Below are 56,043 nucleotides of genomic sequence, written 5' to 3'. Positions count from 1 at the left end.
GGCCGGCCGACATGGTTGCTCACGCCCACGATGGTGGCGCTCTGCCCGCGCACCGGGCGGTCGGTCCAGGCCAGCAGCGTGGTGATGCCGCGCGGCGTGCAGGGACGCAGGCCGAACTGGCGCAGCGCCAGGTGGCCGACGTTCTCCGGATGGAAGCCGTCGACGTCCTTGCGCGGGTCGATGCGGTGGATCAGGCGGGTGGCGTCGGGGATGCCCGGCAGCGGCAGCTGCACCAGGATGCCGTGGACCGTGGGATCGGCGTTGAGGCGGTCGATCAGCGCCAGCAGCTCGGCTTCCGTGGTGCCTTCGGGCAGGTCGAAGTCGAGCGCGCGGATGCCGACGATGCCCGCGGCCCGGCGTTTGTTGCGCACGTAGGAGCGCGATGCGGGATCGTCTCCCACCAGGACCACCGCCAGGCCGGGCGGTGCATGGGCGGCGGCCGTGCGCGCCTCGACCCGCAGCCTGAGCGAGTGCAGGAGCTCGTCGGCGATGCGCCTGCCGTCGAGGATGCGGGCCGTGGAACGTGTCTCGGACATGCCTGTATCGTGCGCGCGGAAAGCGGCATTGTCGCCGATCGCGCCCTGCCCGCGCGAGCCGACGGCGCTGCCGCCACGCCTCATCGCACCGGCTGCGACCCGTCCGCCTGCGGTTGCGACGCCCCTGCCGGGCAGCGGGGAATTCCCGAACCGAGCACGCAGTAGACGCAGCATCGGGGCGCGGCGGGCGCCGTCGCGGGCCCCTGCAACGGCGGCGCCGGCGCCAGTCGGGCCAGTTCAGCCTGGGGCCGCAGCTGCAGCAGCGCCGCCCAGTCCTGGCGATTGGCATTGCAGGCCTGCGGGGCATCGGGACTGCACTGCAGCCCTTCCGGTTGCCGCAGCGGGAGATCCTCGAAATGGCCTCCGGCGGTCAGCGGGAGGATGCGCATGGTCACGCCGTCGAGCACGTTGCCGCCAACCAGCCGTGCCACGCGGTCACCGCCCTCCCCGGCCGACACCACGATGTCGCAATGCATGCCCAGCCCGCCGCTGTCCGAGCTGAGCAGGGTCGCCAGGCCACCGAAGCCGTAGCTGCGCCCGGGCACCCGCACGTAGCAAAGCAGGTCCCCCAGGGATGGGCGCGCCGCGCGCGGATCGGCGATGCGGTAGGGGCTGCCTTCCGGGTTGCGGTAGGCGTCGCGCACGTAGTCGACATGGCTGGCCGAGGCGCGGAAGCCCGGAACCGCGGCGCGGCGCATCACCCACGACACGAAGGCGGCCGACCAGGGCGTGTCGACCACGAAGGCGCGGCAGGCTGGCGCCGCCAGTTGCTCGCCGGCGTGCACGCAGTCGGACGCGCCCGGGCGCTGCATCACCTGCCACAGCAGGCCGCTGCCTTTCCAGTAGTCGGTGACCCGCAGCCAGGCCGGCTGGCCGTTGGCCAGGCGCGCGCTTTCAGCCTCGCGCACGACCGAACCCGCAAGGCCACCGTCGCCACCGATGAAGGGCCGGAACCAGGCCTGGTGTTCTTCGCAGGCGGCAGCGGCTATCCGGGTGGCCGCCTCCGGTGCCGACTGCTGCGCGCGCAGCAGCGGACAGGAATCCGCGGCCATCGCGGGCGCTCCCGGCGCAAGCCAGGAGCCCAGCAGGCAAACGACAAGACAGGCCCGCACGTGCAGTGGATTCGCCATGGCATTGCTCCCCGGTCGTGCCGGCGAGCGTATCGCAGCCCGGTGGAAGCCGCGATCACGCGGCCGCTGGAGCGGATCAACCTGCGCAGAACGCCTCGTAGTCGATATATCCCGGGAATGCGGTGCCCGGCGCGCACACCGCGCAGTCCGGGTCCGGCGTCAGCCGTGTTTCGCGGAAACGCATGCCCATCGCGTCGTAGTGCAGCAGCCGCCCGCGCAGCGGCTCGCCCACGTGCAACAGCAGCTTCAGCGCCTCGGTGGCCTGCAGCATGCCGACCACGCCCGGGAGCACGCCCAGCACCCCGGCCTCGCTGCAGTTGGGCGCGGCCTCCGCCGGCGGCGGCTCCGGGAACAGGCAGCGGTAGCAAGGCGCCACGCCGCGGTGGCGTCCGGCGTCGAACACGCTGACCTGGCCGTCGAACCGGTGCACCGCGCCGTAGACCAACGGGATGCCGAGATGCACGCAGGCATCGTTGAGCAGGTAGCGCACGGGGAAGTTGTCGGCACCGTCGACCACGACGTCCACGCCCTCGAGCAGGCGCTCGACGTTGGCCGAGGTCACCCGCTCCGCGACCGCGTCGATCTTCATCCGCGGGTTGAGCGCGGACAGGCGCACCTCGGCGGAGTCCACCTTGCGCATGCCGATGTCGGCGTCGGTGTGCAGGATCTGGCGCTGCAGGTTGCTGCGTTCGACCACGTCGTCGTCGGCGATGCGCAGTTCGCCCACCCCGGCCGCGGCGAGGTAGAACGCCGCCGGCGAGCCCAGGCCGCCGGCACCGAGCATGAGGATCCGCGCCATGGCCAGCCGCTTCTGCCCGCGCATGCCGATCTCGGGCAACAGCAGGTGGCGCGAGTAGCGTTCGTGGAAGTCCTGGTCGCGCGGCTGCGCTGGCGGTTCCGGCCGCGCCATCGGCAGGCCCTCCGCCGCCCAGCGCAGGGTGCCGCCGCGGATCGAACACACATTGCGGTAGCCCTGGCGCTGCAGCACCTCGGCGGCCAGCATCGAGCGGCCACCGCTCTGGCAGATGAGCATCAGCTCGGCGCCGCGGTCGTGGAAGTGGAACTCCGCGTCCCCCTCCAGCTCGTCGCGGGCGATGCCGCGCGCGCCTTCCGCCATGCCGAGTTCGCGCTCGTGTTCTTCGCGCACGTCGACGAGCACGGCCCCGGAGGTCTCCATGCGGCGCTGTGCTTCGCGCGGCGTGATTTCGATGATCGCCATGCCACGATTATCTTGCACCGCAAGACTCCTGCCGACTGCGGCTTGCCCCGATTGCGGTCTACGTTACGCCATGGCAGGCGCCTGCGCGGCGACGGCCCGGGAAAGCAGTGTTCAGCCCGGATCGAGGCCCGCGGCAGCGAGATCGCCCGGCGTATTGAGATTGCCGAAGCGCAGCCCCGCGAAGCGGACCCCCACCATATCCAGCCGCGCCTGCAGCGCCTGCACGGACAGGTCGCCGGAATCCAGCGCGGCCGGCAGGACCGCGCGCAGCGCCGATGTCCGCCACAGCGCCACCAGCGGCTGCCGGCCGTCGTCGTCCTCGGCCCAGGCACCGTTGCCGCCAGCGGCACGCAGGCTGCGCAACAGGCAGTCGTTGATCGAGACCAGGTCGACCGGCAGCGTCAGCAGCCACGGCGTCGTGCAGGCCCACGCCAAGGCATCGAGCCCACCCAGCGGGCCGAGGCCCGGCCGGCGATCCGCCACCGCGGTCAGCCCGTGGCTGGCGTAGCGTTCAAGGTCGCGGTTGGCCGATACCAGCACGGCGTCGACTTCGCCCCGCACGCGCGCAGCCAGGCGCAGCACCTGCGGCTCACCACCCTTCTCCATCCAGGCCTTGTCCAGGCCTCCCAGACGGATGGCGCGTCCCCCGGCCAGCAGACCGAGGGTGGTCGCCGCGGCGTTCACCTGCCGCGCTTGGAGTGCCGGATCAAGCGTTTCTTCTTGGCGACCTGGCGCTCGCTGAGGACGTTTTTCTTGTCCTTGTACGGGTTGTCGCCTTCCTTGAACACGAAGCGCACGGGCGTGCCGACCAGCTTGAAGCGCTTCCGGAAGAAATTCTCGAGATAGCGGCGGTAGCTGTCGGTGAGCGTGCGCAGGCGCGTGCCGTGGACGATGATCGTCGGCGGGCTTTCGCCACCGGGATGCGCGAAGCGCAGCTTGGCGGCGTGGCCGCGCACCACCGGCGGCGGATTGGTTTCCACCGCGATCTCGATGGCGCGGGTCACTTCGGCCGTGCTGAAGCTCTTGGTGGCCGAGCCGTGGGCACGATGGATCGCGCGGAACAGCTCGCGCAGGCCGGAACCGTGCAGCGCACTGATGCGCACGGCCTCGGCCCAGGGCACGAAGGCCAGCTTGCGCGACAGCAGGGCTTCCACCTGTTCGCGCTGGTAGGTGTCCAGCCCGTCCCATTTGTTGACCGAGATCACCAGTGCGCGACCGGCGTCGAGCACGGCGCCGAGCACGCTCGCGTCCTGGTCGGTCACGCCCTCCTGGGCGTCGATCATGACCACAGCGACCTGGCACTGCTCGATCGACTGCAGGGTCTTGATGATCGAGAACGTCTCCACCGCTTCGTCGACCCGTGACTTGCGGCGGATGCCGGCGGTATCGACCAGCCGGTACAGGCGGCCGTCGCGCTCGAGGTCGGCGGAGATCGAATCGCGGGTGGTGCCCGCGACTTCGGATGCGATCATCCGCTCCTCGCCGAGGATGCGGTTGACCAGCGTCGACTTGCCGACGTTGGGCCGGCCGACGAACGCCACCCGGATGCGGTCCGGGTCGTTGTCGAGCGCCTCGGTGCTGCCCTGCTCCGGCAGCTGCGCGCGGATCTCGTCGACCAGGTCGTCGATGCCCTGCCGGTGCGCGGACGACACCGCGATGACGTCCTTGAGGCCATAGCGCGCGAATTCCGCGAGCGCTTCGCGCGCGTCGATCCCGTCGGTCTTGTTGACCACCAGGAACGTCGGGCGGGCTGCCTTGCGCAGCCACGCCAGGATCTCGTCATCGACCGCCGACGGCCCTTCGCGGCCATCGACCACGAACAGTACGAGGTCGGCCTCGTCGGCGCCGGCGCGGGCCTGGCGCGCGGTGGCGCCGGCCAGGTCGCCCGTGACCAGGTGCACGCCGCCGTCGGCGATGCCGCCGGTATCCACCAGCGCGAACGGGCGCCCGTCGTCGATGCGGCACACGCCGTAATGGCGATCGCGCGTGACGCCGGGCTGGTCGTGGACCAGGGCGTCGCGCGTCCGCGTCAGCGCGTTGAAGAGGGTCGACTTGCCCACGTTGGGGCGGCCGACCAGGGCGACCAGGGGAAGCATGCGTTGGGCCAGGTCAGTCGATGCGCCAGGCGCTCAGGTCACCGTCGACATCCTGGACCACGAGGATGCCGTCGGCCACCGCCGGTCGTCCGGCGATCGCCGAACGGCTGGCACGGGTGCGCGCTGCAAACTCGCCATCCGACAGGCGCATCCAGTGCAGGTAGCCGTCGAGATCACCGACCACCGCATAGTCGCCGTGGACGGCGGCCGGGGCCAGGCCGCGACGCGCGAGCGCCGGCTGCTGCCAATAGGAGGTACCCACGTATTTGTCGATGCTCCAGACCGTGCCCGCGGCGTCACTGACCACCACGCGGTCGCTGGCCACGCCGACGCCACCGACGCCGCCGCTTTCGGCGGCCCACAGCGGTCGCCCGGATGGGCCTTCGAAGGCCACCGTGCTGCCCTTGTAGCTGCTGGCGATCACCACGCCACCATCGACCACGGGTGCGCCGTCGACATCGGCCATGCGCTCGAGCTCGGTGCGGCCGTCAGCCATGCCGACGGGCTGTTCCCACAGCACGCGTCCGTCGGTCAACGACAGGGCGACCAGGTTGCCCTCGTCGGTACCGACGAACGCCAAGCCCGGTGCGAGGGTGACCGCGGCGTTGCCGCGCACGGTCAGTGACGGCAGGTCGCGCACCCAGAACCAGCGGCGCTCGCCGCTGGCGGCATCGAGGGCGGTGACCCGGCCGTCGTTGGAGCGTACGACCACCAGGCCCTGGCCCACCGCCGGGCGGGCGATCACTTCGTTGGTAACCTTGGCCGTCCAGCGCTGGGCGCCGGTGGCGGCATCAAGCGCGACGACATCGCCATCGAGCGAACCCGCGACCACGAGGCCGTCGCCGGCGCCCGGTCCGCCGGACAGGCGGAGATCGGAGGCGTGGTGCCACAGGCTGCGTCCGCTCTGCAGGTCGAAGGCGCGGACACCGCCCTTCACCGAGGCGGCATAGACCTGGCCATCGGCGATGTATGGCGCCTGGGCGACGCCGGTATTGCCGTCGCCCTTGCCGGCGCTCGCCGTCCACGCGCGCGCGGGCGTGGCCGAGGACTGGAAATCGACGAGCTTGGCTGGCTCGGTGTCGGCCTTGTCGTCGTCGTTCCCGAACCAGCCGCGCATGGTGCTGCAGCCTGTGGCCATGGCAATGCAGGCGAGGACCAGCAGCGCCCTCCCCGCAATACGTGCGTGGCGGGGCTGACGGATGGGCTGTGCAACGGTCATGGGGCCTGTTCCTCGCTGCGGTCGGGCGTGCCGCCGGCGTCGATGAGCTTGATCTCGAGCAGGTGGCGCTGGGTCACGGCGGCCTCGTCGAGTACGGCAAGGGCCCTGGCATAGGCGTCGCGCGCCTGCTCCAGGCGTCCCGCGGCGTGTTCCGCATCACCACGGACCTCGAGACTGCCGGCGTCGTCGGCGTCGCCAAGCGCGGCCAAGGCCTCGTCGGTCCTGCCGGCATCGACCAGCAGCACGGCAAGCCGGCGCGCAACCACGGCCGACAGCGTCGACTCGCCGGCGCCGATCGCGGACAGCGTGGCGATGGCGGCGTCGGTGTCACCGGCCGTGACCTGGGCGGACGCGAGATCGAGCGCGACCAGGGTGCCGTAGATGCCGTCGTCGAGCCCGGCGCTTTCGGCCAGCGCCCGCGCCTGGTCAAGCTCGCCTGCGGCGATGCTTTCGTTGATCGCCGCGTAGGTTTCGCCGGTGGCGACGCGCTTGGCCTGGAGGTGGTCCTGCCACTTTCCGTAGCCATAGACCAGGGCCAGCGCGATGGCGATGCCTGCAATGACCCCGACGGCGTTCTGGCGGATCCATTCGCGTACGCGTTCGCCCTGTTCGTGCTCGTCGAGCAACTCGTCTACTGCCATGTTCTTCCGATCATGCTGGGCGCCGCGCCGCCGTGGGGCGGGCGGACACCGGAATGGGAACGGCCCGCGAACGGGCCGCCGGTTTCATGCGCCGGGCCCGGTCCGGGCCGCCGCAGCCGCTGCGCCGGGCTCAGTGCCCTGGGGGCGCCAGCGAACCGTCAGAGGATACCGTAAAGCGGGCGACGTTCGCCCGCAGGTATGGGGAAATGTCCAGTTCGACGCCGTTGCGGCGCACTTCCACGGAGCCGGCGTTGCCCAGCACGACGCCGCCCACCTCGCCCGAGCCGAAGGCGCGCACGGTGCCGGCGCGCAGCAGGGTCTGCTCCACCACGCTGCCGTCCGGGGCGGTGATCTCGATCCAGCTGTCGTCGCCAAGCCGCAACTCCAGCCCGGAGGCCGGCGGCGGAACGACGAGTGCGGGCCGCTGCGCGACCGGAGCCATCGAGGCCACCAGCGGCGTGGGCGCGCGGGGGCCTTGTACGACCGCCGCACCGGGAATGTCGGCGGGCACGTCGAGCGAGCCCGATACGGTGTCCTGCTGCGTCAGGTGCGGCTGGGTACCGAACCAGACCGGCAGGGCAATGGCGGCGGTGATCACCACGTAGACCAGCCGGCGAGCCGACTGTTCGGCAATGATCCGCATCCGCGGAACATAGGTACGCGGGGTGAGCTCGGCCGGGCGGATCGGAGCGATCCCGGATGCGATGTGCACCGTGTCGGTGACCAGGCCCAGCAGGCGCCCGTAGCTGCGCAGCTGGCCCCGGATGAAGACCGGTGCGCCCAGGCGACTCCAGTCCTCGGCTTCCAGCGATTCCACCACGCGCACCGGCATTTTCAGGCGCGTGGCGACGTCCTGCACGGACAGGCCCGCGGCTTCACGTGCCGCGCGAAGGCGTTGGCCGCAGCCTTGGTTGGCATCGGTCGTATTCTGGTCTGGCGGCATCATCGTGAACTGCTGTCCCCGGGCAGCACTGCCTGCGTTTGCGGAAATTCCGTCCGCAAACGCTGAACATAACGAGCGGCGGCAGCCTTGTCGCCGAGCTTTTCCTCGATCTGTGACGCAAGTAGTAACGCGGCGGGCGTGGACCGACCCGCATCGAGGCGGCGCTGGGAAAACGCGCGCGCCTCGAAGTACTCCCCTTGCCCGTAAAGATGCCGCGCCAGCGCTTCAAGTGCAACGGTATTCACCGGGTCCAGCCCGAGCGCGGCACGCAGGTCGCGTTCGGCCCGGCCCGGCTGCCCTCCGTCCGCGGCGCAGGCGCCGGCATTGGCCAGCGCCGAGGCCGGGTGGGCGTAGCTGCGGTCGGCCAGCGCGCGGTCGAACCACGCCAACGATTCGTCCGCGCGACCGTTGAGGCAGAGCCAGCCGCCGTAGTTGTTGAGCGCGGGACCGGACGCCGGCGCCAGCTCGGCAGCCTTCCGGTAGTGCTCCCCGGCGGTCCCCGCGCGACCTTGCCGTTCGAGCGCCAGGGCCAGCAGGGTGTGGGCGAGTTCGCTGCGATCGTCGATCTTCAGCGCCTTGCGGGCCTCGGCCTCGGCGTCCGCCGCTCGGCCCTGGTTCAGGGCCTGCTCGCCGCGCAGCAGGTGGACATGCACGCTACCGGCGCGGCTGTCGCCGCCGCTGAAGTCATAGGTCGCAGCGACCTGTTCCGAATCACCACGCGCGGCGCTGGGCTTGATGAACGTCATCCGCGAACAGCCCGTGGCGAAGACCGCGGACGCCACCATCGACACCACCATGAGGTCACGCCCGCGCATTGCTCCCCTCCCCGCCCGCCTCGAGGGTCCGGCGGAAGTCGGCCTGGCGCCGGGTGCGGTCGGCGACCTGGCCCTTCAATTGCCCGCAGGCGGCATCGATATCGTCGCCGCGGGTGCGGCGCACCGGCGCGATCATGCCGGCGCTGTTGAGCAGTTTCTGAAAAGTCCGGATCACCGCCTCGTCGGGGCGCGCGTAGCGCGTGCCCGGGAACGGGTTGAACGGGATCAGGTTGATCTTGGCGGCGTCCTTCATCTGTACCGCGCGATCGAAGGCGCGCAGCAGCTGGACCAGTTCGAGCGCGTGCTCCGGCTGGTCGTTGACGTCCTTCATCAAGGTGTATTCGAACGTCACCGACTCGCCCTTCTTGCGCAGCGCATAGCGCACGCAGGCGGCCATGAGTTCGGCAATCGGGTACTTCTTGTTGAGCGGCACCAACGTGGTACGCAGCGCATCGTTGGGTGCATGCAGCGAGACCGCCAGCGACACGTCGCTCTCTTCCGCCAGGCGGTCGATCATCGGCACCATGCCGGCGGTCGACAGCGTCACGCGCTTGTTGGCCAGTCCGTAGCCCAGGTCGTCGCGCATCACGCTCATGGCGCGCACGACGTTGTCGAAATTCGCCAGCGGCTCGCCCATTCCCATCATCACCACGTTGGTCAGGCGGCGCTGCTTGTGGGGGATATTGCCGAGGTGCTTCGCCGCCACCCAGACCTGGCCGATGATCTCGGCGGTCGACAGGTTGCGGTTGAAGCCCTGGGTCGCGGTGGAGCAGAAGGTGCAGTTGAGCGCGCAGCCCACCTGCGAGGAGACGCACAGCGTGCCGCGCCCCTTGTCGGGGATGTAGACGGTCTCGATGGCGTTCTTGCCATCCATGCCCAGCAGCCACTTGTGGGTGCCGTCGGTCGAAGGTTTGTCGAAATGCACCTGCGGCACGATCACTTCCGCGCGCTCCTGCAGCTTGGCGCGCAGCGCCTTGCCGAGGTCCGTCATCTCGTCGAAATCCGTGACGTGGCGATGGTGGATCCACTTCATCACCTGGTGCGCACGGAAACGCTTCTCGCCGAGCTGGTCGGCGAAAAACTGTTCCAGCCCCGCGCGATCGAGGTCAAGGAGGTTCTGCTTGGGGGTTGCTTCGGTCACGGGCCTTCAGAAGGTCAAGAGCATTTGCCACGGATGACGCGGATCAAGAGCGCGTTTATCCGCGTCAATCCGTGGCAAAAAAATCAACGCGTGTAGACGTCGGTCGAGGGGAAGAAGTACGCGATTTCGACGGCGGCGGTCTCGGCGGCGTCGGAGCCATGCACGGCGTTGGCGTCGATCGAGTCGGCGAAGTCGGCGCGGATCGTGCCCGGCGCGGCGTCCTTCGGGTTGGTCGCACCCATCAGGTCGCGGTGCTTGAGGACAGCGCCCTCGCCCTCGAGGACCTGGATCATCACCGGACCGCTGATCATGAACTCGACCAGGGCGTTGAAGAACGGACGCTCGCGGTGCACGGCGTAGAAGCCTTCGGCCTCGGCGCGCGACAGGTGCTTCATCTTCGAGGCGGCGATTTTCAGGCCGGCCTTTTCGAAACGGGAATAGATTTCGCCGATGACGTTCTTGGCGACGGCATCGGGCTTGATGATGGACAGGGTGCGCTCCAGCGCCATGGGATTCTCCGGATTGCGGGGCCGGCCATCCAGGGCACGGCGCCCAAGGTAACAGAAAAACCCACGCCGGGGCGCGGGTTTAGCCGACAAGGCTGGAGTAATTCTAACGGATCGAACACGCTGCCTGCACGGGTTTTTGCAATGACTCGTCGTTGACCGGCGACCGCGCCTGCCCCTAGTATCCAAACAAGCGTTTGATTCAGGCAGGCCGCACCGCCCCATGGCAAGCAACCAGTTTTCGACCAAGGACCGGATCCTCGGCGCCGCCGAAGAGCTGTTCGCCCAGCACGGCTTCGGCGGCACATCCCTGCGCCAGGTGACCGGCCGCGCCGACGTCAATATCGCTGCGGTCAACTACCACTTCGGAAGCAAGGAGAACCTCATCAACGAGGTCTTCCGCCGGCGCATGGACGAGATGAGCGGGCAGCGGCTGACGATGCTGGAACAGGCCCGCAGGAACCATCCGGGGGAGCTGGAGTCGGTGTTGTCCGCCTTCGTCGAGCCGGCCCTGGCGCTGGCCCGCGACCGCCAGGGCGGCGTGGCCTTCATCCGGGTGATCGCCCGCGCCTATGCCGAGAAGAATGACGGGCTGCGCAAGTTCCTGTCGGAGCAATACGGCCACGTGCCGCGCGAGTTCGCGCGTGCCATCGGCGAATGCGTGCCCCACCTGGACAAGGAGCAGCTGTATTGGCGGCTGGACTTCCTTTCCGGCGCCCTGACCTATGCCATGTCCGATTTCGGACTGATCAAGCGACCCGCCGGGGTCAGCGAGATCGCCCACCGCAAGCGCGCGGCGGAAGAGCTGATCCGCTTCACGTCCGCCGGGATCAAGAGCTGAATAACTTTATGTACCAAGGAGTTACAAAACATGTCTGAGAAACTGCTTGTGCGCCGCGCCGCAGTCCTCGGCGCCGGTGTGATGGGAGCCCAGATCGCTGCCCAACTCACCAATGCCGGCGTCGACACCGTGCTGTTCGACCTCCCGGCCAAGGAGGGCGAGCCCAACGGCATCGTCAATCGCGCGATCGCCAACCTCGGCAAGCTCAGCCCCGCGCCGCTGGCCTCGAAGTCGCTGGCCGCGGCCATCACGCCCGCCAACTACGAGCTGGGACTGAAGCGGCTCAAGGACTGCGACCTCGTGATCGAGGCCATCGCCGAGCGCATGGACTGGAAGCAGGACCTCTATGAGAAGATCGCGCCCTTCGTGGCCGACCACGCCGTGCTGGCGAGCAACACCTCGGGCCTGGGCATCAACAAGCTGGCCGAGGTGCTGCCGGAAAAGCTGCGCTCGCGCTTCTGCGGCGTGCACTTCTTCAATCCGCCGCGTTACATGCACCTTGCCGAACTGATCCCGGCGCGCACCACCGACAAGGCGGTGCTGAAGGGGCTCGAGACCTTCCTGACCACGACGCTGGGCAAGGGCGTGGTCTATGCCCGCGACACGCCGAACTTCATCGGCAACCGCATCGGCGTGTTCTCGATCCTGGCCACCATCCACCACACGGCCGAAACCGGCCTGGGCTTCGACGAGGTCGATGCGCTGACCGGCCCCCTCGCCGGGCGGCCGAAGTCGGCGACCTACCGCACGTCCGACGTGGTCGGCCTGGACACCATGGCCCACGTCATCAAGACCATGGCCGACACCCTGCCCGACGACCCCTGGCACAAGTACTTCAAATCGCCGAAGTGGCTTGCGGGCCTGGTGGAGAAGGGCGCGCTGGGCCAGAAGGCCGGCGCCGGCATCTTCCGCAAGGTCGGCAAGGACATCATGGTCCTGGACCTGGAGAAGCAGGACTATCGCCCCGCCGACCGCAAGGCCGCCGACGAGGTCGTCGAGATCCTGAAGACGAAGGATCCGGTGGCGAAGTTCGCGGCCCTGCGCGCAAGCGACCACCCGCAGGCGAAATTCCTGTGGGCGGTGTTCCGCGACCTGTTCCACTACTCCGCCTACCACCTGGCCGACATCGCCGAGACCGCGCGCGACGTCGACCTCGCCATCCGCTGGGGCTACGGCTGGTCGCTCGGACCGTTCGAGACCTGGCAGGCCGCCGGCTGGAAGCAGGTGGCGCAATGGATCGCCGACGACATCGTCGCCGGTCGCGCCATGAGCAACGCGCCGCTGCCCGACTGGGTGTTCGACGGCCGCGACGGCGTGCACTCGGCCGAAGGCAGCTACAGCCCCGGCAAGAACGCCCGCCTGCCCCGCTCCGCCCTGCCCGTCTACAAGCGCCAGCGCTTCCCGGACCCGCTGCTTGGAGAGACGTTCTCCAAGGGTGAGACGGTATTCGAGAACGACGGCATCCGCATGTGGACCGACGGCGACGACATCGCCGTGGCCTCGTTCAAGACCAAGATGCACACCGTCTCCGACCATGTGCTGGACGGCCTGCAGGAAGCGGTTGCACGCGCCGAACGCGACTTTGCCGGCCTGGTGATCTGGCAGCCGAAGGAGCCCTTCTCCGCCGGTGCCGATCTCGCCGGCGCCCTGGGCCTGCTACAGGCCGGGAAGGCGGACGCGTTCGAGGCGATGGTCGCCAACTTCCAGGCGACCAGCCAGCGGATCAAGTACTCGCTGGTGCCGGTGGTGTCCGCGGTGCGCGGCCTGGCGCTGGGCGGCGGCTGCGAGTTTCAGATGCACTCGGCGCGAACGGTCGCGCATCTCGAGAGCTACATCGGCCTGGTCGAGGCTGGCGTGGGCCTGCTGCCGGCCGGCGGCGGGCTGAAGGAGCTGGCGGTACGCGCCTCCGACGCCGCGGGCGCGAACGGTGACGTGTTCGCCGAGCTGAAGGGCGTGTTCGAAACGGTGGCGATGGCCAAGGTCTCCGCCTCCGCGATGGAGGCGAAGGAGCTCGGCCTGCTGCGCGCCGGCGACCAGGTGGTGTTCAACGCCCACGAGATGCTGCACGTGGCCCGTGTCCAGGCGCGCGCACTGGCCGATGCCGGCTACCGCCCGCCGATGCCGGCGCGACGCGTGCGCGTGGTCGGCGACGTGGGCATCGCCACCTTCCGCATGCTGCTGGAGAACATGCTCGAAGGCCGCTTCATCAGCGAATACGACTACGAGATCGCCACCCGCATCGCCACCGTCGTCAGCGGCGGCGACGTCGACCGCAATGCCCTGGTCGACGAGGAGTGGCTGCTGCGCCTGGAGCGCCAGCACTTCGTGGAGCTCGCGCAGCAGGAGAAGACGCAGGCGCGTATCGCGCACATGCTCAAGACCGGCAAGCCGCTGCGCAACTGACGCGACCGACGACAAGAGGACAACCCAATGAGCAAGCAGATCCAGGACGCCTACATCGTCGCCGCCACCCGCACCCCGGTGGGCAAGGCGCCCAAGGGCGTGTTCCGCAACACCCGGCCCGATGACATGCTGGCCCACGTGCTGAAGGCCGTGGTCGCGCAGGCACCGGGCATCGACGTCAACCGCATCGACGATGCAATCATCGGCTGCGCCATGCCCGAGGGCGAGCAGGGCATGAACGTGGCGCGCATCGGCGTGCTGCTGGCCGGCCTGCCCGACACGGTGGCCGCGCAGACCATCAACCGGTTCTGCTCCTCCGGCCTGCAGGCCGTGGCCCTGGCCGCGGACCAGATCCGCCTGGGCAATGCCGACCTGGTGCTGGCCGGCGGCACCGAGAGCATGAGCATGGTGCCGATGATGGGCAACAAGGTCGCGCTGTCCCCGGCCGTGTTCCGCGACGACCACGTCGCCATCGCCTACGGCATGGGCATCACCGCGGAGAAGGTGGCCGAGGAGTGGAAGGTCTCGCGCGAGGACCAGGACGCCTTCGCCCTCGCCTCGCACCAGAAGGCGCTGGCTGCGCAGAAGGCCGGCGAGTTCCGCGACGAGATCTCGGCGCTGGAAGTGGTCTCCCGCCAGCCCGACCTGGGCGGCAACGCCGTGCGCCTGAAGAAGCTGCTGGTCGAGCACGATGAAGGCCCGCGTGCCGACACTTCGATCGAAGGCCTGGCGAAGCTGCGCACGGTGTTCCGCAACGGGCAGTTCGGAGGTTCGGTCACCGCGGGCAACTCATCGCAGATGAGCGACGGCGCGGGTGCCGTGCTGGTGGCTTCCGAGCAGGCGATCAAGGACTACGGCCTGACGCCGCTGGCGCGCTTCGTCTCGTTCTCGGTCGCCGGCGTGCGTCCGGAAGTGATGGGCATCGGCCCGATCGCCGCGATCCCGAAGGCGCTCAAGCAGGCCGGACTCACGAAGGACCAGCTTGACTGGATCGAGCTCAACGAGGCCTTCGCGGCCCAGGCCCTGGCCGTCATCCGTGACTCGGGCCTGGATCCCGACAAGGTCAATCCGCTGGGCGGCGCGATCGCTCTGGGCCATCCACTGGGCGCAACCGGCGCGGTGCGCACCGCGACCATCGTCCATGGCATGCGCCGTCGCCAGCAGAAGTACGGCATGGTCACCATGTGCATCGGTACCGGCATGGGCGCCGCCGGGATATTCGAAGCCCTGTAACGGCGAAGGGGACGCCACGGCGTCCCCTTCCCTGCCTGCCGCGGCGCACTGCGGCAGTCGCGTCTTTCGCCACGCTCAGCGTGCGCGGCCGTAGATCTCCACGCCCATGCTGCCGTCGGGATTGCGTTTACGCGACACCACGGAGTTGGGCATCGAACTGCCCACGCTCGACATGTAGACGAGGATCCAGTCCTCGGCCTTGCCATTGCTTTCAAACTCGCCGTTGATCCGGCACATGCTGCTGCGGCAGTCGATGCTGAGGCTCCTGGGCTGGGCCCCGGCGACTTCGAATCCCGGCTGGTTGGCCACGTCCTTGAGTTCGCTTTCCTTCTGCGGCGCCCAGGCCGGGTCCACCTGCTCGCTTGCATAGCGCTGCGCCGACTGTTCGCGCAGCTCGCTGATACGCGCCTCGTGGTCGCGCCGCATCTGCGCGCGGCGCGCGACGTGGTCACCGCGCAGGTCTTCGGCCGACTGGCCGCGGCCGGCGTCGCCGGGGGAGACGGGAGGGGCCGGTGGCGGCGCGATGGCCGCGTCTGCCGGGGCGTCCTGCGCGGCCACGTTGGCATCGTCCAGCGTGGCCTTGTCGCGGCCGCGAAGGACGAAGGTGCCTGCCACCACGGCCAGCACCACGACCGTCGCGACGACGAGGGGGATCCTGTTGCTTGGTTTCATGTTCTGGGATTACCTGGTTCAGTCGTGTCTGTCCGTCGGCCCGCCGGCGAGGGGCAGGTGCGCCATGCGCACCGCCACATCATGCAACCGCATGCTCGGGCACGGCAACGGTGCATTTCCCGGAGGCCAAAAAAAGGGTGCCGGTCTCCCGGCACCCTTGATGCAACTAAAGCCGCGACGGTCGATGATCAGACCGGGCCGGCACCTTCCCACCAGATGTAGGTGTCGTTGATGCCGACGCCCGCCGGGAGGTTGCAGCTGATCGCGATCAGGCTGTATTCCATGCCACCAGCTTCGAAGTCCGTGTCGTACCAGAACAGGTTGCCCTCTTCCGGATCGGCGCTTTCGTTGGGGACCACGACCGAGAACGAAACGTACTCGTTTTCGCCGCCGGCGTAGCCGGTCACTGCGGTGCAGGAGACCTCGGCGTCGGCGCCGCTGAAGTTGGAGAAATACGTATCCAGCAGGATCGCCGAATTGTTGAGAGCCGCAGCACCGTCGAACGCGAAGGCGCAGGTGATGAAGGTGGCTGCGTCGCCCTCGTTCTGGACCGCGAGCGGACGCTTGCGGATCAGGGTGTCGAACACGGGCAGCGCGCTCTGGCAGCGTGCAGCCGGCTGCGACGAGTTCGCGTGGTATTCCTGCGCAGTGGCGGGGATGCTGTAAGCGGCTGCGACGGCGAGCGTCAGGCCCGCAATAGTTGTTGCAAGCTTCATGAAGCGGTCTCTCCCTAGGTGATGTGTGTCAAGCGATGCGGGGCACACTTACCGTCCCCCTCCTGACCGAACGAATATACCCCTGCCTTCCGGCTGATGTCACCCATCTGGCAGGAGGCGGTCATGAATCCACCACACCGAGCTCGGCCAGGGCCTCGCGCATGAAGCCCTGGGCCGCTTCGCTCAGCTTCTCGTGGTCCAGGGCGTAGCGGATCGTGGCCTCGATGAGGCCGATATGGGTGCCGCAGTCGAAGCGCGTGCCCTGGAATCGGTATGCGAGCACCGGCTCCTCGGCCAGCAGTGCCGAGATCGCGTCGGTGAGCTGGATCTCGCCTCCCGCGCCGGGTCGCGTGGTCTCGAGCAGGTCGAAGATCCGCGGCGAGAGCACGTAGCGCCCGACCACGGCCAGGTTGCTGGGGGCATCGGCAGGCGCCGGCTTCTCGACCATCGCCGTGATACGGCCACGGCGGTCGCTGAATGCGTCGGTGGCCACGATGCCGTAGCTCGACACCTGTTCATGCGGGACCGCCTGGGTGGCGATCACGCTGGCACCCGTGGACTCGGCCACGTCGGCCATCTGCCGCAGCGCGCCGGGGCCCTTGTTCCAGATCAGGTCGTCGGGGAGGATCACCGCGAAGGGCTCGTTGCCCACGACCGGTTTCGCACACAGCACTGCGTGCCCCAGACCCAGCGCCTCGGCCTGGGTCACGAAGACTGCGCGCACGCCCCGCGGCAGCACGTTGCGCACCACCTCGAGCAGTTCATCCTTGCCCGCCGCCTCGAGCTTCTGCTCGAGTTCGTAGGCCTTGTCGAAGTAGTCGGCCACCGCGTGCTTGTAGCGGTTGGTGATGAAGACCAGGGTGTCGCAGCCGGCATCGATCGCCTCGTCGACGGCGTACTGGATGAGCGGCCGGTCGACGATCGGCAGCATCTCCTTGGGAACGCTCTTGGTGACCGGCAGGAAACGGGTGCCGAGTCCGGCGACGGGAAATACGGCCTTGCGGATGCGTGTCATGTCCTGCGTGCGTTCCTCGCTGGGAAGGCGACCACGGTGGCGGCCTCGGGGGTCTTGTACGCCTCCAGGGGCGCGAACTCGGGCACCGATTCCCGGAGCACCAGTCCCAGGGTGTCCAGGTCGTAGCCGGCGACCGCCTCGCGCATCCGGGCGATCGCGAATTCGATCCGCTCCGCTGACACGCTGCGCGCATCGGCCTGCAGGATCTTCGGGTGCGACGTGGGCCGGTAGCGCTCGTCGGCGTGGAAGAGGGTCTCGTGCAGCTTCTCGCCGGGACGCAGGCCGGTGTAGACGATGGCGATGTCGCGGCCGGGCTGCTTTCCGGCCAGCGTGATCATCTGCTCCGCGAGGAGTCGGATCGACACCGGCTCGCCCATGTCGAGGGTATAGACGGCCTGCAGCGAGCCTATCGCGACCGCCTGCAGGATCAGCTGGCAGGCCTCCGGGATGGTCATGAAGTAGCGGGTGACCTCCGGGTCGGTGACCGTCACCGGCCCGCCCTGGCGGATCTGGGCACGGAACAGGGGCACCACGCTTCCGGCGGAGTCGAGCACGTTGCCAAAGCGCACCGTCACGAACCGGGTGTCCTCGGGCCCCGTCATCGCCTGGCAGATCATCTCCGCCAGGCGCTTGGTCGCTCCGAGCACGTTCACCGGATCGACGGCCTTGTCGGTGGAAATCAGCACGAAGGTGCCGACGCCCGCGGCGCGTGCCTCGCGGGCCACGGTGGCGGTGGCCAGCACGTTGTTGCGTACGGCCTCGCGCAGCTGGGATTCGAGCACCGGCACCTGCTTGTACGCCGCCGCGTGGAAGATCGCTTCGGGCTGCGACAGCGACAGCGCGTGCCGGATGACCGCCGGATCGCCACAGTCGCCGAGCACCGGCACGCATTCGATCTGTGGGAAGTCGCGACGCAGCTCGCCCTGGGTCGTGGCCAGGGCCAGCTCATCGATCTCGATCAGGGTGATCTGCTGGGCACCGTGGCGCGCGCACTGGCGGCACAGCTCCGCACCGATCGAACCGCCCGCGCCGGTAACCAGCACGCTGCGTCCGCCCAGCCAGCCGCGGATGGCCTTCCAGTCGGGGGTGACCGGCTTGCGGCCAAGCAGATCCTCGATCGCGACTTCCTTCAATTCGCCGGGCAGCGATCGGCCTTCGAGCAGATCGTTGAGCCGGGGCACCGTGCGGAACGGCAGGCCGGTGCGCTCGCAGGCCGCGACCACGCGCCGCATCTCCGTCGCATCCAGCGAGGGCATCGCGATCACCAGCAGCTTGGCGGCGGTTTCCGGTGCGATGCGGCTGACGTCCTCGATCCGGCCCAGCACCGGCAGGCCCTGAAGGTAGCTGCCACGCAGCTTCGCTGCATCGTCGAGGAAGCCGACGGGCTGGTAGGCGCCGACCCGTCGCAGGTCGCGGACCAGCGCTTCGCCCGCCTGCCCGGCACCCAGGATCAGCACCCGCAGCGCGGACTTGTCGGTCCGCTCGTTGCCGTGGTCCTTCCATGCGCGGTACAGCAGGCGCGGCATGCCCAGCAACGCGGACAGCACGACCGGATAGGCCAGCATCACCGTGCGTGGCACCTGCCCGGCGCGGTCGAACACGAAGAACAGCAGGGGCAGGATGGCGAGCAGCCCGAACAGGCTGGCCTTCACGATGTTCACGAGGTCGGGGATGCTGGCGAAGCGCCAGACGCCGCGGTACAGACCGACCTGCCAGAAGATCAGGCCCTGCACGATCAGGATCAGCAGCATCTCCGGCGACAGCAGCGCCGCGCTGGCCGTGGTATCCAGGGTCGAATGCCGGAAATAGTTGAGTCCGGCCCACGCCGCCCACACCATGAACAGATCGTGCACGATCACTGCCGCGCGCGGCAGGCCGTTCCGGATCCGGTCACTCAGGCTGATCATCTACTCGCACTTCCTGTCTGGTGGGGGCCAGTTGCTCGTGATGATGCGCCAAGCCAATGCTCCAACGGCGCCGCAGCTCCCGGCGGCGGCCATTCTAGCCGTTAGACCCTGCCCGTTGACCGCACAGGCCAAGGCGATGGCTGCCAGGGTCCACCCTCCATAGGCAAGCGTCACCGGCACGTGCGACCCGAACCCCGCGGCCAAGCGCTGGTAGGCGTGCCCCACATGGGCGGCCCACCAGCGCTCGCGGCGGACGATGCGCCCACCCAGCGTCAAGGCCGCGTCAATGAGGAATGCGGAGACCGGCAGGAAGAGCAGCGGGAGCAGGCCGGTGCCGCCTTCCGGCGGGTCCTGAAGCAATAGCAGGGCCCCGAGCACGGTCAGCGCGAAGCCCAGCACGCCGCTGCCCACGTCGCCAAGGAAGATCCTCGCGCGCGGGAAGTTGAACGGCAGGAAGCCCAGGCATGCAGCGGCCAAGGCGAGTGCTGGCAGCGCTGCCGGGGACAACCCCGACAGCAGCGCGAAGCCCAGGGCGGCCAGTGCCGCCTGGCTGGCGGCCAGCCCGTTGATGCCGTCCATGAAGTTCCAGACGTTGACCATGACCGGCACGCCGGCCAGCGCCAGCAGCGCCAACCACGGCGCGGCGCCGGCGCCGAGGAGTCCCGCCGCCAGCACAACGCCCGCGGCCACATGCGCCACCAGGCGCCACCAGGCGGAGAGCGGGCGGTGGTCATCGACGTAACCTGCAGTACCCACCAGCGCGACGCCAAGCACGGCCGCCAGGGCGAGGGTGCCGGGCAGGATTCCGCCAAGGAAGAACGCGCCGCAGGCCAGCGCCCATGCCACGGCGATCCCGATCCCGCCACCACGCGGCGTGGGCACGTCGTGGCTGCGACGCTCGCCCGGCTGGTCGAGCAGGCCGAGGCGGAGTGCGTGCCAGCGGGCCAGCCAGGCCCCTGCCCCAGCCACACCCACCACGCCCGCCAGCCAGGGCAGCGCACGGATCCAGTCGATGCCGGCCATGGGGCTCAGACCACTGCGTAGTTCAGCAGCGGCTTGATGCTGCCCCATTCCTTGCAGGAGGGGCACTGCCAGTGGTGGCTGCGCGCGCCGAAACCGCAGCGGTTGCAGCGATAGGCGGGGTTGCGGACCAGCAGCTGGTCGGTGATGTGCCGCAGTTCGTGCAGGGTCGCGGCCTCGTTGCCGCCTTCGGCGAGCGTCAGGTCGATGAGCGCCGCCTCGCCGCGGACCGAGGGCCGGTCCTTGAGCTGCTGGGCCAGGAAGCGTCGGGCCGCCGACACCCCCTCCTCCGCTTCCACCAGGCGCGTCAGCGCAAGCACCGGCGCGACACCGCGGTAGTGCTCGCTCATCTCGGTCAGGAAGGCGCGGGCGCCAGGCGAATCGCCGACGCGGTCGTAGGCCGAGCGCAGCGGCGGCAGGATCTCGGGGAGGAAGTCGGGATCGTGGCGCGCCGCGCGTTCGTAGGCGCGGATCGCTGCGGCATCGTTGCCGGCGTCGAGTTCCAGGCGGCCCTCGAGCATGCCGGCGCGCACCGAGCCGGAATCCGCGGCATAGGCGCGCGCCACCGCGGCGCGCGCGGCCTCGCGATCACCGGCCGCGCGCAGGCGTTCGGCGAGCTCGCATTCGAACTGGCCCACCAGCTTGCCCATCGGCTCGCCGGTCACCTGCTCGTAACGGGTGGCGTTCTCGATCGCCTTGGGCCAGTCGCGCTCGGCCTGGTAGATGCCGATCAGATGCTTGAGCGCCTGCGGCGCGCGCTGGTCGATGGCGGCCAGCTCGGTGAACACCGTTTCAGCACGGTCGAGCAGGCCCGAACGCATATAGTCTTCGCCCAGCGCCAGCAGTGCCTGCACCTTCTGCTGGTCGTTGAGGTCGGGGCGCTGCACCAGGCCCTGGTGCAGGCGGATCGCGCGGTCGACTTCACCGCGGCGACGGAACAGGTGGCCGAGCGCAACCTGGGTCTCGAAGGTTTCCTTGTCGAGCTCCGCGATATGCAGGAAGAGTTCGATGGCCTTGTCCGGCTGCTCGTTGAGCAGGTAGTTCAGGCCGCGGAAGTAGGTGGTGGAGAGCTTGCTGACCTGGCTGTCGCTGTGGCGCTCGCCACCGCGGCGGCCGATGACCCAGCCGCTGAGCGCCGCGATTGGCAGGAGCAGGAAGAACCAGAACCACTCGGTGATGAAGGCCATGTCAGTTCGCGTCCGTGGCGCGTGGGCGGGCCGCCTCGCTGCGCCGGCGCTGGCGCAGCGGCAACAGGACCGAGGCCATGATCGCCATCCCGCCGGCGATGGCGCCAAGCAGGAGGCTCGCCAGCAATGCCAGGCCAAGCGTCGGCCGCAGGATTGCCAGGCCGAGATCGACTTCGACCACCTGGGGATTGAGAGCACCCACCGCGACCCCGGCAACGAGGCACAGCATGGCGATGAGAATGCGGATGGGGCGCATGGGCGGCTAGCTTAGCCGGCCCGGGCCCCGCAGTCAGCTGGAGCGTTCAGTCGTCGACGGGCAGCGGCATGACGTCGCTGACGCGTTCGCGCAGTTCCTTGCCCGGCTTGAAATGGGGAACGTGCTTGCCCGGCAGCGCAACGGCCTCGCCGGTCTTCGGGTTGCGCCCCGTGCGGGGCGGACGGTAATGCAGCGAAAAACTGCCAAAACCGCGGACTTCGATGCGATCGCCGTCGGCGAGCGCGCCACCCATCATCTCCAGCAGCGTTTTCACCGCGAGGTCGACGTCGTCGGCCTTGAGGTGCCCCTGGCGCTGGGCGAGGATTTCGATGAGTTCGGACTTGGTCATGGTGCAGTGGCTGGCTCCGGACAGCCGGAGCGGCCTGGCTTGCGCCAGGCCGCCCGGATGCCGCGGTCCTTACTCGGACTTGCCGCCCAGCTGCTCGCGCAGCAGCGCGCCCAGCTTGGTGGTACCGCTGGAGGCTTCCGCCGCCGCACGGTTGTACTCGGCCAGGGTGTCGGCCACTTCGGCTTCGTCCTTGGCGCGGATCGAGAGCTGCAGCGTGCGGCCCTTGCGATCCATGCCGGTGAACTTGGCTTCGATCGTGTCGCCCACCTTCAGGTGCTGGCTGGCGTCGTCGATGCGCTCGTCCGAGATGTCGCGCGCGGCCACGTAGCCTTCCACGCCGTCGGCGATCTCGACAACCGCGCCCTTGGCATCGACTTCCTTGACGGTGCCGGTGACCTTGGTGCCGCGCGGGTGCGCCGCCATGAACTGGCCGAACGGATCCTGCTCGAGCTGCTTGACGCCCAGGCTGATGCGCTCGCGCTCCGGGTCCACCGCCAGCACCACGGCCTCCAGCGTGTCGCCCTTCTTCAGCTCGCGCGCCACGTCTTCGCCGCTGGTGTTCCAGCTCATGTCGGACAGGTGGATCAGGCCGTCGATGCCGCCGTCCAGGCCGATGAAGATGCCGAAGTCGGTGATCGACTTGATCTGGCCGTCGACCTTGTCGCCCTTCTTGTGGATGGCCGCGAAGGTCTCCCACGGGTTGGACGTGACCTGCTTGATGCCCAGAGAGATGCGGCGACGCTCTTCGTCGACGTCGAGCACCATGACCTCGATGTCGTCACCGACCTGCACGACCTTCTGCGGGTTGACGTTCTTGTTGGTCCAGTCCATCTCGGACACGTGCACCAGGCCCTCGACGCCCGGCTCGATCTCGACGAACGCGCCGTAATCGGTGACGTTGGAGACCTTGCCGAACACGCGGGTGTTGGACGGGTAGCGGCGGGCGATGTTGTCCCACGGATCCTCGCCCAGCTGCTTGAGGCCCAGGCTGACGCGGTTGCGCTCCTTGTCGTACTTGAGCACGCGCACATCCAGCTCTGCGCCCACTTCCACGACTTCGGACGGATGGCGCACGCGCTTCCAGGCCATGTCGGTGATATGCAGCAGGCCGTCGATGCCGCCGAGGTCGACGAACGCACCGTAGTCGGTCAGGTTCTTGACGACGCCCTTCAGCACGGCGCCCTCGACCAGCTTCTCCATCAGCTGCTCGCGCTCTTCCGAATGCTCGCTCTCGACCACCGCACGGCGGGAGACGACCACGTTGTTGCGCTTGCGGTCGAGCTTGATGAGCTTGAACTCGAGTTCCTTGCCTTCCAGGTACACCGGGTCGCGCACGGGGCGCACATCGACCAGCGAACCGGGCAGGAACGCGCGGACGTCCTTGATGTCGACGGTGAAGCCGCCCTTGACCTTGCCGCTGATCTTGCCGGTGACGGTCTCGTTCTTCTCGAGGGCTTCCTCGAGCTCGTCCCACACCATGGCGCGCTTGGCCTTCTCGCGCGACAGCACGGTCTCGCCGAAGCCGTTCTCGAGGGAATCGAGCGCGACCTTGACGATGTCGCCCTCGGCGACGTCGATCTCGCCGGCGTCGTTACGGAACTGTTCGATCGGCACGATGCCTTCGGACTTGAGGCCGGCGTTGATGACGACGACGTCGGTGCGCACCTGGATCACGGTGCCGGTGACGATCGAGCCCGGCTTCAGCTTGGCGAGGTTCGCCTGGCTGGCTTCGAACAGTTCTGCGAATGATTCGGTCATTGGAAAATTACTCTGTTGATGAAACAGACCGGGCAGCGCCAGGAAGCGCGTGTGGCCGGTCCACCCGTTGTCGGCGTGCGCGGGATTGCGCCTTGCCGTGAGTGCTGGTTGGAAAGGAAAATCCGCACGACGGATGTCGCGCGGGGCAGTCTGCTGCAGGGGCTTCAGGCCGCGCGGCCGGGCAGGAGGGCCAGGACGCGTTCGACCACGGCGCCGATGCCCAGGCCGGTGGTATCGATGCGGACGGCGTCTTCGGCCGGTCGCAGCGGTGCCACCGCGCGGCTGGCATCGCGCGCGTCGCGGGCCAGAATCTCCCGCAGCAGACCATCCAATGTAACGGAAACCCCCTTGTCCTTCAACTGTTTATAGCGCCTTTCGGCGCGTTCCTCGGCGCTTGCGGTCAGGAACACCTTGGGCCAGGCATCAGGGAAGATCACGGTGCCCATGTCACGGCCGTCCGCGACCAGGCCAGGGGCGCGGCGGAAGACCCGCTGGCGCTCCTTGAGCGCCGAACGCACCTCGGGAATGGCGGCAATGGCCGAAGCCGCCGCGCCGGCCGTCTCCGTACGCAGCTCATCGGTGGCATCGTGGCCGTTGACCAGCACCCGCAGCTCGCCCGCATCGTCGTCACGGAAGCCGATCTCGGTGTCGAAGGCGCAGCGCACCAGGGTCCCGGCGTCGCCGAGGTCCAGGTCGGCCCAACCCGCGGCCACCCCCACTGCGCGATAGAGGGCGCCGGAGTCGAGGTAATGCCAACCCAGGCGTCCGGCCACCAGGCGACTGATCGTGCCCTTGCCCGAGCCCGAGGGGCCATCGATGGTCAGGACGGGAATGGCGGCTTCGGTCATGGCGGACTCCGTGAGGGGGCGCCATTCTAGACCGGTCGAACGACGTCGCCCCGCAGGTACTTGATCCGGGATGCCCGTGCCCGCTAGAATTGCCGGCTTGTTTGCCCCAACCATTTTCCGAGGTTCGTCATGAAGGTCCTGTCCTCCCTGAAGTCGGCGAAGGCCCGTCACCGCGACTGCAAGGTCGTTCGTCGCCGTGGCAAGGTCTTCGTGATCTGCAAGTCCAACCCGCGTTTCAAGGCGCGCCAGCGCTGAGTTACGCACCGCGGCGGTCCCGCGTGCCCTGCACGCGGTGGCAGCCGAGGGACGTCCGGAAGGCCGCAGAAATGCGGCCTTCCGCGTTTCCGGCGGCCGAGTGGGCGTGACCGATCGCCCGGTTCGCTGCCCCACCCGCGCCGGTGCCCCGCGCGATCTGTTAAAAACGCTGCGGCTGCAGCCGATGCAGCGTCCACGGGGAAATCCACCATGCGCCTGTTCCTTGCACTGACCACCGCCGCCCTGCTCGCCACCGCCGGCGGTGCCGCCGCCGACACCCTGCTCATCGACCGCGTGCAGCAGCAGGCAACGGCGCCAATGCCGAGCCGCGGCATGAGCATGCCCGACGTCGAGGCGCGTTTCGGCGCACCGAGCCAACGCCTGGATCCGCGCGGAGGCCAGAAGAGCCAGTGGCCGACCATCAACCGCTGGGTGTATCCCGGCTTCACCGTGTATTTCGAGAAGAGCCGCGTGATCGACGCCGTTGCCAACCAGGCCGCGCCGGGCGAGACCGGGCCCAAGCCACCGATCCGCTGAGACGATGACCGAGAAGACCCTGCGTTTCCCCGCGGAGTGGGAGCCCCAATCCGCGATCCTCCTGGCGTGGCCGCACGCCGACACCGACTGGGCCGAGCGCCTGGGCGAAGTCGAGGACACCTACATCGCGCACGTGGCGGCGATCGCCCGCTTCCAGCGCGTGCTCATCTGCGTGGCCGACGACGACGTCGAGGCCTACGCGCGCGCCCGCCTGGCCTCCAACCGCATCGACATGGCACGGGTGGGTTTCATCACCCTGCCCTACAACGACACCTGGCTGCGCGACACGGGGCCGATCACGCTGACGGGGGGCGGCGGCTTCAGGCTGCTCGATTTCCGGTTCACCGGCTGGGGCGGCAAGTTCGAGGCCGGCGAGGACGACCTGCTAGTGCAGCGCCTGCACGATGCTGGAATCTTCTTGAACAGTTCGACGCAATCCATTGATTTCGCAATGGAAGGTGGCGCCATCGAGACTGATGGCCAGGGCAGCCTGCTGACCACTTGGCGCTGCCTGCACGAGCGCCACCCGCAGGCCACCCGGGACGAGCTCGATGCCCGACTCCGCGGCTGGCTGCGCCAGGATCGCGTGCTCTGGCTCGACCACGGCTACCTGCAGGGCGACGACACCGACGCCCATGTCGACACCCTCGCCCGCTTCGCCCCTGGCGATGCCATCGTCTTCCAGGCCTGCCACGACCCCGCCGACCCGCACCACGCCGAGCTGGCCGCGATGGGCGTCGACATCGCCGCCCTGCGTACGACCGACGGCCGACCGTACCGCCTGTTCCCGCTGCCCTGGCCGAAGCCTGTGATCGACGATGGGCGCCGGCTTGCCGCGAGCTATGCCAACTACCTGGTGATCAACGGCGCCGTGCTGATGCCCGCCTATGGCGATCCGGCCGACGACGTCGCCGCGGCGGTGCTGGCCGAAGCCCACCCCGGCCGCGAAGTGGTGCAGGTGCCATGCCGCTCGCTGATCTGGCAGAACGGCAGCCTGCACTGCATCTCGATGCAGCTGCCCGCCGGACTCATCTGAGGGACAGCGCGGCCGGCCTACAATGTCCGGCTCACGCGCATCACCGCCACAGGGTCCTGCCATGAAAACCAACACGCTTCCCGTCGCGCTCGTCCAGGAGCGCAACCACGGCGGCGCCGCGGAAAACCTCGAAGTCGTCGAGCAGCGCGTCGCCGAAGCCGCGCGCCAGGGCGCGAAGCTGGTGCTGCTGCAGGAGCTGCACAACGGGCCCTATTTCTGCCAGCACGAGAGCGTCGACGAGTTCGACCTCGCCGAGACCATCCCGGGCCCGAGCACGGAGCGCCTGTCGGCGCTGGCGAAGCAGCATGGCGTGGTGCTGGTCAGCTCGCTGTTCGAAAAGCGCGCCACCGGGCTGTACCACAACACCGCGGTGGTCTTCGATGCCGACGGCTCCACCGCTGGCAAGTACCGGAAGATGCACATCCCGGACGACCCGGGCTTCTACGAGAAGTTCTACTTCACGCCGGGCGACCTGGGCTTCGAGCCGATCGACACCTCGGTCGGTCGCCTGGGCGTGCTCGTGTGCTGGGACCAGTGGTACCCGGAAGCCGCGCGCCTGATGGCGCTCGCCGGCGCGGAGCTGCTGCTCTACCCGACCGCCATCGGCTGGGATCCCGACGACGACCAGGCCGAGAAGCAGCGCCAGCGCGATGCCTGGATCCTCAGCCACCGCGGCCACGCCGTGGCCAACGGGCTGCCGGTACTGTCCTGCAACCGCGTCGGCCACGAAGCCTCGCCGGTCGGCGCTTCGGGGATCGATTTCTGGGGCAACAGCCACGTGCTGGGGCCGCAGGGCGAGTTCATCGCTGAAGCCGGCGGCGACACCACCATCCTCACCTGCGAGGTCGACCTCGGCCGCAGCGAACACGTGCGCCGCATCTGGCCCTTCCTGCGCGACCGTCGCATCGACGCCTACGGCGACCTGCTGCGCCGCTACCGCGACTGACGCCCTGCCCGCCGCCCGACATCCCGGATGCCCATGACCGAGACTCCCGCCCCGCCTGCCGCGGCACCCGACCTTGCCGTAGTGGTGGAGACCGGTTTCGACCTCTCCACCCAGCCGCACGCCATCGTCGAACGCGACGGTGTGCGTTACACGCTTCTGGGCACCGCCCACGTCTCGCGCGCGAGCGTGGACGCCGTGCGCGCGGCGATCGCCACCGGTGATTACGACACCATCGCGGTGGAGCTCGACGAGCAGCGCCTCGCGGCGATGACCGACCCCGCCGCACTCGGGCGCCTGGACCTGGTCAAGGTGCTGCGAGAGGGCAAGACGCCGCTGTTCGCCGCCAACCTGGCGCTTGCCGCCTACCAGCGGCGCCTGGCCGAGCAGATGGGCGTCGAGCCCGGCGCGGAGCTGAAGGCCGCGGCCGCAGACGCCACCACGCGGGGCCTGTCGCTGCAGCTCATCGACCGCGACGTCGGCCTCACCTTCAAGCGCGCGATGCAGCGGCTGGGATGGTGGGGCCGCGCCAAGGTCAGTGCCAGCCTCTTGATGGGGCTGCTGTCGAGCGACGAGGTCGGCGAGGACGAGATCGAGCGGCTCAAGCAGGGCGACGTGCTGGAATCGAGCTTCACCGAGTTCGCCGGCCAGACCCCGGAGCTCTACGAAGCGATCATCAGCGAACGCGATCGCTACATGGCCGCGAAGCTGCGCGAGCTGCCCGAAGGCGCGCGCAACGTGCTGGCGGTTGTCGGCGCCGGGCACCTCAAGGGCCTGGCCGCGCATCTGCGCGAAGACACCGCGGCCCCGGTCGAGGTCCGCGAGTCACTCGAGCGCGTGAAGCCGAAATCGCGGGTGCCATGGATGGAGATCATCATCGGCACGGTGGTGGTGGGCGGCTTCGCCTGGGGCTTCTGGCGTGGCGGCTTCGACGTAGGCGCCGACCTGATGCTGCAGTGGGTGCTGGTGACCGGCGGCCTCGGCGCGCTGGGCTGCGCGATCGCCGGCGGCCATCCGCTGAGCATCCTGTCCGCCTTCGTGGCTTCGCCGTTTACGCCGCTGCACCCGGCGCTGGCCTCGGGCACGGTGAGCGCCGTGGTCGAGGCCGCGCTGCGCAAGCCGACCTACGACGACTTCATGGCCCTGCGCGAGGACGTCAACACCGCGCGCGGCTGGTGGCGCAACCGCGTCGCACGCGTGCTGCTGAACTTTTTCCTGACAAGCCTCGGCACCGCCATCGGCGTGTGGACGGGCGGGCTGAGGATGCTGGGGCAGGTTTTCGCCTGAGGCGCCCTGTGTGGACGCGGTTTTGGGAGCAGCTTTGGGAACTGCGTTGGGAGCAGTTGTGGGAGCGGCTATAGCCGCGATCGCGCCAGCACGGAGCGGCCATCGCGGCTATAGCCGCTCCCACAGCCGGCTTCCATAGCTTCAGGAGCTTCAGGCCGTGGCAACCACCGCCCCGCCCCGCGGCTGCCGCGCCCTGCGCAGCAACCGCGACGTCCCGCCGGCAAGGTCGTCGAGGATCGCGTAGATCGTCGGCAGGAACAGCAGGCTGACCACGGTCGAGAACGCCAGGCCGCCGGCGACCGCGCGCGCCATCGGCGAATACGCCAGGCCACCCAGAACCACCGTCTCGCTCAGCGAGATCGGCACCATCGCCAGGATCGCCGTGCCCATCGTCATCAGGATCGGGCGCAGGCGTTCGCGGCTGCCCTCGACCAAGGCGTCGGTGCGGGTCATGCCGCGACGGCGCAGGTTGTTGATGTGCTCGACCATGACGATGCCGTTGTTCACCACCACGCCCATCAGCACCAGGATGCCGATGAAGGCCATGATGGTGAACGAGGTTCCGGTGAGCCAGAACAGCCAGAACACGCCAAGGATCGAGAACAGCACGCAGCTCATGATCGCCGAGGGGAACAGCAGCGATTCGAACACCGCCGCCATCACCACGTAGATCATCACCAGCGCCAGCACGAAGTTGAACAGCATCTGGTTCATCGCCTGCTGGCCCTCCTCGAAGCCGCTGCCGGAGAAGGTGTGGCCGTAGCCCGCGGGCAGCGACACCGAGTCCAGCACGTCTTCCATTGCCTTGCGTGCGGCTTCCATGGTCGCCTCGCCCTCGAGGTTGGCCTGGACGCCGAGTGCGGTCTGGCGGTCGTGGCGCGAGATCTGCGTCGCGGACGCCGAAACCTCCATGTCGACCATGGCCGACAGCGGCACCTGGCGTCCGTCGGGCGAGCGCACCATGAAGGACGCGACGTTGGCGGGACCGTACTCCTGGGCGCCGCTGAAGCGGACCCAGACCGGGACCTCGCTGTCGCCGCGACGGTACTCGCGCAGCTGGGTGCCACGCAGCGCCATCGACACGAAGGACGAGACCTGTTCGGCGCTGAAACCGAACGCCGCCGCGCGCTCGCGGTCGACCCGGATGGCCAGCTCGTCGGTGCGGTTGCCATCGTCCACGCGGACGTCGCGCAGCTCCGGACGCGCCTCCAGCATTGGCACGACATCCTCGGCGATCTCGCGCAGCACCGCGGCGCTGTCGCCCACGAGCTGCACGCTGACGTTCTGGCCCAGGCCACCACCGCCGCCACCCTGCCCTCCGGGGCTGGACACACCGATTTCGGCGCGCGCCGATTTCGGCAGCGCCTTGCTGATCGCCTCCGAAAGCGGCTTGACGTCGGCAATGCCGTCTTCGAAGGTGATCATCGTCCCGGCGTCGTTGCCCTCGCTGAAATACGAGTAGATCTGCGTGATGCGGAACTCCTTCCGATTCTGCTCCAGGAAGGTCTCCACGCGCTGCACTTCATCGGACATCTGCGGCAGCGTGTAGCCACCATTCCATTTGTAGTACAGCTGGATTTCGCCCTGTTCGCCGCCACCGAACATGTCGAATGTGGTCTGCGTCGCCGGCACCATGCTCGCCAGCACGACCAGGATGATCCCGAACACGCTCCAGCCGCGGTGCGCCAGGCTCCAGCGCAGCAGGCGTGCGTAGCGCTCCTGCATGCGACGGATCATGCCGCCCTTCTCCACCAGCGCCGGCGGGGTGCGCATGCGCGCCGACAGCATCGGGATCAGGCTCACCGCCACCAGCCACGAGGCCAGCAGCGAGACCGAGATCGTGATCGCGATCTGGGCCATGAAGATGCTGATGTCGTTGACCTCGCCCAGCAGGTTGGGCAGGAATACGATGCAGTGGCAAAGCGTGCCGGCCGAGAGCGCGATCGCAACATGCTTCGTGCCGTTGAGCGACGCCCGCACCGGATTGCCCGGATCGCGCTCGCGCTCCTGGTAGATGCTTTCCACGACCACCACGGCGTTGTCCACCAGCATGCCCACCGCCAGCAGCAGGCCCATCAGGCTCAGGACGTTCAGAGTCACGCCGAAGAAATGCATGAAGCCCAGCGTCATCACGAAGCAGATCGGGATCGCCAGCGTCACCATCAGCGTGGACGGCCAGTGGCGCAGGAAGAAGAACAGCACCGCGATCGACAGCAGCAGGCCGATCGCGCCGGCTTCGGCAAGCTCGACCAGCGAGCTGGTCACCTCCTCGCCCATGTCATGCATGACCTTGAAGTCGATCCCCTCCAGCCCCGACTCGCCGGCGGCGGCGCGCATCTCGGCCAGCGCCGTGCGCGAGACTTCCACCAGGTTCGCGTCCCGCTCCTTGAAGACCTCAAGGCCCACCGCCTTGCGGCCGTCCAGCCGGCGCGCGTAATCCATGCGCTCGGCCTTCAGATGCACCTCGGCGATGTCGCCCAGGCGCAGGCCGCTGGGGTCGATGACCAGTTCACGCAGCTGGTCGAGCGTCGTGATCTCGCCCTGCGGCTGCACGCGCAGGCGCATGCCGCCATCCTCGATCATCCCCGCCGACACCGAGAAGTTCACGGTGCGCAGGCGCTGGGCCAGTGTGTTCAGGGCCACGCCGTGGGCGTTGAGGCGATCGGGATCGATCGCGATCTCCACCTCGTTCGCCGGTGCGCCATTGATCTCCACCCGCGCCACGCCCGGCACCCGCTCGAGCCTGCGCTTGAGCAGGCGATCGAGCAGGTCGTAGGACGAGGACAGGTCGACGTCGCCGGCCAGGCGTACCCGCAGGATCGCCTGGTCGCCACTGGACCACTTGAACACGAAGTAGCGGCGGAAGTCGTCGGGCAGCTCGTCACGGATCGCATCCAAGCGCTCGCGCGCCTCGGATGCGGTGATCGCGATGTCGCGCTCCCAGTCTCGGAACTCCAGGAATATTCCGGCGCCGTTGGCACTCGCGTTGCCACGCATGCGCTTGATGCCGGTCATCGTGGCCAGCGCTTCCTCGGCCGGGCGCAACAGGTTCCGCTCGACTTCCTCGGGGCTCGAGCCCTCATAGGGCAGCTGCACAAACAGGAACGGCGCCGACACGTCCGGCAGCGCTTCCAGTGGCAAACGGAACGCCGCGATCAGCCCGATCACCACCAGCGAAATGAACAGCATCACCGTGGTGACCGGACGCCGCAGGCTGAACTCGGCGACGCTCATGCCGGCAGGCCCCCACCCTCTCCGTTGCCGTCTTCGCCGGAGGCCAGGCGCGCCCGGCGCCCACGCTCGAGGTAGTACGCGTCACCGCGGCGGTCGAGCAGGTCGTAGACCACCGGGATCACCAGCAGGGTGAGCAGAGTCGATACCAGCAGGCCGCCGATCACCGTGATCGCCATCGGCGAGCGCACTTCCGCACCCTCGCCAAAGGCCAGCGCCAGCGGCATGAAGCCGAACAACGTGGACAGCGTGGTCATCACGATCGGCCGCAGGCGCGAGCGCGCACCTTCGACCAGCGCCTCGCGCTTGGCCAGGCCGGCCTCGCGCAGCTGGTTCACCTTGTCAATCAGGATGATCGCGTTCTTGACCACCAGGCCGACCATCAGGATCAGCCCGATGAACACCACGACCGAGATCGTGTTGCCGGTCGCCAGCAACGCCAGGATCGCGCCCACCATTGCCAACGGGATCGTGAAGAGGATCACGAACGGATGCAGCAGCGATTCGAACTGCGACGCCATCACCAGGTAGACCATGAAAATCGCCAGCGCGAAGGCGAACAGCAGCGACGACAGCGATTCCGCCAGTTCCTCGCCCTGGCCGCCGATGTGCATGCCGATGCCGGCGCCCAGCGGGTTGGCGGCGACAAGCGTGCGCACCTCCTCCACCGCGGCACCGAGGTCGATGTCACGCAGGTTCGCCGACACCACCGCCACGCGCCCGAGATCCGCGCGATGGATCTCGCTCGGGCCGGTGGTGGCGACGACCTCGGCCACCGCGGACAGGCGCACAGGCCGCGCCGAACCCGGGTTCACGATCAGGTCGCGGATCGCGCGCACCGAATCGCGCTCGGACTCGCGGGCGCGCACCAGCACGTCGATCTTGCGGTCGCGGAAGTCGTAGCGCGTGGCCACTTCGCCGCGCACCGAATTCACAACCGCGTCCGCCACCTGGCGGGTGGTCAGGCCCATGGCCCCGGCGCGCTCCTGGTCGAAGACGATACGGATCTCTGGCGCGCCCTGCTCCACCGTCGACTTCACGTCGGCGTAGTGCGGGCTCTTGCGCAGCAGCGCCGCCAGGCGGCTGCCGGCGTTCGCCAGCTCGTCGAGGTCGTGGCCGCGCAGTTCGATCTCCAGCGGACTGGAGAAGCTGAAAAGCGCCGGGCGGCTGAAGTCGACCTGCACGCCGGGCTCGCCCGCCATGGTGCCGCGCAGCCCTTCGGTCAGCCGCGCTTCGACCTCGGCGCTGCCGCCACCCTCCATCACGATCGACAGGCGCCCGATGTTCTCGCCGCTGTCGGTGGGATTCGCATCCAGGCGGGTGCCGGTGCCGCTGACGCCGAACAGCACGGACGTGCCTTCGTCGTCCGCATGCGCCTGCTGCACGCGGCGCATCAGGGCATCGGTCTCGCGCAGCGGCGTGCCGGGCGGCAGCCGCATGGTCATCTCGAAGCGGTCCTGCGCGAGCTGCGGGATCAGGTCGGTGCCCAGCGTCGGCACGATCGCCATGCTCGCGATGAAGGCCGCCGCGGCCACGCCCAGCACCAGGCCGGGACGTGCCAGTGCGCCAGGCAGCAGGCGCAGGTAGCTGCGCTCGGCCCCGTCGTAGGGCGCCATGGCCATGCGGCTCGCCACGCCCATGGGACGTCCCACGACCACTGACAGAAGGCGCCCCGTGCGGATAGCCACCCATGCGACGCCAAAGGCCACCGCCCGGAAGGCCGTGCCGATCCAGCGCGCCACGAACGCGAACGGCCGCTGCCAGGGCGAAGTCGGGCGCCATTCCGGATGCGGTGCCTCTTCGGGGAACGCCATCGGCGCCTCCGACTTCAGCGCGCTCAGCATCGGGATCAGGGTCATCGCCACCACCAGCGAGATGCCCACGGCCAGCGCGATGGTCAGCGCCTGGTCGCGGAACAGCTGGCCGGCGATGCCTTCCACGAACACCAGCGGCAGGAACACCGCGATGATCGTCAGCGTCGAAGCCACCACGGCCATGCTCACTTCACGGGTGCCCGCGATGGCCGCGTCGAGGATCCCCAGTCCGCGCTCGCGCGCCTTGGCGATGCTCTCCAGCACCACGATCGAGTCGTCGACCACCAGCCCGGTGGCCAGCGCCAAGCCGCCCAGCGACATCACGTTGAGGCTGAGCCCCATCTGGTCCATGAAGAAGAAGGTGGTGATGATCGAGACCGGCAGCGACACGCCGATCACGAAGGTGCTCCAGCCGCTGCGCAGGAACAGGAAGATGATCAGGATCGCCAGCGTGCCGCCAATGATGGCGTCGTTGCGCACGTCGGAGATCGCGGCGCGGATGAAGCGTGCCTGGTCGTCCACCACATCAAGGCGCACGGCGTCGGGCAGCTCCTTGCGGATGCGCTGCAGCCGCGCTTCCACCGCCGCGGCGGTGGCGACGGTATTGGCGTCGCCCTCCTTGTAGATCGCGAGCTCCACCGCTTCGCGACCGTCGAGGCGGATGATCGCCTCGCGCTCCTTGTAGCCCTGGCGGACCTCCGCGACGTCGCCCAGGCGCACGGCGCGACCGTCGGCCACCGCGCGATTGGAGGCCGCCGCCGCACTCTGCGCCGACATTGCCGCGGCCAGCACCGAGGCGTCGCCGGACGCGGCCGCAAGGCGCGCGACCTCGTCGGCACCGCCGCCGCCGGAACCGGCCGACTGCGTCGCCACCAGCATGCCGCGGATCTCGTCGACGCTCGCGAACTGGTTGACCGTGCGCACCAGGTAGCGCTGCGTGCCCTGCTCCAGGCGGCCGCCCGACAGGTTGATGTTCTCCTCGCGCAGGCGCTGCACCACCGCGTCGACCGACAGGCCGATGCGCGCGAGCGCCTGCAGGTCGAGTTCAACCTGGATTTCGTCCTCGAGTCCGCCGCCGACCTTGACCGCGGCCACGCCCGACACCGGCTCGATCTTCTTCTTCAGGTCGTCGTCGGCGTAGCGGCGCAGCAGGGTGAGCTGGCGGATGGCATCGCCCTCGCCGTCGTCGGCGCTGAGCGCCAGGCGCAGGATCGGCTCGGTGGAGGGGTTGAAGCGCAGGAGCACGGGCGGCTCGACCTCCAGCGGCAGCGCCAGGGTGTCGAGCTTGTCGCGCACCTCCAGGCTGGCCTGATCCATGTCCGTGCCCCAGGCGAACTCGAGCACCACGTCGCTCTGGCCGGTGCGCGACACCGAGCGCAGCTTGCGCACGCCCTTGACCACACCCAGCGCTTCCTCGACCGGTTCGCTGACCAGGGTCTCGATCTCCTGTGGTGCGGCACCGGTGTACTCGGTGCGCACCGTCAGCGTCGGGTAGCTGATATCGGGCAGCAGGTTGACCTTGAGGTTGCCCAGCGCGATCAGGCCGAACAGCAGCAGGCTGACCGTCACCATCGCCACCGTCACCCGGCGGCGCACCGAGAAGCCGACCAGGCCGTCGGCGCGCAGCGTGCCGTCCACGCCGTCGTGTTCCCTCCCCGGGTCGCTCATCAGGGCGTTCCGTCGGTCGTTTCGTCGCCGGCGGCTTCGGCGTCGGCGCCCGTGTCGGCAACCGCCACCGGTGCGTCGCCGAGCACCTGCACCGTGCTGCCGTCGCGCAGCGCGATCTTGCCCGCGGTCACGACGCGATCGCCTTCCGCGAGCCCGTCACGGACCTCGATGAAGCCGCCATCCACGTAACCGGTGGTGATCGCGGTGCGCACCGCCTTGCCGTCGCGGACCACGAACACCGCCGGCTCGCCATCGTCCTCGAGCAGCGCGCCGCGCGGGATCGCCAGCGCCGCGGCGCGGGTGTCGTAGTCGATGCCGATGCGCGCGAACATGCCCGGCTGCAATGCGCCATCGTGTGGATCGAAGGCGCAGACCACGCGGAAGGTGCCGCTGCCGGCATCGACCACCGGGGCGATGCGGTCGACCACGCCGACGAACTGGCGCCCCGACAACGCATCGACCTGCATGCGGACCGGCAGGCCCTCGCGCAGCGTGGTGAGGTCGCGCTCGGGCACGTTGAGCGTGGCTTCCAGGCGGGAGTTGTCGACGATGCGGATGATCGGCGTGTTGATCTGCACGAAGTTGCCCGGCTTGATCGAACGCGAAGCGACGACGCCGGAGATCGGCGCGGTCACGTTGGTGTACGACAGCTCGAGCTGCGCCAGGCGCCAGGTGGCGCGGGCGTTCTCGAGGTCGTAGCGGAGCTGGTCGTGGTCGCCGACGCTGACCATCTGCTGTTTCACCAGTTCGCTGGCGCGGCGGAAGTTGGCCTCGAGCTTCTTCACCTGCGCATCGACCTGGGCGAGATTGAGCCGCGCGCGATCAGCATCGATCCGCACCAGGACCTGTCCGGCACGCACCACGTCGCCTTCTTCCACGAGCACTTCGAGCGCCACGCCCGACGTCTTGGCCACCACCTGCGCCTCGGCCCGCGCCTCCAGCGATGCGCTGCCGCTGTAGCTCGCGGCCATCGCCCGCGGCTCGGCGGCCACCGCTTCGACGGTGACCGCGGGCGGTGCCTCGTCATCTTTTCCGGCCTCGTCCTGGGCACGGCTGCCACAGCCTGCAAGCACGAACAGGGTGGCCACGATCGCGGCTGCGGTTGCAGCGACGGGACGTCGGGAAAGGCGAGGATTGGAGTGCATGGGAGCGGAGCCAGAATGGTGTGGTAGCAAGGTACATCACCAGTACCGATGATGAATCAGCCGAAGGTCATGCCTGCCAACGGCACGGGAAACAGGTGCGGGCACCGGCGCCCGATGACCCACAGCTTTAACAGGGCTTCGCTCCGTCGCTATACTGCGGCGATGGCCTGCGATGGGGAACAGTCGCCGGCACCAGCCCACTCCCACCAGAAACAGGACGCGGATACCCGACATGATGCGACCGTTGCCGATCGCCGCCTGCCTTGCCCTTGCCTTCGCCGTGCAGGCACCCGCCGCCCTTGCGCAGCAGACCGCCGTCGGCAATGCCGACAGCGGCCGCGGGCTGACCTACACCTGCGTTGGCTGCCATGGCATCGAGGGTTACAAGAACGCCTATCCGCACTACCACGTGCCGAAGATCGGGGGCCAGTCCAGCGAATACCTGGTCAATGCGCTCACCGAGTACCGCAGGGGCACGCGCAAGCATCCCACGATGGAGGTCCAGGCGCAGAGCTTCTCCGACCAGGACATCGCCGACATCGCCGCCTTCCTCTCGGGCCTGACGCAATGAGCCGCTCCATGAAGACGTCCGCACTCAGCCTGGCCGTAGCGCTTGGCGCCAGCCTTGTCCTCGTCGCCTGCGGCGGTTCCGCGCCGGCGGAGCCGGGCTTCGCGCGCGCCACGATCGCGTCCGCCCTGCCCGAAGGCCGCATCGCCGAAGGCGAACTCAAGGCCAACGAAAAGGGTGCCGCCACCGGCCAGTCCTGCGTCGACTGCCACGGCGCGGACGGCAACACGCCGCTCGACCCGAGCTATCCGAAGCTCGGTGGCCAGTACCGCGACTACCTCGCGCAGTCGCTGCAGGGCTATCGCAGCGGCGAGCGTGACCATGCGCTGATGTCGAACCAGGCCCGTGACCTCGACGACCAGCAGATCGCAGACCTCGCCGCGTTTTTCGCTTCGCGGCCGTCCCAGATCCGCGACCTGCACGGCGTGCACAGCATCAACTGAGTCACGCCATGCAAGGCGACACCCCTTCACGAAGCCCGCCTGCGCGGGCTTCGTGCCGTCCGGCCTCAGGATCCGGGCGGACCCAGGCTCTCCTGGTCTCCCTGCAGGTCGCGCTTGAACGGCACCTCCGGTGGCTTGCGCGCAGCCGCAGGCTGTTCCTGCAGGTTGGGATCCACGATGTCGCAGGCACCACCCAGCGCCAGCATCACGGTGACGCAGCGGATCGTCTTGCTCGTACCCGGGATCGGGATCCGCACCTCGGTCACGCTCTTGCGCACCCATTCCTCGAGCAGGCTCTCGTTCGGCATCCAGAAGCGATCGAACGCGGTCGGTTCGTAGTCGTAGGGCGGCCGCTTGAGCCAGGTGCCATGGCGATCGATGTTCTCGAAGTCCTCGGTGATGGTGCCCGGAGGCAGGCCACCGCCCACGCGCCCGCCGTCGGCCAGGCGCGGGCTGCCGTCGGCGTTGAACAGGCCCGATGCGCCCGGTGTACCTGCCTGGCGTCCGGGCGTGTTGCGCGTCGAGTCACCCCAGTCGTCGGCGGCCCGGGCCGACGGCAGCGCGCCGGGCGGCTGGTCCGGCCGTTGCCCAGCGCCGGGCGCGATGCCCGCGCTGCGCGCGCCACTGCCGGCGTCCGGGCGGCCGCCGGGCGGGACCGCGGGACTGGCCGCAGTGCCCTCGCCTGCCGCCGGGCGCGTGGCGGCCAAGGGTGCCTGCCCGGACGCCGGGGTCCCGGCAGCGGCCGCAGCATCCCGGGGCGCCGCCGCCGGCCTTGCGGACGGCATGGGCACCTCCCGCGTGCGCACGGCCGGCGCCGTCACCACCGCCTCGCGGATGCCGGTGACCGGCACGTTGCGGGACGATTCCACCGAGACATCGGCGACTTCTGACAGTTCGACCCTGCGTTCGGCCACGGCCACGCCCTGCGGCGTGGAATCACGCACCGAGGTTTCCAGTTCGCGCGGCAACGTCGCGGCCCTGACCTGCACGCGCGTCGTCGCTTCGACGTCGATGTCGCGGCGGCGCACGGTGACGTCGGGCGCGGCGGCCTCGGGGGTTTCGACCGTAAGTTCACGCGGCGGCGGCACCACGAAGCGGCTGTCGGGAACATCGACCTCGGTGACCTGCAAATCCTGCGGCGCAGGGACCGACGGCGGCGCGAGCTGCGGCAGCTCGATGGCCAGGGTGCGTTCGGGCAGGGGCGGAGGCAGGACGTCGGTCGTTGCGTCCGGTTGCGCGTCTGCCGGTGACTGCACGGGGTCCGGCGCGGCTTTGGGCACGACCGGCGCAGCGCTCGCGGTCGAAGCCTGCACAGCGGCGGGCGCAGGCGCCTCGGGCGACTCCAGCGGCGCCTCCGGTGCACCGCCGCCGCTCTCGGCCGGCGTGCCCTCGCCGATGTATTCCACCTGCAGCACGTGCTGCTCGCCATCGCGGGCATCCTCGACCGCTCCCGGAAAATGGAAGGTGGTGAACATCAACCACGCCAGCGCGACCACGAACAGCAGGTGCAGCAACAGGCTCGCCGACATCGACGCGATGCGGGTCCAGCGCTCGTCGCGACTGGCCGGCTGCCAGTCCTGTCGCCAGAGGGAAGTGAAGGCCCGCCAGCGGCCCAGTACCTGGACCATGTCCGCCGATACCGCGGACTCGCGCGCAGCGACGACGGCGACGATATCGCTGGCGGCGGCACCGGAGACGTGCCCCGGCCGGGCCGCCATCGCGGCGAACCAGTCGCGCCAGGCGGGCGGGAACTCACCCGGGGGCGGGGGCGGACGCAGCGAGCGCCGCATCCGGCGGCGCAGCGCTTCGATCAGTTCGGCGGAGGTGAACATCCGTCGCAGTCGAAGCGCGTCTGGGGATCAGGCCGACGCGCGCGGGATGTACGGCGCCGCGCCGGTGTCGTGGTCGGTGGCATCGCGCACCGCGGTCACGCCCGGGACCTGTTCGAGCAGGGTCTTCTCGATGCCCTGCTTCAGGGTCACGTCCGCCATGCCGCAGCCGTGACAGCCGCCGCCGAAGCTCAGCACCACCACGCCCTCGGCGCTGACTTCCTTCACGGACACATGGCCGCCGTGCGAAGCGAGCTGCGGATTGACCACGTGCTCGATCGTCCAGCGGACGCGCTCCACCAGCGACGCTTCGGTGTCCGGCTGCACGCCCTTGATCCGCGGCGCGCGGATCTGCAGCTGGCCGCCGGTGGCAAGCGCGGTGTAGTCGATCTCGGCGCCCTCGAGGAAGGGAACGCTCTCGGCGTCAAGCCACAGAGTGAAGCCTTCGCAATCCACCGCCCACTCGTCGCCATGCAGCTCATCGGGCGCAGCGAACTCCAGGCGCACGTCGGCCTGCGGCGTGCCCGGTCGCATCGCGGCCAGGCGCACGCCCATGCCGGGCACGGCCTCGCGCTCGACCAGCTTGCGGAAATGGGTCTGGGCGGAACTCGAGATCTGGATCATCCGGGTATTCTAGCCGCCCCGCCCCGGTTTGCCGGCAACGGTCGCCGGCTCCGCGCCGCGCGACACGCAGCGTTCAGCCGCCGGGAGCGATCCACCAGGAGCCGACCATGTCCGACCTCATCCCCCTCGCCCGCGCCCACTGCCTCCCGCGCCGCGGTTCCGAGCACCGTCTGGCCGACGCCCGCGTCCGCGAACTGCTGCCGGAGATCCCGGAATGGACGCTGGCCGAGGAAGGCAAGGCGCTGGTTCGCACCTTCCGCTTCCCCGACTACCGGCACACGATGTCGTTCGTGAATGCCCTGGCGCACATGGCCAATCGCGAAGACCACCACCCCGACCTCGGCGTGCACTACGACCGCTGCGAGGTGCGCTGGTCCACCCATGATGTCGGCGGCCTGAGCGAAAACGACTTCATCTGCGCGGCGCGCACCGACGAACTGGCGTCCTGAGTCAGCCCAGCCGGTCCAGGGCCTCGGTCAGCTCCGGCGCCAGCGGCGCGTTGAGCACGTAGGGCACGCGGCCGCCATCGAGCGCGAACTCCAGCGATGTGGCGTGCAGGAACAGCCGGCGCAGCCCGATCTTGTCGCGCAGGCGGCGGTTCGCCTCGGCATCACCGTACTTGTCGTCGCCGGCCACGGCGTGGCCGATATGCCTGGCGTGGACGCGGATCTGGTGGGTGCGTCCGGTCTCGATCCGGATCTCGCAGTACGACTGTCCGCCGCGGCGCTCAAGCACGCGGAAATGGCTGAGCGACGGCTTGCCCGCGGGATCCACCTGGACGTGGCGCTCGCCGCCCTGGCGCAGCCCCACGTGCAAGGGCGCATCGACGCTCATGACGCCATCGGGCATTCGCCCCAGCAACAGCGCAAGGTAGCGCTTGCGCAGGCCGGCACCCGCGTCCTCGCGCATCAACGCCTGCAGTTCGGTCAGGGCAGAGCGCTTCTTGGCGATCACCATCAGGCCGGAGGTGTCCCGGTCGAGCCTGTGGACGAGTTCCAGCTCCTGGTTCGGACGCAGCGCACGGAGGGTCTCGATGACCCCGAAACTGATCCCGCTACCGCCGTGGCTGGCGACGCCCGAGGGCTTGTTGATCGCCAGCAGGCGCGCGTCCTCGAACACGATGCTCGCCGCCATCGCTTCGAGCAGGCCCGGCGCGGGGCTGCCCTTCTCCGCCGGATCCTCGAGCCGCACCGGCGGAATCCGGACCTCGTCGCCGCCTTCCAGGCGACGGTCGGCGCGGACCCGGCCCCCGTTCACGCGCACCTGGCCACTGCGCACGATCTTGTAGACCAGCGATCGCGGCGCTCCCTTCAGGTAGCCCAGCAGGAAGTTGTCCAGGCGCTGCCCGTCGCGGTCGTCTGAAATGCGCACGGTGCGTACGCCACCGGTTGCCGCGGTCTTGCCTGGTTCGGTCATCTGGGTCTTCCTGGGACAGTGATCGGACGCCTTCCGGGGACGTCCTGGCTGAATTCTTTTCTGCTACACTCGCCCGGCGAGATAAGGCCCTGATTTCGCTGGAAGTTCCCCGGCCAAAAGCCGGTCTTCCGCGAGTCCCTCCAGCGCGCGGCCACTGCCCTCGGGGTAGACATGTTAGCGGTTGGGCGGCAGGTCCTGTGATCGCCCGGTGCCACGGCACCGGCGCTGAACATGTCCCGTGCGGCGCGCAGGTCTCCCTACAAGGGTTCTGCGCAGCCGCCGGCCCAAAACGGTTTGATATGGAAACAAGCGCTCCCGCGGCCCGCCGTGGTGTGCAGCGCTGGAAGCAACCACGGTCGCCAGGCGCTCACGCGCCGGCGGCAGGCCACATCCAGGCGAAACGCCCCGGCGTTCCGTGTGCGAGAGCGCGCGAGGAACGCAACAATGAAGCGCATGCTGATCAACGCGACGCAGGCAGAGGAACTGCGCGTCGCCATCGTCGATGGCCAGAACCTTTACGACATCGACATCGAGCAACCCTCGAAAGAGCAGAAGAAGTCCAACATCTACAAGGGCCGGATCATCCGCATCGAGCCCTCGCTCGAGGCCGCCTTTGTCGAGTACGGCGGTGAGCGCCACGGCTTCCTGCCGCTGAAGGAAATCTCCCGCGACTACTTCGCCTCCGGCGTCGACCACAACAAGGCCGGCATCAAGGAACTCCTGCGCGAAGGCCAGGAAGTGGTGGTCCAGGTGGACAAGGACGAGCGCGGCAACAAGGGGGCGGCGCTTACCACGTTCATCTCGCTGGCCGGCCGTTACATGGTGCTGATGCCGAACTCGCCCACCGCCGGCGGCGTCTCGCGCCGGATCGAGGGCGACGACCGCGCCGAGCTGAAGAAGGCGATGGATGCGCTCGCGATCCCCGACGACATGGGCGTGATCATCCGCACCGCCGGCGTCGGCCGTGACGCCGAAGAGCTGCAGTGGGACCTCGACTACCTGCTGTCGATCTGGAAGGCGGTCGCCAACGCCGCGCTGAGCAAGCCCGCGCCGTTCCTGATCTACCAGGAATCGCGGCTGATCATCCGCGCCCTGCGCGACTACATGCGCGCCGACGTCGGCGAGATCCTGGTCGACACGCCCGAGATGTACGAGGAGGCAAAGGAATTCGTCGAGCAGGTGATGCCGCACAACCTGCGCAAGCTCAAGCACTACACCGACGACGTGCCGCTGTTCAACCGCTTCCAGATCGAGTCGCAGATCGAGAACGCCTACGAGCGCACCATCCGCCTGCCGTCGGGCGGCGCGCTGGTGATCGACCAGACCGAGGCCCTGACCGCGGTCGACGTCAACTCGGCCCGCGCTACCAAGGGCGGCGACATCGAGGAGACCGCGTTCCACACCAACCTCGAGGCTGCCGACGAAGTGGCCCGCCAGCTGCGGCTGCGCGACCTCGGCGGCCTGGTGGTGATCGACTTCATCGACATGTCGTCGAACAAGCACCAGCGCGAGGTCGAGAACCGCCTGCAGGGCGCGCTCAAGTACGACCGCGCACGCGTGCAGCTGGGCCGCATCTCGCGCTTCGGCCTGCTGGAAATGAGCCGTCAGCGGCTGCGCGCCAGCCTCGGTGAATCCACCCAGATCGTCTGCCCGCGCTGCGAAGGCCACGGCCGCATGCGCAGCGTCGAGTCGCTGGCGCTGGCCATCATCCGGCTGGCCGAAGAGCACGCGATGAAGGACAACACCGGACAGGTGCTGGTGCAGGCCCCGGTGGATATCGCCAATTACCTGCTCAACGAGAAGCGCAGCGCCCTGCGCGAGATCGAAGCGCGCCACGACGCGCCGATCGTGATCGTCGCCGACGAGCAGCTGCACACCCCGCACTACGAAGTCACCCGCCTGCGCTCCAACGAGCTGGACGACGACTCCTCGAAGCCGAGCTACCGCCGCGGCACACCACGCAAGGTCGCCACCATCGCGCTGACCAAGGCCAACCTCAACGTGCCCGCAGCCGCGGTCACCAAGGTCCAGCACGCGCGCCCTGCTCCCGTGCGCGAGCCGCGTCCCGAGCCCGCTCCGGCGCCCGCACCGGCGCCCGTCGCTGCGCCGCTTGCAGCCAGTGGCGGCATCGTCGGCTGGCTGAAGGGCCTGTTCGTGGGCCAGCCAGATACAGATGCGCCGAAGAAGCCGGCGACGGAGAAATCCTCCAGCGACCAGCGCCGCGGTGAGCGCACTGACCGCGGCGACCGCGGCCCGCGCCAGGAGCGTGAGGGGCGTGGCGGCCGGAACGGCGGTCGCGACGGAGGCCGTCGCGATGGCCGTCGTGGCAGCGGCAGCGGTGAACAGGCGCAGGCCCAGGGGGCCGGCAAGCAGCCGAAGCCCGCCGGCCAGAACGGCGAGGCCGCGGCGCAGAAGCCGCCGCGCGAGAAGCCCGCGCGTGAAAAGCGTCCGGAACGCCCGGAAGGCGAGCGCAACCCGCTGGGCCGCCAGCGCCGCGGCGAGTCGCCGCAGGCGTCCTCGTCCAACAGCGGAGTCGGTACCCAGGACGTGGCAGACAAGGCAGCAGACGCAGCCCTGGCCGCCGCAGCTGTGGCGCTTGACAGCACCGCAACGCAGGAAGCCCAGGCGCCGCAGGCCGCTGAAGGCAACCAGCACGACAGCAGGCCCGCGCAGTCCCCGGCCGACGGCACCGAGCAGGCCCGGCCGGCCGGCGTTGACGCCGGCGACCCGGACGCCACTGCCGACGAGGATGCCGGTGACGGCACGCAGAAGCGTCGCCGCGGTCGCCGCGGTGGCCGTCGTCGTCGCCGTGGCAACGGCGAAGGCAGCGCTACCGAAGGCGCATCGTCGGTCGACGGCGAGACCTCCGAAGACGCTTCCGAGGTGTCTGTCGCACGCAGTTCACAGCCGGAGTTCGACTTCGCCGACGACGCACCGCCTGCGCGCCCTGCCCCGGCTGTCGTCCCGGTTGCCGCCCCGGCCGCCGCAGTTGTCGCCGCACCCGCAAGCGTGCCTGCGGCGTTCGCGTCGCCGGCTCCCGAAGCAGCTCCGCCATCGGAGGGCGCGCCGGCTGCAGGCAGTGAGTCCATTCCCGCCGGAACCAACCCGGCCGAGACAGCGGCCGCAGCGATGGCGCCTGCACCAACGCCGGAGAACGCTACGCAGGTTGAGCCCGCTGTGGTGGCAGCTGATGCCGCAGTGGCGATGGATCCGCCCCCCCGGGTGGAGCCCGTGGTCGAGGCGCCGGAAGCGGTGGAGAAGATCGAAGTCACCCGTCCCGAACCTGCGGCGGCCTCGGCCACCGTGGCGAACGATATGCGAGCAAGCAGCGCTGTGGAAGCCGTGGACCCGCCCCCGGTAGCCGCCGAGCCCACGCCTGCCGCCGAGGTGCCGCGCGGCCTGTTCGACGTCGTCGAGCCGGCCCTGCCGGAAGCGGCGGTCGATGCGCCTGCGCACGACGCGGCGGCCGTCACTGACGTGGCGGACGTCACTGAGGTGGCCGCTGCCGAGATCGCCGACGCGGCGGAAGCCGCGGCAGACGCAGCTGCCGAAGCCGAAGTGGAAGAAGAAGCAAAGCACGACGACCAGGCGCCCTCCGGCGCCTGATCGCTGGCCCTGCCCCGCGTACGCTAGATGATGGCGTGCGCGGGGTCGGCCATGCCGTACTGGCTGGCCAGGCGCGCGAGCGCGATGCTGTCGTGCACCTGCAGCTTGTCGAACAGCCGCGTCTTGTGCGTATTGATGGTCTTGGCGCTGAGGCTCAGGCGTCGCGCGATCTCTTCCTGACGCATGCCCTGGATCAGCAGCATCGCAACCTCGGTTTCCCGGGGCGACAGCGCATCGAACGGCGACTCCGTCGCATCCAGTCCCGACAAGGCCAATGACTGCGCGACCTTGCTCGCCAGGAACCGGCGTCCCGAAGCCACCTCGCGCACCGCGCGCAGCAGTTCGCTGGCATCGCCACCCTTGCCGACGTAGCCGGCGGCACCCGCGGCGATCATGCGCTTGGGCATTGGTCCGTCCTCGAGCACGGATACCACGATCACTTTCGGCCCGTATTCGCCGCGCACGATGCGCTCGGTGACTTCCAGCCCGCTGACTCCGGGCAGGTGCAGGTCGCAGAGCACGATGTCCGGCTTGAGCGCACGGATCTGCGGCAGGGCGTCTTCGCCGCACTCGGCTTCGCCCACCACTTCGATGTCGGCCTCTGCCGACAGGATCATGCGCATCCCGGCGCGTACCAGTGCGTGGTCATCCACCACGTAGACCCTGATGGTCATCCTTGTCCCCTCATGACGCGTTCGTTAACCCCTGCGAGGGAGGCTAACCGCGGCGCAAGGGAGCCGCAAGCGAAGTAGCGACACAGTCCCGGATGCAATGTGACCATGCTAACAACCCGTGATCGAAAGTCAGGAAATCAGCCGATCCATGGCGGAAGAGGTGGGATTCGAACCCACGAATGGTTGCCCATTGCCGGTTTTCAAGACCGGTGCCTTCAACCGCTCGGCCACTCTTCCGGGGACTTTGCGCGGCATCGTCCTATAGCGTACTTGCGATCGGACCGACGCCTGCAGATGCCGCGGCGTCGATTGTCGCATGACGCGACACCGCGTCGCGCCTGCTCAGGCAGCGGCAGACCGGCCGTCGGCGCCCCCGCGGCTGCGGTTCTCACAGTCCAGCCGCGAGGCCTCGATCAGCGGCGGCAGCTTCTCCGCCAGGAAATCGATGAATACACGCACCGCCGGCAGCAGGCCACGGCGTGACGCGAACACCAGGTGCGCGATGCCCTGTGGAAGTCGCCACTGTGGCAGCACCACTTCGAGCTCGCCGTTGCGCACCGCTTCGGCGCACAGCGTTTCCGGAAGCATGGTGATGCCCAGGCCCTGGCGCGCCAGCGCCATCAGCATCGGGAAGTCGCCGCCAGCCACGCGCGGCTTGAGTTCGACGCGGCGGACTTCGCCATCGGTGCCCTGCAGGTCCCACCGCTGCCGGACCTCGTCCTCGTTCATGGTCATGGTGGTGTGGTCGTTGAGCTCCTCCGGCGTGGTCGGGCGGCCGGCGCGGTCGAGGTAGGTCGGACTCGCGACCAGCAGCTCCTGGATCTGCCCGAAGCTGCGCATCACCAGGCTGCCGTCGTCATCGAGCTTGTTGCGCACGCGGATGGCCACGTCGAAGCCCTCGTTGATGACGTCGACGCGGCGGTTGTTGACGTGCATCTGCACCCGGACCTGCGGGTAGCGGGCGAGGAATTCGGGCAGGAGCTGCGGCATCTGCTGCTGCGCAAGGCCTACCGGCACGCTGACGCGCACCACGCCGCGGGGTTCGGCGCTGAGGCGGTCAACCACCTCGCGCGCGGCCGTGGCTTCGGCAAGCATGGACTGCGTGTGGCGATACACGCTCTGGCCGACGTCGGTGACGGCGAAGCGACGCGTGGAACGCTGCAGGAGCCGGACGCCGAGCTCGGTTTCAAGCTGGCTGATACGGCGCGAGAGCCTCGACTTCGGAATGCCCAGAGCGCGCTCGGCGGCGGCGAAGCCACCGTGGTCGACGACCATCGCGAAGTAATAGAGATCGTTCAGATCCTGCATCTTTGCGGCTCCAGTGGAACAATGGAGCAGTATTTGATCACGCAAGTGGCAGAAATGCAACGATGGAGCCAGGATCGGAGCCGGCACGGATCGCACCGCCAAACCGCCAATGTGGCGTAGCGTCGGCACGAAGGGCGCGGCCTCGGGCCAGACGGCAAAACGGCGCCCAGCCGCGAAATGCAGCGGGAAGCCGCGGAACCGGGGAGGATCCGCGAGAGGGAATCCGAGGGGCGCGTTTCGCCGCGCGCGTCAGGAAATCGCCGCCAGGCCACCCATGTACGGCCGCAACGCCTCCGGCACGGTGATCGAACCATCGGCCTGCTGGCCGTTCTCCATCACCGCCACCAGGGCGCGTCCCACGGCCACGCCGGAGCCGTTGAGGGTGTGCACGGGTTCGGGCTTGCCGCCCTCGCCGCGCCAGCGCGCCAGCATGCGACGGGCCTGGAAATCGCCGCAGTTCGAACACGAGGAGATCTCGCGGTACGTCTGCTGCGAGGGCAACCAGACCTCGAGGTCGTAGGTCTTGCGTGCCGCAAACCCCATGTCGCCCGAGCACAGCAGCATGCGGCGGTACGGCAGGCCGAGCCGCTCCAGCACGACCTCGGCGCAGCGCGTCATGCGCTCGTGTTCGTCGTCGCTGGCGTCAGGCGCGGTGACCGAGACCAGCTCCACCTTCTCGAACTGGTGCTGCCGGATCATGCCGCGGGTGTCGCGGCCGTAGGCACCGGCTTCGGCGCGGAAGCACATCGAGTGCGCCGCCATGCGCAGCGGCAGGCGATCCGCATCGACGATGGTGTCGGCGACGAGGTTGGTCAGCGGCACCTCGGCGGTCGGGATCAGGTAGCGCTTCGACGCCGCCTCGCCCTCGCCCACCATGGTCGCGAACAGGTCGTCCTCGAACTTCGGCAACTGGCCGGTGCCACGCATGGCGTCGGCATTCACCAGCACCGGGACGCTGGTTTCCGCGTAGCCGTGTTCGTCCACGTGCAGGTCGAGCATGAACTGGGCGAGCGCGCGGTGCAGGCGCGCCAGCTGGCCGCGGAGCACGGTGAAGCGCGCACCCGACAGTCGTGCCGCGGCTTCGCCATCGAGCCAGCCGTGGCGGGCGCCGAGGTCGACATGGTCGCGGACTTCGAAATCAAAACTGCGCGGCGTGCCCCAGCGATGCTGTTCGACGTTGCCCGACTCGTCGCTGCCGGCCGGCACGCTGTCGTCGGGCAGGTTGGGCAGCCCGAGGGCGATCGCCTCGAGTTCGGCCTTGATCCATTCCAGCCGCGCCTCGGACGTCTTCAGCTCCTCGCCCAGTCCGGCGACCTCCGCCAGCAGCGGCGCGGCGTCCTCACCCCGCGCCTTGGCCTGGCCAATGGCCTTGCTGCGCGTGTTGCGGAGGTTCTGCAACTCCTGGGTACGCACCTGCAGCGCCTTGCGTTCGGACTCCAGGCGCTCGAGCGCAGCGGCATCGAGTTCGAAGCCGCGGGTCTGGCGCAGGCGCAGGGCAAGCGCGGCGGGATCATGGCGCAGGAGGTTGGGATCGAGCATTGCGTCGCTTCACGGGAGTGTCGGGCCGTTGATTATCGCGTGTCACGGACGCGTTTGCCGGACGGCGCGTGGCAGAATCGGGGCCACGCGACTTGAACCGGCGAGCATGAGCGCAGAGCACAGACGCAGCACCCTCCCCCTTCCCAGCGGCCGCGGCTGGTGGATCGTCGCCGCCGGCGTCGTGCTCGGACTGGCCGTGTTCCTCGTTCTCTGGCTCGCCCAGCGCGACAGCGCGGACCTGTATCGCCCCGACCAGCAGCCACCGGCGGCGTCCGCCCCGGCCTTCAAGCCACTGCCCGCGCCGCCTGCGTCCGGGGCTGCGAGCGACGAGGCCATTCCCGCGGGGCCCGCATCCGGCGCCCGGCTCGAGCAGCCGTGGGAGCCGGCGGCCCCCGGAGTGCCATCGGCCCAAGCACCGGCCACCCCGGACGACGCCGGTACTGCGGCGCCTCCGCTGGAGCTGTCCGCCAGCTCACCGGTCCCCATCAGGTCACCCGGCCCGACTTACCCCGCACGCGCCCTGCGCCGCGGCGAGTCCGGTGAGGTCATGCTGCGGATCCACGTGGACGCCCGCGGCGTGCCGGACCGGGTCGAAATCGCCGCCAGCAGCGGCTCACGCGACCTCGACCGCGCCGCACAGCGGGCGGTGCAGCGCTGGCGCTTCCGTCCGGCCATGCGCGACGGCACGCCGGTCGCGGGCGTGGTGACAGTACCGATCAACTTCGACAGCGGCGGCTGAGCGGGCCCCACGCGCACACACGGTCTCAACCCGGCCTGTGGAACGCTCCCCGGACTGCACGTGCAGACAAGGAGCCGACGATGTCCGATCCGAACCCGAACATCCCCGACCACCAGCGCGGGCAACCGCCCCGGGACCCTGAACGCAAGTCCTCCTCGCCCCTGCTGTGGATCGTCCTGCTGCTGGCCCTGCTCGCATTCGGCTGGTTCATCTACAACCAGCGCGCAGGCGTATCCGACGTGCCCGAACCCCTGCCGCCGCCCGCCGCGGACATGGGTGATGCCCGCGACGCCGCCGCGGAGCGCGAGCGTGCCGCTGATGACGCACGCCGCGAGTCCCGCGAGCGCCCAGCCCAGCCCCGCGCCACCGCCGCCCCCGACAGCGAGCCCGAACTCACCAATCGCGTCCAGCCGGAATACCCGGCGACCGCCTATCGCGAGCGCGCGGAAGGCACGGTGCTGGTCGGCATCCTGGTCAATGCCAATGGCCGCCCCGTCGAAGTCGAGGTCGTGCGCCGCAGCGGCAACCGCGAGCTCGATCGGGCCGCCGTCGACGCGGTGCGCCAGTGGACCTTCCAGCCGGCCATGCGCGACGGCAAGAAGGTCGAAGCGCGGGTCGAGGTCCCGGTGACCTTCCGCCTCGACGCGCAGTAGCGCGCGGACTCAGGCGCGGCGCAGGCCGAAGCCGGCGGCCTGCGCCAGCGTCTCGAAGCCTGGGAACGAGGTCGCGACGTTGGCGACATCGCCGATGGTCACCTCGCCTTCGGCCCGCTGTGCCGCCACCGCGAACGCCATGGCGATGCGGTGGTCGCCAAGGCTGTCGACGGCACCGCCGCGCATCGGGCCGCCTTGCACCAACATGCCGTCCGGGGATTCGCGCACATCCACGCCCAGCGCCTGCAGCCCCGAGGCCATGGCGCTGATGCGGTCGGATTCCTTCACCCTCAGCTCCGCCGCGCCGGTGATGCGCGTGCGGCCGCTCGCACAGGCCGCGGCCACGGCAAAGACCGGGAACTCGTCGATCATGTCCGCCACCAGCGCCACCGGCAGGTCGATGCCGCGTAGCGGCGCGTGGCGCACGGCGATGTCGGCCACCGGACCGCAGATGCCGTCACGCCGACCAAGCTCACGGATGTCCGCGCCCATCGCGCGCAGGGCATCGATCAACCCGGTCCGACGTGGATCGACGCCAACCGAGCGCAGCACCAGGGACGAACCCGGCACCAGGGTCGCGGCCACGATGAAGAAGGCTGCCGAAGAGAAATCGACAGGCACTTCAATATCACGGGCATGCAGGCGATGGCCGCCTTCCAAACGGGCCATCCCCGGGGCGAAGTCCACCGGCCAGCCAAAGGCCGACAGCATGCGTTCGGTGTAGTCACGCGTCGGACGAGGTTCGCTCACCCGGGTCTCGCCTTCCGCGTACAGCCCGGCCAGCAGCAGCGCGGACTTGACCTGCGCGCTCGCCACGGGCGTCGCGTAATCCAGGCCGCGCAGCGCCTGCCTGCCGGTGATTCGCAGTGGCGGACGGCCGCCGTCATCCGAGTCGATCACCGCGCCCATCGCGCGCAGCGGCGCTGCCACCCGCTGCATCGGTCGCTGCGACAGCGAAGCGTCGCCAAGCAGCACGCTGTCGAAGCGCTGGCCGGCAAGCAGTCCGGCGAGCAGGCGGATCGCGGTGCCGGAATTGCCGCAATCCAATGGACCCGCCGGCGCACGCAGGCCATCGATGCCGACGCCGCGAACGATGCGGCACGAGGGTGACGCGGCCTCGATGCCGACGCCCATCGCCGCGAAGATCGCCGCCGTGGCACGCGTATCCTCACCCTCCAGGAAGCCGTCGATCCGCGAATCGCCGTCGGCCAGCGCGGCAAGCATCACCGCACGGTGCGAAACCGACTTGTCGCCGGGTAGCGTGAACTCGCCTGACAACGAACGACCTCGCGCCGCCACCCAACCGTCGCGCCCGCATCGGGGCGACCGTGCCGTCGGCTGCGACTGCCCCGCGCCCTCGCCTTCAGCCATGGCGGCGCTGGAAGTCCTGCATGAACGCGACCAGCGCCTCGACGCCTTCCACGGGCATGGCGTTGTAGATCGACGCGCGCATGCCGCCCACCACGCGGTGGCCCTTGAGTCCGATCAGTCCCGCATCGTGCGCCTCGGCGAGGAAGGCCGCGTCGAGCGCCTGCTCAGACAGCAGGAAGGGCACGTTCATGCGCGAGCGCACCGCCGGATCGATGTTGTTGCGGTAGAAGCCGCCGGAGGCATCGATGGCCGCGTACAGCGCCTTCGCCTTGGCCGCGTTGCGCCGCGCGAACACCTCCACCCCGCCCTCGTCGAGCATCCAGCGGAAGGTCAGGCCGGCCACGTACCAGTTCCATGTCGGCGGCGTGTTGAGCATCGAGTCCGCCGCAAGCTGCCGGCGGTAATCGAAGATGTCGGCCCGCGGCTGCCCTGCGCGCTCAAGCAGGTCGCGGCGCACGATGACCACGCCGATGCCCACGGGACCCAGGTTCTTCTGCGCACCGGCGTAGATCGCGCCGAAGCGTGAAACATCGATCGGCTCGGACGCGATGCTGGAGCTGAAATCAGCGAACAGCGGCACATCGCCGGTATCCGGGAACGGATGGCCGCCGGGCGCATCGGGGCGGAACTCCACCCCATGGATGGTCTCGCTGGCGGTGACGTGGACATAGGCCGCATCGGCCGACAAACGCCACTCCGACGCGGGCGGAATGCTGCGGTAACCCCCGGCTTCGCTGCTGGCAGCGATGTGCAGATCGACATAGGGCCGGGCCTGCTTCGTCGCCACCTGGCCCCAATGGCCGGTCAGCACGTAGTCGGCACGCTGCCCGTGCGCGGCGAAGTTCAGCGGCAGCAGCGCCTGCTGCGTGGTTGCGCCGCCGGGCAGGAACAGCACGGCGTAGTCGTCGGGAATCGACAGCAGGCTGCGCAGGTCGGCCTCGGCGCGGGCCGCGATGTCGATGAATTCCGGGCCCCGGTGGCTGATCTCGACGATCGAGGCGCCGGCGTCGCCGTACTCGAGCATGGTCTCGCGCGCCTGGCGCAGTACGGACTCGGGAAGCGTGGACGGCCCCGGGCTGAAGTTGTATGCGCGCGACATCGTGACATCTCGTTCAACAGTGACAAGCCAGTATGCCGCAATGCAGCACCTGCGCAGGCACGCACCCGGCGTAGGATCGAACTGCAGATCGCAAAGAGAACGTGCATGCCCCCCGGCCAACCTCCCTTCCCACGCGGCTCCGCCATCACCGATGAGACCGTCTACCGCGGGCGCCGCCGCCTGCTCGGCACGCTTGCGGCCCTGCCGGCCCTGGCCATGGCCGGCTGCCGCGGCGCCGAGCCGCCGCCCGCGGCCGACGCAGCCAGGGCCGCTGCTCCCCGTGCCGGCGGCGCCAGCGGCTTCACGACCGACGAGCCGCTGACCCGCTACGAGGACGCCACCAGCTACAACAATTTCTACGAGTTCGGCAGCGGCAAGGCCGACCCCTCGCGCGCGGCGAAGACGCTGGTGACCTCGCCCTGGTCGGTGACCGTGTCCGGCGAGTGCGCCAGGCCCGGCACCATCCCGCTTGAAACGCTGCTCAAAGGCCTGGTGCCCGAGGAGCGCGTCTATCGCATGCGCTGCGTCGAAGGCTGGTCGATGGTGATCCCCTGGCTGGGCGTCCCCTTGGGCGACGTGCTCAAGCGCCTGCAGCCGACGTCCGACGCGAAATTCGTCGCCTTCACCAGCCTTGCCGACCCGCGCCAGATGCCCGGCGTGCGCGCGCCGATCATCGACTGGCCCTACCGCGAGGGCCTGCGCATTGACGAGGCCATGCATCCACTCACCCTGCTGGCCACCGGCATGTATGGCAACGCGCTGCCGCAGCAGAACGGCGCGCCGCTGCGGCTGGTGGTGCCGTGGAAGTACGGCTTCAAGGGCATCAAATCGATCGTCGCGATCGAGTTCACCACCAAGGCGCCACGCACGGCCTGGAACGACATGCAGCCGCGCGAGTACGGCTTCTTCGCCAACGTGAACCCCGCGGTCGACCATCCGCGCTGGAGCCAGGCCTCCGAGCGTCGCATCGCCGGCAGCGGCAACCGCCTGTTTGCCGATCGCATTCCGACGCAGCCCTTCAACGGCTATGCCGATCAGGTCGCCGGGCTGTACCAGGGCATGGATCTTGCCCGCTGGTACTGAGCATGCGTAGCGGGCGCGGCGTCGTCGCGGCCAAGGCCGCGGTGCACGCGCTGGCCCTGGCGCCGCTCGCCCTGCTGGGCTGGAAGGCCTGGCAGGTCGGCAGCGGCTCCGACATCGACGCGCTCGGCGCTGACGCCGTGGCGGCGATCGAACACGAACTCGGGCTGTGGGCGCTGCGCCTGCTGCTCATCACGCTGGCGGTGTCACCACTGCGGCAGATGCTGGACCAGCCGTTGCTGCTGCGCTTCCGGCGCATGCTCGGCCTCTGGGCCTTCGCCTATGCCAGCCTGCACTTCACGGCCTACCTCGTGCTCGACCTGCGCGGTTGGTGGACGCAGGTGCTGGTCGAGATCGTCGAGCGGCCCTACATCACCGTGGGCTTCGCGGCCTGGCTGTTGCTGTTGCCCCTGGCCGTGACATCCACCCGCGGCTGGATGCGGCGGCTGGGCCGCAACTGGGGCCGCCTGCACCGCCTCGTGTACGCCATCGCGGCGCTGGCAGTGCTGCATTTCTGGTGGGTGGTGAAGTCCGATCTCCGCGAGCCGCTGCTGTATGCGGTCATCCTCGCGACGCTGCTGGGGTGGCGCCTCGTGCGATGGCGGCGTCGCACGGCGGCAACCGTGAAGCGCGCGCCGCCCTCAACCGGCGCCAAACAGCAGTAGCAGCGCCAGCAGGCCGGCCAGCAGGGCCGCCGCGACCAGCAGCCACGGCAGGCGCATCGCGCCTCCGCCGGCCCGCGGCTGCGCAGACACCGGGGCCGGCGCAGTGGCGACGGCACGCGACGGCGCACCCGACGGTGCCTCGAGCACGAAGCGATGGTGGGCATCGAACACGACCTGGTCGCCGGGCTGGAGCACCGCGTCGCGCACGGTTTCGCCGTTGACCTGGCTGCCTTCGGCAGAACCGAGGTCGCGCAGCACGACTTCACCGCGCAGCACCTCCAGCCGCGCGTGGCGCTCGGCGAAGGCGGCCTCGTCGATGCGGATGTCCGCCTCTGGCGCGCGCCCGACCAGGCGTGGGCGTTCAAGCGTGAAGCTGCGCCCGTGGTAGTGGCCGCCGACGCCGCGCAGCACCACGCGCACGTCACCGGCCTCGCCGGTGCTGTCGCCGAAACCGGCCGCGGGCTGGCGCGGCGGCTGCGCCGACACCAGGCGGATGCCGCAGCCATCCACGAATACCGCGTCGCCCAGGCGCAACATGGCCATGCGCAGCACGGGACGGCCGTTGACGTGCACGCCGCGCGTGCCTTCGGGCACGGTCAGCCAGACACCGCGGCGGTCGACGCAGAAGTTCACGATCGGCGACGCTTCGACCAGCCCGAGGCCGCCGCCGTTGGCGGTCCGGCCCACGCCATGCACGCCCACGGCAAGGGGATGATCTTCGCCACCCGGGTCGAAGCGGAGTCTGAGCTTGTCCATTGGCGAGGGAATCTAGCATGCAGCAGCGCTTGGATCGCGCGCGCCACGCAGCCAGAATAGCGCCCCCACCAAGCGGACCAGTCCATGGCAGGCATCGACATCCATCACCCGCACCAGCTGTCGCCGGAGCGCGCGCGCGACGCCGTGCAACAGGTCGCGGACAAGCTCGTCGAAAAATTCGGCGTCGACTGCCTGTGGCAGGGCGACGTGCTGCAGTTCAGCCGCCATGGCGTCGACGGCCGCATTGCGCTGCTGCCCGGCGAGGTGCACGTCACCGCCGAACTGGGCTTCCTGCTGGCGGCGATGCAGGGCCCGATCGAATCCGGGATCCGGCGCGTGCTGGACGAACGCTTCGCCTGATCGACGCGGCCGGCGCACGTCGGCATGCGTCTATGCTTCAACCATCCAGGAAACAGGGAACCGATATCCATGCTGCAGTGGCTGCTTGCAATCGTGGTCGCGCTCGCCGTCGGCGGCACTGTCGCCTGGCTGGCGCGCGGGCCGCTGCGCCGGCGTGACGAAACCGCCGCCGGCATCGCGGCGCTGTCGGCGATGTCGTGGCGCGCGTTCATCCGGGTGGTGCTCGAGGCCCTCTCGCGACGCGGCTACCACCGCCTGGTCGACCACGAATCCGACGCCGGCGACAGCGATTACACGCTGGTGCGCGATGGCGAGCACTGGTTGCTGTCGGCGAAGCACGGCAGCGCCTTCGTCCTCGGCCGCGCCGCGGTGAAGGGACTGACCGCCGCGATGGGCGTCGCCGGCGCCGCTGGCGGACTGCTGGTCACCCAGGGACGGATCGACGATGAGGCGCGCAAGGCCGCGCGCGGCCAGCCGGTCGAGCTTCTCGACGGCGCCACGCTCTGGCCCGAACTGCGGCCACTGCTGCCCGCCGCAGCGGTGCAGCCGATCCTGGACGCGGCCATGCATCGCGCGCGCGAGCGCGTCCTCGCCGGCGGGCTGCTTGCGCTGATCGCCGGGCTGGGCGTGTTCGCGATGGTGCCTGCACCGCGACCGCCCGCCTCCGCCGCGGGCAACCCCGGCCCGATGGCAACGCCCGCTCCCGGCCAGACGGCCAGCGATGCGGCCGCACCCGTCGCCGATCCCGACGCCGCCACGCTCCAGGCACAGCGCCGCGAACTGGCCAGCAGCGTGTCGACCCTGCCGGATGTGTCGAGGGCCCTGTGGACCAGCACATCGACGCTTCAGGTGTTCGTGCTCGCCACCAATGCGGATCCCTTCGCCGACATCTGCCCGCTCGTGGAGCGCTATCCGGCACTGGCCTCGTCGCGCATCCAGCTGACCC

51 protein-coding genes and 1 tRNA gene (2 of these 52 only partly in view) are annotated in these 56,043 nt (G+C 69.3%); 18 read left to right on the top strand and 34 right to left on the bottom strand.

Translation table 11 applies throughout. From position 1 onward, the window contains the following. The 11 genes from folD to ndk form a co-directional block, all read right to left on the bottom strand. Positions 1–536, bottom strand: partial view of a bifunctional methylenetetrahydrofolate dehydrogenase/methenyltetrahydrofolate cyclohydrolase FolD gene (gene folD / locus ACW5F0_RS02600; protein WP_456964468.1) — the 5' portion only. 355 nt of this gene lie to the left of the window's left edge; 536 of the gene's 891 nt are visible here — the first part of the coding sequence; the start codon lies at positions 534–536; its stop codon lies beyond the left edge, outside the window. Between the two features lie 80 nt (positions 537–616). After that, positions 617–1,666 carry a DUF2272 domain-containing protein gene (locus ACW5F0_RS02595; protein WP_456964467.1) on the bottom strand — a complete coding sequence of 350 codons (1,050 nt, stop codon included), beginning with the start codon at positions 1,664–1,666 and terminating at the stop codon, positions 617–619. 76 nt (positions 1,667–1,742) lie between these two features. Beyond that, the gene (gene moeB, locus ACW5F0_RS02590; RefSeq protein ID WP_456998958.1) at positions 1,743–2,885 is read right to left on the bottom strand and encodes a molybdopterin-synthase adenylyltransferase MoeB; all 1,143 of its coding nucleotides are present in this window, start codon (positions 2,883–2,885) and stop codon (positions 1,743–1,745) included. Between the two features lie 111 nt (positions 2,886–2,996). Further along, positions 2,997–3,569 (bottom strand): molybdenum cofactor guanylyltransferase, encoded by a 573-nt coding sequence (mobA, locus tag ACW5F0_RS02585; protein ID WP_456964465.1) that lies wholly within the window; start codon positions 3,567–3,569, stop codon positions 2,997–2,999. Next, positions 3,566–4,981 carry a ribosome biogenesis GTPase Der gene (gene der, locus ACW5F0_RS02580; protein ID WP_456964464.1) on the bottom strand — a complete coding sequence of 472 codons (1,416 nt, stop codon included), beginning with the start codon at positions 4,979–4,981 and terminating at the stop codon, positions 3,566–3,568. Before der ends, mobA begins: the two co-directional genes overlap by 4 nt. Before the next feature lie 13 nt (positions 4,982–4,994). Beyond that, the gene (gene bamB / locus ACW5F0_RS02575; protein ID WP_456964463.1) at positions 4,995–6,200 is read right to left on the bottom strand and encodes an outer membrane protein assembly factor BamB; all 1,206 of its coding nucleotides are present in this window, start codon (positions 6,198–6,200) and stop codon (positions 4,995–4,997) included. Then, the gene (locus tag ACW5F0_RS02570; RefSeq protein ID WP_456964462.1) at positions 6,197–6,841 is read right to left on the bottom strand and encodes a YfgM family protein; all 645 of its coding nucleotides are present in this window, start codon (positions 6,839–6,841) and stop codon (positions 6,197–6,199) included. Before ACW5F0_RS02570 ends, bamB begins: the two co-directional genes overlap by 4 nt. A gap of 130 nt (positions 6,842–6,971) precedes the next feature. Next, positions 6,972–7,787: a helix-turn-helix domain-containing protein gene (locus tag ACW5F0_RS02565; RefSeq protein ID WP_456964461.1), complete on the bottom strand. Its 816-nt coding sequence runs from the start codon at positions 7,785–7,787 to the stop codon at positions 6,972–6,974. Then, positions 7,784–8,575, bottom strand: coding sequence for a type IV pilus biogenesis/stability protein PilW (pilW, locus tag ACW5F0_RS02560; RefSeq protein ID WP_456965249.1), 792 nt, complete (start codon positions 8,573–8,575; stop codon positions 7,784–7,786). The genes ACW5F0_RS02565 and pilW overlap by 4 nt, the downstream gene beginning before the upstream one ends. Before the next feature lie 10 nt (positions 8,576–8,585). Continuing rightward, the gene (gene rlmN, locus ACW5F0_RS02555; protein ID WP_456964460.1) at positions 8,586–9,740 is read right to left on the bottom strand and encodes a 23S rRNA (adenine(2503)-C(2))-methyltransferase RlmN; all 1,155 of its coding nucleotides are present in this window, start codon (positions 9,738–9,740) and stop codon (positions 8,586–8,588) included. Between the two features lie 83 nt (positions 9,741–9,823). Continuing rightward, entirely contained in the window at positions 9,824–10,249 is a 426-nt protein-coding gene (gene ndk / locus ACW5F0_RS02550) for a nucleoside-diphosphate kinase (RefSeq protein ID WP_456964459.1), read from the bottom strand. A 220-nt stretch (positions 10,250–10,469) separates the two neighbouring features. Here ndk and ACW5F0_RS02545 point away from each other — a divergent pair, with 220 nt between their 5' ends. The 3 genes from ACW5F0_RS02545 to ACW5F0_RS02535 are packed head-to-tail and all read left to right on the top strand — an operon-like array spanning position 10,470 to position 14,723. Beyond that, a complete protein-coding gene (locus ACW5F0_RS02545) occupies positions 10,470–11,087 on the top strand; it encodes a TetR/AcrR family transcriptional regulator (protein ID WP_456964458.1) in 618 nt (205 codons plus the stop codon). A 30-nt stretch (positions 11,088–11,117) separates the two neighbouring features. Further along, complete coding sequence (locus tag ACW5F0_RS02540) at positions 11,118–13,490, top strand: 3-hydroxyacyl-CoA dehydrogenase/enoyl-CoA hydratase family protein (protein WP_456964457.1); 2,373 nt, start codon at positions 11,118–11,120, stop codon at positions 13,488–13,490. A gap of 27 nt (positions 13,491–13,517) precedes the next feature. After that, positions 13,518–14,723 (top strand): acetyl-CoA C-acyltransferase, encoded by a 1,206-nt coding sequence (locus tag ACW5F0_RS02535; RefSeq protein ID WP_456964456.1) that lies wholly within the window; start codon positions 13,518–13,520, stop codon positions 14,721–14,723. Positions 14,724–14,798: 75 nt separating this feature from the next. On the opposite strand, the gene ACW5F0_RS02530 is transcribed toward ACW5F0_RS02535, so the two are convergent. From ACW5F0_RS02530 to cmk, 10 genes are all read right to left on the bottom strand, one after another. Beyond that, a complete protein-coding gene (locus ACW5F0_RS02530) occupies positions 14,799–15,395 on the bottom strand; it encodes a hypothetical protein (protein ID WP_456964455.1) in 597 nt (198 codons plus the stop codon). A gap of 188 nt (positions 15,396–15,583) precedes the next feature. Beyond that, the gene (locus ACW5F0_RS02525; RefSeq protein WP_456964454.1) at positions 15,584–16,111 is read right to left on the bottom strand and encodes a hypothetical protein; all 528 of its coding nucleotides are present in this window, start codon (positions 16,109–16,111) and stop codon (positions 15,584–15,586) included. A 121-nt stretch (positions 16,112–16,232) separates the two neighbouring features. Continuing rightward, on the bottom strand, positions 16,233–17,126 hold the full coding sequence (gene galU, locus ACW5F0_RS02520) for a UTP--glucose-1-phosphate uridylyltransferase GalU (RefSeq protein WP_456964453.1): 894 nt from the start codon (positions 17,124–17,126) through the stop codon (positions 16,233–16,235). Then, positions 17,123–19,033: a polysaccharide biosynthesis protein gene (locus tag ACW5F0_RS02515; RefSeq protein WP_456964452.1), complete on the bottom strand. Its 1,911-nt coding sequence runs from the start codon at positions 19,031–19,033 to the stop codon at positions 17,123–17,125. The genes galU and ACW5F0_RS02515 overlap by 4 nt, the downstream gene beginning before the upstream one ends. Continuing rightward, positions 19,034–20,056: an MraY family glycosyltransferase gene (locus ACW5F0_RS02510; RefSeq protein ID WP_456998957.1), complete on the bottom strand. Its 1,023-nt coding sequence runs from the start codon at positions 20,054–20,056 to the stop codon at positions 19,034–19,036. Positions 20,057–20,061: 5 nt separating this feature from the next. Then, positions 20,062–21,240 (bottom strand): lipopolysaccharide assembly protein LapB, encoded by a 1,179-nt coding sequence (gene lapB, locus ACW5F0_RS02505; RefSeq protein WP_456964450.1) that lies wholly within the window; start codon positions 21,238–21,240, stop codon positions 20,062–20,064. Between the two features lies 1 nt (position 21,241). Further along, positions 21,242–21,496, bottom strand: a complete 255-nt coding sequence (locus ACW5F0_RS02500; RefSeq protein ID WP_456964449.1) for a lipopolysaccharide assembly protein LapA domain-containing protein — start codon at positions 21,494–21,496, stop codon at positions 21,242–21,244. A gap of 46 nt (positions 21,497–21,542) precedes the next feature. Continuing rightward, positions 21,543–21,845 carry an integration host factor subunit beta gene (locus tag ACW5F0_RS02495; RefSeq protein WP_132986146.1) on the bottom strand — a complete coding sequence of 101 codons (303 nt, stop codon included), beginning with the start codon at positions 21,843–21,845 and terminating at the stop codon, positions 21,543–21,545. A gap of 69 nt (positions 21,846–21,914) precedes the next feature. After that, entirely contained in the window at positions 21,915–23,603 is a 1,689-nt protein-coding gene (gene rpsA, locus ACW5F0_RS02490) for a 30S ribosomal protein S1 (RefSeq protein WP_456964448.1), read from the bottom strand. A 164-nt stretch (positions 23,604–23,767) separates the two neighbouring features. Further along, entirely contained in the window at positions 23,768–24,451 is a 684-nt protein-coding gene (gene cmk / locus ACW5F0_RS02485) for a (d)CMP kinase (RefSeq protein WP_456998956.1), read from the bottom strand. 129 nt (positions 24,452–24,580) lie between these two features. On the opposite strand from cmk, the gene ykgO reads away from it, so the two are divergent. The 5 genes from ykgO to ACW5F0_RS02460 all read left to right on the top strand — a co-directional run bounded on the left by ykgO (position 24,581) and on the right by ACW5F0_RS02460 (position 28,509). After that, a complete protein-coding gene (ykgO, locus tag ACW5F0_RS02480) occupies positions 24,581–24,706 on the top strand; it encodes a type B 50S ribosomal protein L36 (RefSeq protein ID WP_010342887.1) in 126 nt (41 codons plus the stop codon). Between the two features lie 210 nt (positions 24,707–24,916). After that, on the top strand, positions 24,917–25,243 hold the full coding sequence (locus tag ACW5F0_RS02475) for a hypothetical protein (RefSeq protein WP_456964446.1): 327 nt from the start codon (positions 24,917–24,919) through the stop codon (positions 25,241–25,243). A 4-nt stretch (positions 25,244–25,247) separates the two neighbouring features. Beyond that, positions 25,248–26,279 (top strand): agmatine deiminase family protein, encoded by a 1,032-nt coding sequence (locus tag ACW5F0_RS02470; protein WP_456998955.1) that lies wholly within the window; start codon positions 25,248–25,250, stop codon positions 26,277–26,279. Between the two features lie 61 nt (positions 26,280–26,340). Beyond that, entirely contained in the window at positions 26,341–27,225 is an 885-nt protein-coding gene (locus tag ACW5F0_RS02465) for a carbon-nitrogen hydrolase (protein WP_456964444.1), read from the top strand. A 33-nt stretch (positions 27,226–27,258) separates the two neighbouring features. After that, entirely contained in the window at positions 27,259–28,509 is a 1,251-nt protein-coding gene (locus tag ACW5F0_RS02460; protein ID WP_456998954.1) for a TraB/GumN family protein, read from the top strand. A 150-nt stretch (positions 28,510–28,659) separates the two neighbouring features. Here ACW5F0_RS02460 and ACW5F0_RS02455 read toward each other — a convergent pair whose 3' ends face one another. The 3 genes from ACW5F0_RS02455 to ACW5F0_RS02445 are packed head-to-tail and all read right to left on the bottom strand — an operon-like array spanning position 28,660 to position 36,367. Further along, on the bottom strand, positions 28,660–31,743 hold the full coding sequence (locus ACW5F0_RS02455) for an efflux RND transporter permease subunit (protein ID WP_456998953.1): 3,084 nt from the start codon (positions 31,741–31,743) through the stop codon (positions 28,660–28,662). Next, positions 31,740–35,222, bottom strand: a complete 3,483-nt coding sequence (locus tag ACW5F0_RS02450; protein ID WP_456964441.1) for an efflux RND transporter permease subunit — start codon at positions 35,220–35,222, stop codon at positions 31,740–31,742. Before ACW5F0_RS02450 ends, ACW5F0_RS02455 begins: the two co-directional genes overlap by 4 nt. Beyond that, positions 35,222–36,367 (bottom strand): efflux RND transporter periplasmic adaptor subunit, encoded by a 1,146-nt coding sequence (locus ACW5F0_RS02445; RefSeq protein WP_456964440.1) that lies wholly within the window; start codon positions 36,365–36,367, stop codon positions 35,222–35,224. Before ACW5F0_RS02445 ends, ACW5F0_RS02450 begins: the two co-directional genes overlap by 1 nt. Positions 36,368–36,602: 235 nt before the next feature. Here ACW5F0_RS02445 and ACW5F0_RS02440 point away from each other — a divergent pair, with 235 nt between their 5' ends. Beyond that, positions 36,603–36,938, top strand: coding sequence for a c-type cytochrome (locus ACW5F0_RS02440; RefSeq protein ID WP_456965248.1), 336 nt, complete (start codon positions 36,603–36,605; stop codon positions 36,936–36,938). Positions 36,939–36,946: 8 nt separating this feature from the next. After that, positions 36,947–37,378, top strand: coding sequence for a c-type cytochrome (locus ACW5F0_RS02435; RefSeq protein ID WP_456964439.1), 432 nt, complete (start codon positions 36,947–36,949; stop codon positions 37,376–37,378). A 65-nt stretch (positions 37,379–37,443) separates the two neighbouring features. On the opposite strand, the gene ACW5F0_RS02430 is transcribed toward ACW5F0_RS02435, so the two are convergent. Next, positions 37,444–39,210 (bottom strand): hypothetical protein, encoded by a 1,767-nt coding sequence (locus ACW5F0_RS02430; RefSeq protein WP_456998952.1) that lies wholly within the window; start codon positions 39,208–39,210, stop codon positions 37,444–37,446. Positions 39,211–39,237: 27 nt separating this feature from the next. After that, positions 39,238–39,831 (bottom strand): NfuA family Fe-S biogenesis protein, encoded by a 594-nt coding sequence (locus tag ACW5F0_RS02425; protein ID WP_456964437.1) that lies wholly within the window; start codon positions 39,829–39,831, stop codon positions 39,238–39,240. Between the two features lie 107 nt (positions 39,832–39,938). On the opposite strand from ACW5F0_RS02425, the gene ACW5F0_RS02420 reads away from it, so the two are divergent. Next, the gene (locus tag ACW5F0_RS02420) at positions 39,939–40,280 is read left to right on the top strand and encodes a 4a-hydroxytetrahydrobiopterin dehydratase (protein ID WP_456964436.1); all 342 of its coding nucleotides are present in this window, start codon (positions 39,939–39,941) and stop codon (positions 40,278–40,280) included. 1 nt (position 40,281) lies between these two features. Here the strand turns inward: ACW5F0_RS02420 and ACW5F0_RS02415 are convergent, their stop codons facing one another. Further along, positions 40,282–41,247: an RluA family pseudouridine synthase gene (locus tag ACW5F0_RS02415; protein WP_456964435.1), complete on the bottom strand. Its 966-nt coding sequence runs from the start codon at positions 41,245–41,247 to the stop codon at positions 40,282–40,284. Positions 41,248–41,691: 444 nt separating this feature from the next. Here ACW5F0_RS02415 and ACW5F0_RS02410 point away from each other — a divergent pair, with 444 nt between their 5' ends. Further along, positions 41,692–44,853, top strand: a complete 3,162-nt coding sequence (locus ACW5F0_RS02410) for an Rne/Rng family ribonuclease (protein ID WP_456998951.1) — start codon at positions 41,692–41,694, stop codon at positions 44,851–44,853. Between the two features lie 23 nt (positions 44,854–44,876). Here ACW5F0_RS02410 and ACW5F0_RS02405 read toward each other — a convergent pair whose 3' ends face one another. The 4 genes from ACW5F0_RS02405 to serS form a co-directional block, all read right to left on the bottom strand. After that, complete coding sequence (locus tag ACW5F0_RS02405) at positions 44,877–45,527, bottom strand: response regulator (RefSeq protein WP_456964433.1); 651 nt, start codon at positions 45,525–45,527, stop codon at positions 44,877–44,879. A 149-nt stretch (positions 45,528–45,676) separates the two neighbouring features. Beyond that, positions 45,677–45,764, bottom strand: a tRNA-Ser gene (locus ACW5F0_RS02400). A gap of 105 nt (positions 45,765–45,869) precedes the next feature. Next, complete coding sequence (locus tag ACW5F0_RS02395; protein WP_456964432.1) at positions 45,870–46,835, bottom strand: LysR family transcriptional regulator; 966 nt, start codon at positions 46,833–46,835, stop codon at positions 45,870–45,872. A 249-nt stretch (positions 46,836–47,084) separates the two neighbouring features. Further along, complete coding sequence (gene serS / locus ACW5F0_RS02390; RefSeq protein WP_456998950.1) at positions 47,085–48,374, bottom strand: serine--tRNA ligase; 1,290 nt, start codon at positions 48,372–48,374, stop codon at positions 47,085–47,087. Positions 48,375–48,480: 106 nt separating this feature from the next. Between serS and ACW5F0_RS02385 the strand changes: the two genes are divergently transcribed. Together ACW5F0_RS02385 and ACW5F0_RS02380 are read left to right on the top strand one after the other, a co-directional pair. Next, positions 48,481–49,113, top strand: coding sequence for a TonB family protein (locus tag ACW5F0_RS02385; protein ID WP_456964430.1), 633 nt, complete (start codon positions 48,481–48,483; stop codon positions 49,111–49,113). Positions 49,114–49,193: 80 nt separating this feature from the next. Continuing rightward, the gene (locus ACW5F0_RS02380) at positions 49,194–49,766 is read left to right on the top strand and encodes an energy transducer TonB (protein ID WP_456964429.1); all 573 of its coding nucleotides are present in this window, start codon (positions 49,194–49,196) and stop codon (positions 49,764–49,766) included. 9 nt (positions 49,767–49,775) lie between these two features. Here ACW5F0_RS02380 and aroA read toward each other — a convergent pair whose 3' ends face one another. Beyond that, the gene (aroA, locus tag ACW5F0_RS02375) at positions 49,776–51,137 is read right to left on the bottom strand and encodes a 3-phosphoshikimate 1-carboxyvinyltransferase (protein WP_456998949.1); all 1,362 of its coding nucleotides are present in this window, start codon (positions 51,135–51,137) and stop codon (positions 49,776–49,778) included. Beyond that, positions 51,130–52,236 (bottom strand): 3-phosphoserine/phosphohydroxythreonine transaminase, encoded by a 1,107-nt coding sequence (serC, locus tag ACW5F0_RS02370; RefSeq protein ID WP_456998948.1) that lies wholly within the window; start codon positions 52,234–52,236, stop codon positions 51,130–51,132. The genes aroA and serC overlap by 8 nt, the downstream gene beginning before the upstream one ends. 105 nt (positions 52,237–52,341) lie before the next feature. Between serC and msrP the strand changes: the two genes are divergently transcribed. Then, positions 52,342–53,319: a protein-methionine-sulfoxide reductase catalytic subunit MsrP gene (gene msrP, locus ACW5F0_RS02365; protein ID WP_456998947.1), complete on the top strand. Its 978-nt coding sequence runs from the start codon at positions 52,342–52,344 to the stop codon at positions 53,317–53,319. A gap of 2 nt (positions 53,320–53,321) precedes the next feature. Then, positions 53,322–53,981: a protein-methionine-sulfoxide reductase heme-binding subunit MsrQ gene (locus ACW5F0_RS02360; protein WP_456964425.1), complete on the top strand. Its 660-nt coding sequence runs from the start codon at positions 53,322–53,324 to the stop codon at positions 53,979–53,981. Here the strand turns inward: ACW5F0_RS02360 and ACW5F0_RS02355 are convergent. Beyond that, positions 53,958–54,737 carry an FHA domain-containing protein gene (locus ACW5F0_RS02355; protein WP_456964424.1) on the bottom strand — a complete coding sequence of 260 codons (780 nt, stop codon included), beginning with the start codon at positions 54,735–54,737 and terminating at the stop codon, positions 53,958–53,960. The genes ACW5F0_RS02360 and ACW5F0_RS02355 overlap by 24 nt on opposite strands. A gap of 84 nt (positions 54,738–54,821) precedes the next feature. Between ACW5F0_RS02355 and ACW5F0_RS02350 the strand changes: the two genes are divergently transcribed. Together ACW5F0_RS02350 and ACW5F0_RS02345 are read left to right on the top strand one after the other, a co-directional pair. After that, the gene (locus ACW5F0_RS02350) at positions 54,822–55,097 is read left to right on the top strand and encodes a polyhydroxyalkanoic acid system family protein (protein ID WP_456964423.1); all 276 of its coding nucleotides are present in this window, start codon (positions 54,822–54,824) and stop codon (positions 55,095–55,097) included. 69 nt (positions 55,098–55,166) lie between these two features. Then, positions 55,167–56,043 carry the 5' portion of a restriction endonuclease gene (locus ACW5F0_RS02345; protein ID WP_456964422.1) on the top strand. Its footprint extends 53 nt past the window's final position, so only the first 877 of its 930 coding nucleotides appear in the window; the start codon lies at positions 55,167–55,169; its stop codon lies off the right edge, out of view.

It is taken from the genome of Luteimonas sp. A534 (assembly GCF_054072805.1).
Note: the sequence above shows the minus strand (reverse complement) of the source record. Positions and strands in the feature narration are given on the sequence as shown.

Bases quoted from the DNA above. Each gene is read 5' to 3' on its own strand.
- ykgO (WP_010342887.1), top strand. From the start codon at position 24,581: ATGAAGGTCCTGTCCTCCCTGAAGTCGGCGAAGGCCCGTCACCGCGAC.
- msrP (WP_456998947.1), top strand. From the start codon at position 52,342: ATGCCCCCCGGCCAACCTCCCTTCCCACGCGGCTCCGCCATCACCGAT.
- ACW5F0_RS02530 (WP_456964455.1), bottom strand. From the start codon at position 15,395: ATGAAACCAAGCAACAGGATCCCCCTCGTCGTCGCGACGGTCGTGGTG.
- ACW5F0_RS02410 (WP_456998951.1), top strand. From the start codon at position 41,692: ATGAAGCGCATGCTGATCAACGCGACGCAGGCAGAGGAACTGCGCGTC.
- ACW5F0_RS02460 (WP_456998954.1), top strand. From the start codon at position 27,259: ATGACCGAGACTCCCGCCCCGCCTGCCGCGGCACCCGACCTTGCCGTA.
- ACW5F0_RS02415 (WP_456964435.1), bottom strand. From the start codon at position 41,247: ATGACCGAACCAGGCAAGACCGCGGCAACCGGTGGCGTACGCACCGTG.
- ACW5F0_RS02445 (WP_456964440.1), bottom strand. From the start codon at position 36,367: ATGCACTCCAATCCTCGCCTTTCCCGACGTCCCGTCGCTGCAACCGCA.
- ACW5F0_RS02455 (WP_456998953.1), bottom strand. From the start codon at position 31,743: ATGAGCGTCGCCGAGTTCAGCCTGCGGCGTCCGGTCACCACGGTGATG.
- ACW5F0_RS02450 (WP_456964441.1), bottom strand. From the start codon at position 35,222: ATGAGCGACCCGGGGAGGGAACACGACGGCGTGGACGGCACGCTGCGC.
- ACW5F0_RS02435 (WP_456964439.1), top strand. From the start codon at position 36,947: ATGAAGACGTCCGCACTCAGCCTGGCCGTAGCGCTTGGCGCCAGCCTT.
- ACW5F0_RS02565 (WP_456964461.1), bottom strand. From the start codon at position 7,787: ATGATGCCGCCAGACCAGAATACGACCGATGCCAACCAAGGCTGCGGC.
- ACW5F0_RS02405 (WP_456964433.1), bottom strand. From the start codon at position 45,527: ATGACCATCAGGGTCTACGTGGTGGATGACCACGCACTGGTACGCGCC.
- serS (WP_456998950.1), bottom strand. From the start codon at position 48,374: ATGCTCGATCCCAACCTCCTGCGCCATGATCCCGCCGCGCTTGCCCTG.
- ACW5F0_RS02355 (WP_456964424.1), bottom strand. From the start codon at position 54,737: ATGGACAAGCTCAGACTCCGCTTCGACCCGGGTGGCGAAGATCATCCC.
- ACW5F0_RS02385 (WP_456964430.1), top strand. From the start codon at position 48,481: ATGAGCGCAGAGCACAGACGCAGCACCCTCCCCCTTCCCAGCGGCCGC.
- cmk (WP_456998956.1), bottom strand. From the start codon at position 24,451: ATGACCGAAGCCGCCATTCCCGTCCTGACCATCGATGGCCCCTCGGGC.
- ACW5F0_RS02495 (WP_132986146.1), bottom strand. From the start codon at position 21,845: ATGACCAAGTCCGAACTCATCGAAATCCTCGCCCAGCGCCAGGGGCAC.
- ACW5F0_RS02430 (WP_456998952.1), bottom strand. From the start codon at position 39,210: ATGTTCACCTCCGCCGAACTGATCGAAGCGCTGCGCCGCCGGATGCGG.
- ACW5F0_RS02525 (WP_456964454.1), bottom strand. From the start codon at position 16,111: ATGAAGCTTGCAACAACTATTGCGGGCCTGACGCTCGCCGTCGCAGCC.
- ACW5F0_RS02500 (WP_456964449.1), bottom strand. From the start codon at position 21,496: ATGCGCCCCATCCGCATTCTCATCGCCATGCTGTGCCTCGTTGCCGGG.
- ACW5F0_RS02425 (WP_456964437.1), bottom strand. From the start codon at position 39,831: ATGATCCAGATCTCGAGTTCCGCCCAGACCCATTTCCGCAAGCTGGTC.
- ACW5F0_RS02420 (WP_456964436.1), top strand. From the start codon at position 39,939: ATGTCCGACCTCATCCCCCTCGCCCGCGCCCACTGCCTCCCGCGCCGC.
- ACW5F0_RS02475 (WP_456964446.1), top strand. From the start codon at position 24,917: ATGCGCCTGTTCCTTGCACTGACCACCGCCGCCCTGCTCGCCACCGCC.
- ACW5F0_RS02545 (WP_456964458.1), top strand. From the start codon at position 10,470: ATGGCAAGCAACCAGTTTTCGACCAAGGACCGGATCCTCGGCGCCGCC.
- ndk (WP_456964459.1), bottom strand. From the start codon at position 10,249: ATGGCGCTGGAGCGCACCCTGTCCATCATCAAGCCCGATGCCGTCGCC.
- moeB (WP_456998958.1), bottom strand. From the start codon at position 2,885: ATGGCGATCATCGAAATCACGCCGCGCGAAGCACAGCGCCGCATGGAG.
- galU (WP_456964453.1), bottom strand. From the start codon at position 17,126: ATGACACGCATCCGCAAGGCCGTATTTCCCGTCGCCGGACTCGGCACC.
- ACW5F0_RS02465 (WP_456964444.1), top strand. From the start codon at position 26,341: ATGAAAACCAACACGCTTCCCGTCGCGCTCGTCCAGGAGCGCAACCAC.
- ACW5F0_RS02440 (WP_456965248.1), top strand. From the start codon at position 36,603: ATGCGACCGTTGCCGATCGCCGCCTGCCTTGCCCTTGCCTTCGCCGTG.
- serC (WP_456998948.1), bottom strand. From the start codon at position 52,236: ATGTCGCGCGCATACAACTTCAGCCCGGGGCCGTCCACGCTTCCCGAG.
- ACW5F0_RS02360 (WP_456964425.1), top strand. From the start codon at position 53,322: ATGCGTAGCGGGCGCGGCGTCGTCGCGGCCAAGGCCGCGGTGCACGCG.
- ACW5F0_RS02515 (WP_456964452.1), bottom strand. From the start codon at position 19,033: ATGATCAGCCTGAGTGACCGGATCCGGAACGGCCTGCCGCGCGCGGCA.
- rpsA (WP_456964448.1), bottom strand. From the start codon at position 23,603: ATGACCGAATCATTCGCAGAACTGTTCGAAGCCAGCCAGGCGAACCTC.
- lapB (WP_456964450.1), bottom strand. From the start codon at position 21,240: ATGGCCTTCATCACCGAGTGGTTCTGGTTCTTCCTGCTCCTGCCAATC.
- ACW5F0_RS02540 (WP_456964457.1), top strand. From the start codon at position 11,118: ATGTCTGAGAAACTGCTTGTGCGCCGCGCCGCAGTCCTCGGCGCCGGT.
- ACW5F0_RS02395 (WP_456964432.1), bottom strand. From the start codon at position 46,835: ATGCAGGATCTGAACGATCTCTATTACTTCGCGATGGTCGTCGACCAC.
- aroA (WP_456998949.1), bottom strand. From the start codon at position 51,137: ATGGCTGAAGGCGAGGGCGCGGGGCAGTCGCAGCCGACGGCACGGTCG.
- bamB (WP_456964463.1), bottom strand. From the start codon at position 6,200: ATGACCGTTGCACAGCCCATCCGTCAGCCCCGCCACGCACGTATTGCG.
- ACW5F0_RS02350 (WP_456964423.1), top strand. From the start codon at position 54,822: ATGGCAGGCATCGACATCCATCACCCGCACCAGCTGTCGCCGGAGCGC.
- ACW5F0_RS02380 (WP_456964429.1), top strand. From the start codon at position 49,194: ATGTCCGATCCGAACCCGAACATCCCCGACCACCAGCGCGGGCAACCG.
- ACW5F0_RS02595 (WP_456964467.1), bottom strand. From the start codon at position 1,666: ATGGCGAATCCACTGCACGTGCGGGCCTGTCTTGTCGTTTGCCTGCTG.
- ACW5F0_RS02470 (WP_456998955.1), top strand. From the start codon at position 25,248: ATGACCGAGAAGACCCTGCGTTTCCCCGCGGAGTGGGAGCCCCAATCC.
- der (WP_456964464.1), bottom strand. From the start codon at position 4,981: ATGCTTCCCCTGGTCGCCCTGGTCGGCCGCCCCAACGTGGGCAAGTCG.
- ACW5F0_RS02535 (WP_456964456.1), top strand. From the start codon at position 13,518: ATGAGCAAGCAGATCCAGGACGCCTACATCGTCGCCGCCACCCGCACC.
- ACW5F0_RS02570 (WP_456964462.1), bottom strand. From the start codon at position 6,841: ATGGCAGTAGACGAGTTGCTCGACGAGCACGAACAGGGCGAACGCGTA.
- ACW5F0_RS02510 (WP_456998957.1), bottom strand. From the start codon at position 20,056: ATGGCCGGCATCGACTGGATCCGTGCGCTGCCCTGGCTGGCGGGCGTG.